The organism is Paenibacillus sp. YN15, from assembly GCF_003285005.1.
Classification (GTDB): domain Bacteria; phylum Bacillota; class Bacilli; order Paenibacillales; family NBRC-103111; genus Paenibacillus_AR.
On the sequence record NZ_QMFA01000001.1, the window covers coordinates 1 to 57671 of the forward strand.

The following is a 57671-nucleotide window of genomic DNA, read 5'->3' on the forward strand; positions in this document are numbered from 1 at the left end:
GTCTCCTGTCTCATGGTGACATTATCTCAGAACAGTTATAGGATGACATTATCACAGAACAACAACATAGAAGGGAACGCACTATTGCGCTTTACGCAGGGGATTGATATAATCCGGGATATAAAAAATCATACAAAACCGTATAACCTTATAAATATGGTATAAGGGTCTCTACCAGGAACCGTAAAATCCTGATTACAGTAAAGTGTACGCGATACATTTTATTTGTGATCAGGATTTTTTTGTGTTTTTACATAATAACCCCCAAGTAAAGGAGCGGATTTCATGTCAATAAACACCTCAGCATTAACAAAGCGGATTAAGGCGGCGGGGAAACAAATCCCTGCAGATCTTGTGATTAAGCATGGCGCCATTGTGAATGTCTTTACGGGTGAGCTTATGGAAGGGGATATTGCCATTGTTGACGGGGTGATTGCGGGAATCGGTTCCTACGAGGGCCGCGAAGTCATTGACGCAAGGGGAAAGGTGATCGTTCCGGGATTTATTGATGGGCATGTTCATATCGAAAGCTCCATGCTCTTGCCCAGGGAATTTGCCAAGGTGGAGCTTCAACACGGCGTAACCACAGTCATCGCAGATCCCCATGAGATCGCCAATGTGGCAGGGGTGAACGGTATTCAATACATGCTGGATGATGCCAAGGAGGTGCCGTTGGACATTTTCGTCATGCTGCCCTCCTGTGTGCCGGCCACATCAGTTGAGAGCAATGGCGCAACCCTGGAGGCTGAGCATCTTTCTCCCTTTATGGCGGACCCGCGGGTTCTGGGCCTGGCCGAAGTGATGGATTTCCCGTCCGTAGCCAATGCGGATAAGGAAATGGTGGACAAATTGGTGATGACGCAATTGAAGGGCGGCCTCATCGACGGTCATGCAGCAGGCATCCGCCGCGAGGAATTAAACATCTACATGACGGCAGGCATCCGAACCGATCATGAGAGCATCAACAGCCAGGAAGCGAAGGACCGTCTGGAGCTTGGCATGTATCTGATGATCAGGGAGGGCACAGTTGCCAAAGACTTAGAGGCTTTATTGCCTGTCGTCACCGCCCGGAATTCCCGGAGATGCCTTTTTGTCACCGATGATAAGCATCTGGACGATTTGTTGGAGGAAGGAAGCGTAGACCACATTGTCAGACTGGCTATCAGGAAAGGGTTAGACCCCATTATGGCGATTCAAATGGCCACCTTGAATGCAGCCGAATGCTTCGGACTGCGCCATTTAGGGGCAGTTGCGCCTGGATACCAGGCGGATCTGCTTCTGCTGGATAACCTTAACGACATTTCCATTCATCAGGTTTATAAAAAAGGAAGGTGTGTCGTGGGTAAGGCACAGCTCCAGCAAAAGGAATTTCCCTCGTCATTGCCGGCTCAAGCCGAGCGGCCTCTGCTTCCGCTATCAATGCCAAGGAAGTGGCATTAACCGATATCCAAATCCCGCTGGCCTCCGCGTTATGCAACGTGATTGAGCTTATCCCGAACAGCCTGGTTACTTTGCACCGGGAAGAGCAGGTTGAAGTCCAAAATGGCGCTTTTCAGCCTTCCGTGGAACGTGATCTGTTGAAATTGGTCGTTGTGGAAAGGCATCATGCCACCGGCAATGTGGCCGCGGCGATTGTCAAGGGATTCCAGCTTAAGCGGGGGGCGATTGCCAGCACGGTGGCGCATGATTCCCATAATATCGTAGCGGTTGGCACATCGGATCAGGAGATACTCGCGGCTATCGGGCATGTAAAGGGGATAAATGGAGGATTAGTAGTCGTTGATGAAGGCAAGGCTGTGGCCTCGCTGGCTCTTCCTGTTGCGGGATTAATGTCGAACCGGGACTACATGACAGTTTATAAATCGTTAAAAATTTTAAATGAAGGACTTAAACGTATCGGCTCCCCCCAAGCCTTCAATCCTTTCTTGGCGCTGGCCTTTCTTACCCTTCCCGTTATTCCGGAGCTGAAATTAACGGATAAAGGCTTATTCGAATTTGCTTCTTTTTCACATATTGATGTCTCTATCAAGTAAAGTATCTTTTAAGTAAAGCATCCTTCTGCTATTAAAGTTGCCCCAATACGAACATTATGATATTATACCAATAAACCAAACATCCTATGTTTGATAAGATATAGAGTGGAGGAGTGCCTATGCTTCAAAAAACAAACCGGCTGACCCTGGTTGAACAAGTCGCCTTGCAAATAGAAAGCATGATCGAATCGGGCAAATGGGCGGTAGGGATGCGTATCCCGGCGGAGCCGGAATTGATGGTTGAATTGAATGTCAGCCGCAATACTCTGCGGGAAGCCATTCGGGCCTTAATCCATGCGGGATTATTGAAGACAAAACAAGGGGACGGAACCTATGTTTGTTCTTCAAGCGCGTTAGGGGCTGTGCTGCAGAAGCGCATTGTCCGCACGGATACGATGGATACCTTGGAGGTTCGCCATGCGCTGGAGCGGGAGGGAGCTTATTTGGCTGCCCAACGCAGAACTGAGGATGAGGCCCAGGAATTGCTTCTTCAGCTTGGCCGCTGGGAAGCTGCCGCAAAGCTCGGTGATCTGGATGCTTTTGTTCCGGAAGATATCCGTCTCCATCAGATCATCCTCCGGGCATCCCGCAATAATATATTGATTGAATTGTACGACCATATTGTAGAAGCGCTGCATGATTCCATTGCAAGCCTGACCCGCAATGAAGTGAAAACCGGGTTCATTGAGATCCACCGGCAGCTGGTGGAAGGGATTGTCGCTCAGGACAGCAACCAGGCTGTTGCGGCGGTTCAACGCTATATTTTGGAATCCAAACATCTTATTTCAACTGCAGAAGGAGACCGTTCATGAGCATGCAAGGCAACATCGAGACAATGACTACGGGCGGTTCCTTGCCAAAAGAATCGAAGCTGTCCCTAACTTCGGGATGGACAATCGTTATAGGCATTATTCTTATTTCCCTGACTATGCGGTCACCGATCACCTCGGTAGGTCCGCTGCTGTCCTCCATCCGCGAAGCCCTTGTGTTATCCAATACTGTAGCAGGCTTAATTACAGCGCTGCCTTTGCTGGCTTTTTGCGCTCTTTCACCGTTCGCTCCCGGCCTGGCGCGGCGCTTCGGACTGGAGAGGGTTCTGCTTTATTCCTTGATCTTATTGATGATCGGATTTGCTGTCCGCCTGATACCCGCAACCGTTCCCTTGATTGGGGGGACAGTTTTGATCGGATTGGCGATTGCGGTATTTAATGTACTGCTTCCCAGCCTGGTGAAACGGGATTTCCCTCTTCAGGTGGGAATTATGACGGGTGTGTATACCGTAAGCATGAATTTATGCGGGGCATTGGCATCTGGGACCAGTGTTCCGTTGGCCCGTGATGTAGGCTTAGGCTGGAATGGCGCGCTGGGGATATGGGGAGTTCTTGTTCCCATAACGGCGTTATTCTGGTTTTTTCAAGCCCGGTCCGGCCGCGCGGCAGCCGGTATGAAGGCGGGGGTGCTGAAGCGGAGAAGTCTGTGGCGTTCACCGTTGGCATGGACGGTAGCTCTTTTTATGGGCATGCAGTCCCTTATTTTCTATGTTTCCATTGCCTGGTTCCCTGACATGCTGACGGGGCGGGGCTTAAGCGACAGCAGTGCGGGCTGGATGATATCCCTTTTGCAGCTTTCGCAATTGCCTGTGACGTTTATCGTGCCGATCATAGCAGGCCGGATGAAAAATCAACGCCTCTTGGTCATTATCATGGCTGTTTTACTATTCGCTTCATTAGGCGGGCTATATTTCGGCTTGGGCGGAAATAACCTTATTCCGTTATGGATCATCTTCCTCGGAATTGGCGGCGGAAGCTCGTTCAGCTTGGCGATGATTTTTCTTACTCTGCGGACGAAGGATGCCCAGGATGCGGCTTCCTTGTCAGGCATGTCGCAATCCGTGGGGTACTTGTTAGCCGCAAGCGGACCAACCTTGTTTGGTTTGCTTCACGATGTTACAGGTGGCTGGAACATTCCGCTATTGTTGCTGCTGGGTGTTAGCGGTCTGTTGTTTATATGCGGTTGGGGGGCTTCCCAAAATCGTACTGTTTAAGAAGAGAGTGTTTCGGAACCGGCACGTGATGTGTGCGGTTCTTTTTTTTGCCAGCTTGGAGGAAGGAGGGCTCTTTCTCATCTTGTTGCGTCGTGCTGTGCGAATCATCATCTGACCTGGTTTGCAAGCACGCAAGCCTGAGCCACTGTTAAACGGGGATTTGTCCTCTTTTTTCGCATCGGCCAGCAGGTATTCTTCTGTTGCGGAACTCAGCGACTCTTATGGCGGTGAAAACGGGAGTTTGGATGATTAGCGGAACTGAGAAACCGTTACATCCCTGATGCGGCGAAAATAGAGAGAAAATAAGGCTGCGGCGGGGAATAAGGGCTTCTTAGTTCCGTTCAGAAGGGAATAAGCGGAAAAAGCCGCGATAAGAGTCGCTCAGTTCCGCTACGCTCTTCCGGGTGCAGAGAGCAGGTGGGAGCCAGGCCATTTTCCGGTGAACCATCGGCATATGAGGTTTACGATAGAGGAAGGGCTCTTTTGGAAGCGCCTCCGGTAACCCCACAACGTAAAAGAACCTGACGGTGATCTTCCGTCAGATTTTCTTACCACATCAGAATGTTTAAGTTCTTTACAGCGCTAAAGCGCGTAAGGTAAACATTCTGATTGGCGATAAAAACTTCCGCTAAACGCGGTCGCTCATCCTCGAAATACTCCGATAGGAGTTTTTCTCACCGGTCACAGCTGCAGTCCGTATTTCTGCCCCTGAACTTGCTTACCCTTTCCTTGCGCAAAGTTCTCTCCATTCCATCAACCAGCGGTGCTGCTCCTCAAAAAAACGTTTGGACACACTCCCCAATCCCTGGCAGCCCACGATTCTGGCCGTAATCTGATAATGCCGCACGGCAATCCAATCCGGCACAGCCCCGCACTCCTCATCGCTTAAGGTGCACACCCGGCTGTATCCTCGATAAAAGCGCTCAAACTGTTTCATAGTTGCATCATACATGGAAGTATGGAAATGATTGAAATGGGTGGCATCTGAGAGATAAGCCGCATCCATGCTTGGATAATCTCCGGAAGCATCGTCAAAATCCAGGAGAACGTATTTCCCATCCCGTTGGATCATATTGCCTGTGTGCAGGTCGCCGTGGCAGAAGCTTCTGGGCAGCAGAGTGATGCGGCTCCACAGCTCATTGCCGTATTGCTCCAGGTCGAGGATGGCTCCGGCTTCACAGTCCTTCTGCCTCATGATCGAGATGAAGTCACCGATATATTCCGCTTTGGTTCTGTTCAAAAGGGCGCCGGTGTACCTTCGCATCAATTTGTGGAGCTGTCCGCTTTGCTCGCCAATGGGTTCCGCCTCCAGACTTCCATCGGGGTCGGTTCCGTCTAAATACCCGAACATAACGGCCAAACGGCCATCACCGGGAAGAATAGTGTGGCTGGTTTGCTCTCGGGTGCGCATTACGGAAACCACCGGATATTCCTGCTCTGCCAGAAATTCAAGAATGCCCAGAGCATGTAAGGCGTCCGCTGTTTTGTGGCGGGGGAACAGCTTGAGGGCATACCGTTGCTGCCCGGACTCCAATATGTACACCTGGCCGATGAATTCGCGGTGCATTTCAATTTGCCGGATATGAATGGCATAAGCTTCATTTATGTGCCGGACAAGACTCTCCACAGTAGAACACCTTCTTAAATAGTGGTTGTTTATCCACATTGTAGCAGCAGAGGCGGCAGGCCTCCATATACAGTTTGAGTAAAATCAACTGACCTTTTGTTGAAAATCGTGGTATTCTTTTTTACAAGACCAAACAATAGATCGGGAGAGGCGGGCAAAATAATGAATCTGATCTTTTCAAAAGTGGACACTGTTGAGGAAATGGCGGAGCTTGCCCAAATAGCGGCGGAAATCTGGCGGGAGCATTATATATCCATGATTACTATGGAGCAGATTGATTACATGATTGAGAAGTTCCAATCCGTTCCGGCCATCCGGGAGCAGATTCAGCGGCAGGGTTATGAATATTATGCCATGCGCCGGGAGGGGGCCACTGTCGGGTATATGTCGGTAAGGCAGGATGAGGGGAAGCTGTTTTTGAGCAAGTTTTATGTGGGCAAGGAGCACCGGGGACACGGCTATGCCAGCCAGGCGATTGCCTTCCTGGAGCAGCTGTGCAAGGAGCGGGGCTTGAGCCATATTTGGCTTACGGTCAACCGTCATAATGAATCCAGCATTGAGGTTTATCGGAAAAAAGGCTTTCAGGCCGTACGCGAGCAAGTTGCGGATATTGGGAATGGCTTTGTGATGGACGATTATGTGATGGAGAAAGAAATTTTGGTTTCGTAAGAAGGGCGTGGGCATATGCGGGTGATTGATTACCGGACGGCGGCAGAGCTGTTGACCATGGAAGCGTGCATTCCGGTTATGGAGGAGGCTCTGGCCGATTTGTCGGCTGGCCGGGCGGAGATGAGTCTGCGGCAGGTGGTGCCTCTGGAGAAGCCCAATCTGTTGGGGCTGATGCCGGGGTATCTGCGGAAGAACGGGGTAGCGGGGGCCAAGCTGATCAGCGTGTTTCCCCATAGCCATACGTCAGACCGTCCGTCCCATCAGGGGGCGGTGGCGTTGTTCGATGCCGGGGCGGGGACGCTGCTGGCGGTGGTGGACGGCCGGGCCATTACGGCAATTCGGACAGCGGCGGTGAGCGCAGTGGCTACCCGGGCGTTGGCCAGGGAGGACAGCGCCGTTCTGGCAATTCTCGGAACGGGGGAGCAGGCGGCCAGCCATCTGGAGGCCATGCTTCAGGTGAGACCCATCCGGCAGGTCCGGGTATGGAGCCGCACGCCCGGCAAAGCCCGGTGTTTTGTGGAGGAGCAGGCGGATACTCTGCAAGGGGTGGAGGCGGTTGCTTCCAACTCCGTCCGGGAAGCGGTGGAGGCTGCGGATGTGATCTGTACCGTTACGGCCAGCACGGAGCCGATCCTGCGTGAGGAATGGGTGCGGGCCGGGACGCACATTAACGCGGTTGGCGCGTGCCGGGCGCCTGACCGGGAGCTGGATTCGGCGCTGGTTGCCGCAGCCAGGCTTTATGTGGACCGGAGGGAATCCGCCCTGAGCGAAGCGGGGGATTATCTGATCCCGCTCCAGGAAGGGGTCATTCCGGATACGCATATTGTCGGCGAATTGGGGGAGCTGCTGGAGGGCAGAATTGCCGGGCGGACAGGCAGCGGGGAGATTACCCTTTTCAAAAGCCTGGGGCTGGCTATTCAGGATTTGGCAGCGGCGCATTACATATATAATCAGGCGGTTCTGCGGCAAAAAGGCATAGACATCCCATGGTAACGGAAGGGAATGACGGTATGGAGAGCGGAAAAGCAGGCAGGATGCCCGGAATCGGCGGGATACAGGATGAACGGTACGAGTTTCACCTCACGGAGGAGCAGGAGCAGCGGGTGGCCCGGCTGCATGAGGAGAATATCAACATTGATTTGCTGTTCCAGGGGCCTTTGTCCCCCAAAGCGATTCCGGATGAGATAGCAGGGCGTTTGCTGGAGCTTTGCGAACCTTACAAGGACGATCCTATGGCGTACAGCCATATGCCGGCCAAGCTTCTGCTCAAGATGGCGGCTAGGGGCGAGCTTCCCCAGTACAAGGAGGAGTGGTACCGCTCCGGCATTACGGCAGGCAACCGGGAGCTTCACCTGAACGATATGGAGACCGTTCTGGAGAGCATGGGCCAGGTGCAGCTTCAGTTTGACGCCGCAGCGGACTGGCTGGTGAAGGCCAGGACGGCGGAGGATATCCGGGCGGCCAAACGGAGCGGCCGGAAAGCGGGGATTGTCAGCGCCCAGGAGACGGACGGGCTGGGGCGGAATCTGGGGCTGCTGGAGGCTTTGCATGATTTTGGGCTGCGGGTGCTGCAGCTGACCTACAATAACCAGAATCTCATCGGCTCCGGCTGTGCGGAGGCGGCCAACGGCGGCTTGTCCGGGTACGGGGTCCGGTTTGTGGAGCGGCTGAACCAACTGGGCATTGTGGTGGATACGGGTCATTGCGGCAAACAAACCACTCTGGATGCCTGCCGGGTATCGGCTGCTCCGGTGATCGCTTCCCATACGGGCGTGGAGCGGCTGTATCCCCATATGCGCTGCAAAAGCGACGAAGAGATTATGGCGGTGGCCGGAACCGGGGGAGTGGTGGGGATTTTTGCCATGCCGTGGTTTGTCCACGGGGACCCCGACAACACCACCCTCGACCATGTGCTGGACCATATCGACTATGTGGTCCGGCTGGCGGGAGTGGATCATGTGGGCATCGGCACAGACTGGCCCATGAGCGATGTGGAATGGTCCCTCGTCTACTTTAAGGAGCATATTGCGCCGCGGCTGGGCTTTGCTAAGGGAGACGGCCCCTCCACGGAAACGGTGAAGGGCCTGGAAACCTACGGCCGCTTCGGCAATTTCACCAGGGGATTGGTGGCCCGGGGTTACAGCGACGGGGATATTGCCAAGATTATGGGCGGCAACTGGCTGCGGGTTTTTGAGCAGGTTTGGGGATAGGGGAGAGGGAGAGCATACATGACAACCTATTTGCATCACACCTTGTTTCATTTCTATTGTGCAGGCATCTATAGCGGCAAAATCCGGTTTACGGAAAAAGGGGTGCTTCACGCCAAGGTGGACACCCGCAGACGGACGCAGATGCAGGAGCATATACTTGATCCCCGTGCCCTATATAATCTGCCGCTTGCCCGCATAGGCGAGCAACTGGAGGCATATGCCCGGGCGGAGTGGACGGGGGAGAAGGTCGTGCTGGAGCATGGCACCGTGTATCAGCGGCATATTGAATATACAGCGGCAGATGTGGCCGGTGCGGAGCGGACCTCTCAGGTATGGGCCATGCGCGGCGGTACAGCTGTAGATGTGGTCACCCTGGACGGAGAGGTGATCGCTTTTGCGGCTCCCAACCGCTATGGCCTGGAGCTGATCGTCAAAGCGGGCTACGAAAGGCTGACTCCGCTGCGGGTGTATGAGGACCCGATTTTGTCCAAGGCGGAATACGGGGTCAATGATCTGGGGACATATCTGGTGCCCATGCGGGATGGCGTGCGGCTGGCCACGGATGTGTATCTGCCGGAAGGGGTGGCGTCCGGTGTGAAGCTGCCCGCCATTCTGGTGCGGACCTGCTATGACCGCAACGGCCGCAAGGAATTGTTTATGCGCTGGGCCAACAAGGGCTATGCGGTGGTCAATCAGGATGTGCGGGGACGGGCGGATTCGGAAGGGGAGCTGGTGCCTTTTTATCATGAGCGGGACGACGGTTCTGATACCATCGACTGGATCATTGCCCAGGAATGGAGCAACGGCAAGGTGGGCATGTGGGGCGCTTCGTATCTTGGCTATGTGGTGACAGCCGCCGCCACCAGTGGGCATCCCAATCTGCTGGCCGTGGTGGATGAGGTGAATGTAGGCTCGCCCTTTACGGATACGGCCCGCAAGGGGGGAACCCTTTGCTCCTGGCCGCTTCTGTCCTGGACCCTGGCCCAATCGGTGGGGACCCGGACGGATTTTGAGATTTTCGGCGGCGTGAAGGTGAACCCCGAGGCTGCGGTGGATGCTCGCCCCATCCGGGATATTCCCCGGCAGATGATCGGCAAGGAGTCCGGTCCGTGGGAGCTGTGGAGCCAACATCCGGATTATGATGCGTTTTGGAAAAATTGCACCTACAGCGAGCTGGGCCATCAGGTGAAGGCGCCGATGTATGTGATTTCCGGGTGGTATGACGGGGACAGCCCGGGGGTGTCGGAAACCTGGCGGATGCTGACGGAGCATGATGTCCCCCACCGCAAAATCCGGCTGGGCGCCTGGGAGCATAACCCCAACCGGGCGCGGGATTTAGACAATGTGGCCTTGGGCAACGATGCTGTGGTGTATGACTATGATGTATCGGTACTGCGCTGGTTTGACCGTTTCCTGAAGGACATTCCCAACGGCATCGACCGGGAGCCGCGGGCTTCCTATTATGTGGTGGGCGAAAACCGCTGGCGGACCTCGGCGGACTGGACTCCGGCGGAGGCGGTGGTGACGCCGTTTTATTTTGGCGGGGATGGGCGGGCCAACTCCTCCCTGGGGGACGGCAGGCTGGCGGCGGAGCCGGAGGAGCTGTCTCCTGCGGACACGTTTGTTTATAATCCGGCCGATCCCGTAGCCGACAAAGGGGAGCGGGAGCCGGAGAACATGCGCAAGCATGAGCTGCGCAGCGATATTCTGGCGTATACCGGCGAACCGTTGGCGGAGGACTTGACGGTAGCCGGGGAACTGTCGGCGGTGCTGTATGCGGCCAGTACGGGCAGGGACACCGACTGGGTGGTGACCCTGAGCGATGTGCATCCCAACGGCGATTCCATCCGGCTGTCCAATTATATCGTCAGGGCCAGATACCGCCATGGTCTGGAGCATCCGCAGCTGCTGGAGCCGGGGAAGGTGGAGAGGTATGATATTTTCCTGCAAAATATCGCCCACACCTTCCCGGCCGGCCACCGGATCAGGGTGACGGTAACCTCCTCCAGCAAGTTTGTGGCCTTCCCCAACACCAACACGGGCAACAACCCGTATGCGGAGGAGGAGCCGGTCATCGTGCGCCAGACGGTGTACCACAACCGGGAATATCCCAGCCATATTAAGCTGCCGGTTGTGGGGGGGTGAAGTTGCTGCCCGCTGGGGGGCGGGGGAATAACGGAAATGTTTTTCCGTTATTCCTTGTCCGGCCTATGGGTAGGAGGCGGTAGCGGAAACCCGTTTCCGCTACCTGCTGCTCTCGCCCCATATTTTCCGGCGGTCAGCATGTCTAGCGGAAAAAGCGCTCCGCTATTTGGCCCCATTTGCCTGGGTGACCTTAAATAGCGGAAACTGGGTTTCCGCTATTTGGATTGCTTAGCCGTTTGGGGAGGGCTAACGGAAGGCTTCTTTCCGTTATTCCCGTGGAGACTGATGTTATGGGCGGTAGATGGAGGCAATAGCGGAAAACATCCTTCCGTTATTGCCTTATTTGTATGCTGCGGAAGGAAATAGCGGAAATTCTTCTTCCTCTATTGGAGTGGCCTCCGCCAAACCGTCTACGCTGCCTCATCCCCAAATCCTCCATGACAATCCTTACTTCCTGCATTTTAGTTGCCGGAGGGGGATGCTATACTGGGGGCGAGCAGGTTCCGGGATTCCACGATTCCCGGGACGATGGGGAGGCAGGGGAGCAGGGGATGAAAAAGCAAATTGTAGTGGACAGGCTGCCCCAGGCGGCGAATGAGCGGATGGCGGGCTTTGGGGGTGTTCACCCGGCGTGGGGAGAGTTTGCGGTTAATACCAGACATCTGCTGAAGGACGGGGAGCCGTGGATGCCCGTAATGGGGGAATTTCACTACAGCCGCTATCCGGAGGCGCAGTGGGAGGAGTCCATCCGCAAGATGATTGCCGGCGGCATTACGGTGCTGTCCACGTATGTATTCTGGATTCACCATGAGGAAATCCGGGGAGAATTCGACTGGAGCGGACAGCGGAATCTGCGCCGATTTATTGAACTGTGCGGAGAATACCGGCTGCCCATGTTTCTGCGCATTGGCCCTTGGTGCCACGGTGAAGTTCGCAACGGCGGCTTTCCGGACTGGCTGGTGGCGGAGAAGATGGTCCACCGCAGCAATGACCCGGTATATATGGAGCATGTGAAGCGGTTCTGGACGGAAATTCACAGCCAGGCGAAAGGACTGTTGTTCAAGGATGGCGGGCCGGTGCTGGGAATCCAGTTGGAAAATGAGTACGGCCATGCCGGCGGGTTAAACGGCCAACCCGGCAGGGCGCATATGCTTGCGCTGAAGGAATTGGCTATCCGGCTGGGGCTGGAGGCTCCTTTTTATACGGCTACCGGTTGGGGAAACGGCGTGGTGGTGGAGGGAGAGACACTGCCGGTGCTGGGCGGGTATGCCGATGCTCCCTGGACCCGGCATGTGGAGCCCTTGAAGCCGTCGGTGGAATATCTTATCCGCCCGGTATTCCTGGATTCGGATATTGGCACGGATCTGGTCAAGCCGCTGGAGCCGGGGGAATATTCCTATGATGTGCGGACGCAGCCGTACCTGACCGCCGAGCTGGGCGGCGGCATTCAGGTTACCGGCCACAGGCGGCCTTTGTTGGCAGCGGATGATGTCGAAGCGCTGGCCTTCACCAAGCTGGCCTCCGGTGCTAACCTTCTGGGGTATTACATGTACCACGGGGGAACCAATCCGGCGGGCAAGCTGACCACGCTGCAGGAATCCCGGGCTACGGGATACCCCAATGATGTGCCGGAGCTGTCTTATGATTTCCAGGCGCCCATCCGGGAGTATGGGCAAATTTCCGCCGCATACCGCCACCTGAAGCGGCTGGGGTTGTTTGCGGCGGACTTCGGCCAAGGGCTGGCCGCCGCGGATTGTTTCTTTCCGGCGGACTCGGCCCAGTCGCCGGAGGACCCGGATGCGCTGCGGTATTCGCTGCGCATCGGGGAGGATGGCGGCGGCTATCTGTTCGCCGGCAATTACCAGCGCTTCGCGCCTATGGCGGCGAAGCCGGGGCTGGAGCTGGCGGTGTCCCTGCCCGGCGGGGACACCTTGGAGTTTCCGCCGCTGGAGCTGGCGGCGCAATCTTTCCTGTTTATGCCCCTGCGCATGAGGCTGGGGGCGGAGGTGCTGCTGCTTGCGGCCAATGTGCAGCCGTTATGCCGCATTGGCGGCAGCGGGAGGCCGACCGCCTACGTCTTCTTCGCTCTGGACGGCAACCGGCCAGAGTATTGGTTCGCCCGGGAGGGTATCGTCTCCATCGGGCATGAGGGGACGGAGGCTTCCCCTGAGGACAACGGCTGGACTGTCTGCTTGCGCGAGGGCGCCAGCCGGGAAATTACGGTGATTACCACCGCCTCAGGCGAAACCGTTCATGTTATCACCTTAAGCCGTGAAGATGCTGCCAATGTCTGGAAGCACCGCGGAACTGGAGGGGAGCATCTGATTTTGTGCAGCGGAGCTTGGACGCAAACCCGGCAGGGGACCGCACGGGTCTCGACGCGGAGCTCAAGCCTCGATGTGGCGGTGTACCCGTCGTCATCCGTCAGGGTCATAGAGGGAGGAGCAGCGGAGCTTCTTGTATCGGAGGATTCGGAGAAGGCAGAAGCGGCGTCCAGTTTGGAGAAATGCCCCGGTTTTGCTTCCTTCAGCCTCCGTTTCCCGCAGGTGCAGTCCAGGGTTGCTGTCCGCGAGGCAGCCGGGGAACATGTCGCCGGCGGGAGCAGAGTCTATCTGCTGGAGCTGAACTCCGATCCGCTGGCCAATGCCTGCATCCATGATTGCTTCCTGCGGATTGACTTTCTGGGAGAGCGGGCAGATTTCTTCATCAATGGGGAAAAAGCGGCGGACTGGTTTTACAACGGGGAAACCTGGGAGATCGGATTGAAGCGTTTTGCCGGTAGGCTGCCCGGAGCCGAGCTTACCGTCGTAGTCTATCCGCTGCGCCAGTCGGATCAAATCTATATGGATGCGCCGCCCCGGTTCCCGGCAGACGGAAGTCCGCTGTGCGCCCTTGTGCAGGCGGAGGCGGCAGTGGAATATGAAGCCGGACTGGAGCTCCGGCCGCAATAAGCAAGGGCTGGGGCTTCAGCCCGATCCGCAGGGAAGCTCAAAGCAGACAGCAGAACGATGCTGTCTGCTTTTTGCCGTACCTTGCATCAGTTGATGAATGGGGCAGCTCTCGATAGCGGAAGCATATTTCCGCTATTCTTGTACACGGCTCGATTTCAGCGGCAATAGCGGAAACGATTTTCCGCAATACTCCACTTTCTCGCCACTTTCAAGCTCCAAAAGAGGGCATAACGGAAATCCCTTTCCGCTAAAGGGCAATTCATGGCGAAAGGCCAGTTTAACGGAAATTTACTTCCGCTATCCCGAAGCAACCTGAAGCAACATGTTCCATGCCGCAGGCCGGATTGTGTTAGGGAAGCCGCAAAAGCGGCATGGCGGATTTGATGGGGACCTCCAAATGTTCATTGGTCTTTGGCCAAACAACCAGCAATTGACAGAACTATCCGCCGCCTTTATAATTGACTTAAAATTAAGTCAAAAAACGAGCTTCTGACTATAAATCAAACCCAAACAGCAAAACCCAAACAGCAAAACCCAACAGCAAAACACAAACTCCAAACCATATCTAACTAACCCCAAAAGGAGCCACCCTATGTCACCACGAAAAAAAGAACAAAACGAGCAGCTCCGCCAAGCGCGGAAGCAGGAGATTCTCGATGCGGCCCTAAGCGTGTATGTACGTCTGGGCTACAACGGTACCGATATGGACATTGTGGCGGCGGAGGCGGGATTAGCCAAAGGGCTGATGTATTATTACTTCAAAACCAAACGGGAGCTGTTCCGCGCCATGTTCGAGACAGTGATGGAGAAGGCCATGGCGTTTCATCACCGGTTTGCATCGGAATGCGCCGGACTTGGCCCGGTGGAGTGGCTGGCCGCCTATACCTGGCGGATGTTTGGTCTGGCGGGAAACGATCCGCGGATGATCCAGTTTTCCATGCGCCTGCCCTTTGACGCCTATGCGGTATTTGGCCCCGAGGAGTGGCAGGAGGGAATGAAGCGGTCCGCCATTCACCTGGAGGCCATTGCCGCCGCAATCCGCGAAGGTGTGGAGCGGGGGGAGATGCGCCGGGTGGAGCCCCTTCATGCCGCCAACTGCTTTTGGACCGTATATGTGGCCAATCTGTTCCAATTTACCAGGATGATCGGAGCCGCCGCACCCGCAAGCCCGTCGCCAGTCTCCCAACAGCAAAACAGCTACATGGCGGAAGCGGCCCGGGAAGTGGCGGCCTTTTGCTTCGGAGGATTGGGTGTGCCGGAGGAGCGTTGGGGCCCGGCCTTAACCCGGGCGATGGAATCGGACCAAATCAAAGGAGGCGCGGATGAAGGATGAAGGTATTCAAATCTGAAGCGGGACGGCAGCAGGTGTGGGAAAGCTACGACGAGCTTGTAAAGCAATGGGGAGTGGCGGTGGAGGAATCCGACCTGGAGACCTCCTTCGGGAGCACTCATATTCTCCGCGCAGGCAGCCCTGATCTGCCGCCGTTGCTTTTGTTTCACGGCGTCGGCGACAATTCCGCGCTGATGTGGGTGTACAATGCCCGGGGGCTGGCGGAGCACTTTCATCTGATAGCAGTGGACACCATTGGCGGGCCCGGCAAAAGCCTGCCCAATGAACGCTACCGGCGGCAGGGGATGGATCACAAGCTCTGGTTCGGCGAGCTGCTGGACGGCTTGGGCTTGGAGCAAACCTGCGTTGCCGGAGTGTCCATGGGAAGTTTTTTGGCGCAAACCATTCTGACCGCATGGCCGGACCGGATCAAAGCCATCGTCGGCATGGCAGGACTCCCCGCGCTTCCAAGCCTGAAGGGCAAGGGCAGCCCCCTTCGCTCCATGACGGTGTTTTTGCCGGAGGCCTTGTTCCCCACAGAGAAAAATATCCGCAAGCTATTATTGAAGCTTTCCGGGGCCAACGCCGCCGCTTTTACCGAAAATGAGCTGTTGCTCCGCCACTATGGGCAGCTTCTCCGCCACTTCAACAAGATGGCCATGAGCAAACATCCGATCAAGCGGTTGGCCTCCAGTGAATCCATTTTCCAGGAAAAATCTTTGTTTCTGGTGGGGGATAAGGACCCAATCGCTTACTTTCCCGGCTGTGGGCCCATCCTGGAGAAGCTGCGGATTCCCTGTGAAATTTTCCCGGATACGGGACATGGGATCAATCATGAGCAGGCAGAAAGGGTAAATCAGAGGGTTATCGGCTTTTTTTGTGACATTTTGTATCAAAAATAGTTTCGCAATGATACAAAACGTGGTAAAATCTAAATAGGTAATCGTTTTTGTATGGGCATATGGAATTTTTCGGTTCCGGATGCCTTTTTTTACCACATCAGAATATTTAAGCTCTTTACAGCATTAAAGCGCGTAAGGTAAACACTCTGATTGGCGATAAAAAGTTCCGCTAAACGCGGTCGCTCATCCTCGAAATACTCCGATAGGAATTTTTCTCATGCATACATTCATATTGTTGTTATGATTAGAAAGGAGTGACTACAGCTTGAGAAAAAGACGAAAATCAGAGCGAATCAGCCGGGTTTCCCTCACCATGATCTGCATGATGCTGGTCCAGATGCTGCTGCAGCCCTTTAGCGGCTTCAGCTTTGCGGCAGAGGCGGAGCCCATTGAAGGCTTCACCTTAATAAAAAGCGCGGATAAGGCTGAGGTGCAGGTTGGCGAGGAGTTTTACTACACCATCTCCTTCCAGGCCGACAGTCCCACCGCCGTAGGCAAGGATATTATGATTCAGGATGTTCTGCCGCCGCAGTTCCAGCTTATTACTCCGCCCCCCGGCTGGTCCGCAAACGGGCAGACGCTTACGACTTACGTAGGACCCAGCTATCCCTTCCGGCTGGAATCCGGCTCAAGCACTGTTCACCAGTTCAAGGTGAAGGCGCGGCCAACGGGCAGCGCTTCTCCCGTCACAACAGTCAATACTGTTGTAGCGACGGATTTGAGCGAGCCGGGACACCGCACGGAAGCAACCGCAACTGTCGTCATCAAGGCGGACCCGAATCCGTCCACCCCAACACCCACACCGACCCCTACTCCCGTGGAAGTAACTTATAACCGATGGGAAACCTTCAAAACCCAGTTTACCGGCTATGATCCCGCAGTTCCGATTATTGGCGGTCCCGTTACATATAAAGTGGGCATTAAAGGCGTGTCCGGCAGCAACGGTTCAGGAACTCTGAAGGATATCCAACTGGTGGATCAACTGCCATGGACGCTGCCGCCGGGTGTGGAGGTGACCTTCCCCAATGCCGCTCCCCAGGGCAGCACCCGGGTTTATGATGAAGCAGCCAACACGGTTACCTGGAGTGTATACAGCCTAAACGCCGGCCAAACCTTCGAGGATACGATTCAGGTGAAATTCCCGGATTATTACGGGTATGCGCAATATTCTCCCGTTGATCAGGTCAACACCGTGACCCTGGCCACCTACAGCATTACCGGAAACGGTACGGTAGGCGGCACCTCCAGCTCGGTAACGGCCAAGTTCGGCCCCCCTGTGGCGGCGGCTCCCGATTTGGTTAAGGAGAGGCAATACGAATACCGCTATCCCGGCCAGTGGCAAAAATACACCATCAGCGGCATTGCCAATGTGGTGAACAATGCCAACAGCGCCTTGACCGATCTGGTGCTGGTGGACCGTGTGCCTGCGGAAATGGATTTCACCTCGGTGACCCTTCCCGCCGGGTGGACCACCATCGAATATGAAACCAGCGCGGCTCCCGGCACCTGGAAACCGGCTGCCGGCGTTAATCCCAACGGCGCGGCCAGAACCCTCTCCATCGGCACCGGTGTGGGCAGCCCCATCCGCCTGACGGGAGACGAATATCTCACCGGCTTGAAGTGGACCTTTGCCAAGCTGGAGGCCGGAAAAACCATCGCCCCCATCACCCTGGAAGGCAAGGTGAGGGAACAGCATCCGGCTACCCAGGCGCCTGTGTCCCACGGAACCACAGTGACCAACAATGTTTATCTGGATTACAGGCTGCTGGACACGGTTAATCCGGGCACAGTGCTTCAGGGCGTGCAGAAAACAGCCAGCGCCAGCTTCAAGATTAACGAGCCCAAACCCTGGCTGGCGGTCAAAAAGACCTTTGCCACCAATATGACCTACGGCCCTCTGAACCATGTTCCGTTTACCATTCAAGTGGGCAATGATTTGAAGGCTACCGGCCCTTATCATAATCCGGTTATCTATGATGTGCTGCCTGCCGAATTCGAGTATTATACCGATCCCCTGATTGCCGATCCGGCGGCCGCTTTGGCCCAATCCTACAAGCTGGTCGGCGCTCCTGCGGGGCTGGCGAAGCCCAAGCTGGAGATTCTGCCTCCCGCCCCTGCCGCTTCCGCCTATGCGGGAAGAACTATCGTCAAGTGGTACTGGGATGAGCCGGTAAAGCTGAATCCCGGAGAGAGCTTCCAGCTGACCTATACGGCCAAGGTTAAAGCCGGCACGGAGCAAAGCAGCTCCGGTTATATCAACGATGCCTTTATTACCACCGCCGATTCGGCCACGTTCTGGTATGACGGCGATCCTGATCTGGACGGTCCGGTGCAGGGCGGTCCTGTTGACCGGGAGCGCTGGGAGCAGGCCCATGGGGCCATTGCCAACCCCAACCTGCCTTCTGCGGACAATTACGGCTATTATGTACACAGTGCGGCCAAGGTTCCCATTGTGAAAATTGCCCTGGTGCAGTCCACCAAGTGGAACAGAGGGGATCTGGACCCGGTGTTTGTAGCCAGCGACAATTCGTCCTACGTGGGCGCTCCCGCTGTTCCGGTGCTTCCCTTTGACGCTCCGGATTCGCCGTCCTATACAGAATTCCCCCGTTACAGCGTAAGCTTCGAGGGAGGGACGGCAGACTACAAGGTGGTTATCCGCAACAGCGGCAATACCCGTCTGGGCAAAATTGATGTGTTGGATATTCTTCCCTATGTCGGCGACGCGGCGCTGCGGGTGTCGGGAACGAACTATAGTCCCCGCGGCTCCCAATGGCGGCCCAATCTGGCGGAGGTTCCCCCCTCCGGGATGAAGAGCTTCACTTCATCGGAGGCCACGGGAAGCAGGACGGTGGGATTCCGGCTGAACACCTATTACAGCAAGTCGGCGGACCAGGATCAGGTGGTCAACTTCACCAATGCCGCCGGCCCCAAAACCGGCTGGGTTGCTCAGACTGACTTTACCGGCAGCGATTTGTCGGACATCAAATCCCTGTATTTCGAGATCACCAATATTACCGGCAGCGACGGCAGCCCGGGGCTGAAGGCCGGAGACTATATTGTGCTGGATTGGAAGATGGATGCCCCGGTGGGCGCGCCCAAGGGCAAAATCGCCTGGAACTCCTTCGCCATCCAGGCCCAGGAAATCAACAACGGCCTGAAGATGCTGCCCACAGCGCCCAATAAGGTAGGCTTTATTATTGACCCGACGGATGCGCATTTGCCGCTGGGTGAAATCGGCGATTTCGTCTGGTTTGACAGCGACCGCAACGGGCTGCAGAATGAACGGTTTGACGGCGACCCGCAGAAATCCGGGATCAACGGCATTACGGTGAATTTGTACAGAGCAGGTGAAGCGGCGCCCTTCAAATCCAGCAAAACGGGTTATGACGGCAGCGGCAATCCGGGGTATTATCTGTTCCAGGGTCTTGATCCGGGACAATATATTGTGGAATTTCTGGTTCCCAATGTTTATGAGGCGACTCAAACCAATGCCGAAGGGCTGGACCCTGCTCATGCCAATGGCAACGACTCCAATTTCACAGTGAAGGGAGCTTCGTCGGGAGGCTTTACGCCATACCGCACAGATCCGATTTCCTTAGGGACTGCGGAGAAAAACCGGACCATTGATTTGGGCCTTGTGGAATCAGGCCGGCCGGGTTATCCCAGCGCTGCTTTAACAAAGGAGATTACCGGCGTGGAGCAGGGGACTGCCGCTGACGCCCCGATCTCCCAGGCGTATGCAACGGAAGGCAATCTGGTCAAATACGCCATTACCTTCACCAACACCTCCTCTGTGGTGCTGCACAACATCAAGCTTGCCGACCGGCTGGACCGGGGACAAAGCGGATTTGTATTTACCAAGCTGATCTATGACGGCCAGGAAGCGGCGTTGAACGGCAACGGCCACACCCATCCGGAGTTCATCAGCGGAATCAGCAACGATGGAACGGCGGCGGAGCCGTATGTGATCGTGCGCAGCCTTGATCCGGGCAAGAGCATCCGCCTGGAGGGGCAGTATCCGGTTGTAGCGGCGGATGCGGACGGCACGAATCTGGGCAACGAGGCCACCGCCTACTATAATGAGGCTTCGGAACCGCTGAAGGCCCCCGCGGAGCTGCCGATTGCCGGAATCCGGGTGGAGAAGACCGGGGATGTCTCCACCGTCACCCAGGCAGGAACCGTAGTCCATTATACGGTGAAAATCACCAATACCGGCTCCGTGCCGCTCCATCAAGTGAAGCTGACGGATACCAAGGTGGCCAACCTTCCGGTTATCCCCCTTCTGGAGCCGGGAAAAACCTTCACTCACTCCTATGCCTACACGGTAAGCAGCGCCGATATAGCCGGCAGCCAGTTGGTCAATACGATAACGGCCAAACCGGAGGAACCGGTCCGCGGCAGCGATACCCATACCATTCCGGTGGGCGGCGGCAATGGCGGGCCGACGCCAACGCCAACGCCAACACCGACACCAACACCGACGCCAACAACGGAGCCCACAAGTGATCCTACGTCCGAACCCACCTCGGAGCCCACGTCGGAGCCCACAGTGAGCCCGTCGCCGGGCACCGGCGGAACGCCGTCACCGTCGCCAACTCCCTTGGGATCTCCGGGGACGGAAACGGACATTGACGAGGAGACGCCGCCCCTGGGCGGGCCCAGTCCGACACCGGGCCTGACAGCAAGCCCGGCTCCCACACCGGGCGCTTCCGGAGGCAGCTCTCCCGCACCGACCCCCGGCTCTGAGGGCGGGGATGAGGTGATCCTGGGGGAAGAGAAGCCGCCTTTAGGGCCGCCGGGCGCATTGCCGGTTACCGGTGAGGACGGCAGGCTGGTCTGGGAGCTTACCGGCTTCGGCCTGCTTTGCCTCGGACTTCTGCTGCACCGACGGCGCCGCAAGCTGTAAAGCCCGCAAAAAGCATGATGCCTCCGGAACAGTGCTCCGGAGGCTTTCTTTTTCGTCAATCCCGGGTATGCCTGAGCGAAAGGGATAATGGGCGAAAAGGGCCAGGGAGATGCCATACTCCCCGGCTTCCCTCTCCCAGTGAAAATTTTCCATTGTCCATCAGATGTAACGGAACGCAAAAACCGTTATAGTGGAGGTATGCAGACTGCCGGAAGGGAGAGAAATGGCGCATGGCAAAAAAACTATCGTACGTCCTCATATTGGCCGGCTTGCTGGTCATGCTGTTCCCTTATGCGCGGGAATGGTACTATGACTGGCGGCAGGAGCGGCTTCTGGGCGAGATGGAAAGCCAGCTTTTTCAAGCGGAGGAGCCGCCGGAAGCGGAAGCGGCCAAGGAGGCCGCCTACCGGGAGCTGTCCCGGCTGATGGCGCAGGAATCCAGCGGCGGCGCAGCAGCGGGTGAAGCTCCGGACGAAGCCGTTCCCGGTCCAGCCTCCCCGTCGCCGGGGGAAGAATCCGCCCAGCCTACGGCTGAGCCCAAGCCTACACCAACCCCTAACCCGGCTATCGCCATTTTGACCATTGACAAAATCAACCTGAAGCTCCCGGTGCTGGAAGGGGCTACCCAGGAAAACATGAAGCTGGCGGCAGGCCATATGGTTGAAACTACTCCCTTGGGAGAAACGGGGAATGCGGCCATCGCAGCCCACCGGGCGTTGACCAAAGGAAGGCTGTTCAACCGGCTGGACGAGGTGGAGGAGGGCGACCGGATCGTCATCGACCAAAAGGGCAAACGCACGGAATACATTGTCTTCCGGACGTTTTTGGTGGAGCCCGAGGATGTTTCGGTGCTGAAGGGCAGCAAAACAGAGAAAATCCTCACCCTCATCACCTGCGACCCCGTAGTCAACGCCACTCACAGGCTGATTGTTCAAGCTAAAGAAGCATGATCTTGCAGAGAAAATCTGCATGTGGAAAAACGCCGCCGGATCAGTCCCGGCGGCGTTTTTGTGTCCATAGCAATTATTTAACTGGATATATTCTTTGTTCAGTATTTGTTCAGACGGATCATGTATAGTTTTCGTGATAGAATGGGCAATTTTACCCTATTTATATGCCTAAAGTATCATGAGAGGAGATAGGATGGATGAGGCTTAAACGCAAAACTGCCAAAATAAGCAGGATTTCCATTGCGCTCATGTGGGTGATGCTGCTGCAGATGCTCCTGCAGCCTTTTGCGGGAATCAGCTTTGCCAGCACCCCGATTGATGGCTTCACCTTGACTAAGGAGGCCGACAAGGCGGAGGTTGAGGTTGGAGAAGAGGTGGTGTACACGATCCGCTACCAAGTGGACGGTTCCACCGCGGTAGGAAAAACAGTCCAAATAAAGGATGTTGTTCCCTCCCAATTCGAGATCCTGGAGGTTCCGGCCGGATGGAGCAAAAGCGGTCAAACCGTGCAGCGTACGCAGGAGCTAGGTTCGGGGACAACTGTGGCTGATCAGATCAGAGTAAAGGCCAAACCCACCGGAAGCGCTTCTCCAGTCTCCACAGTCAACAAAGTAACGGCTACGGACCAGGGCGATCCCAGCCGGGTTACAGAGGCTACAGCTTCCGTTACCATTAAGGCTGATCCCAATCCTGTTTCACCATCGCCGTCGCCCAATCCCACTCCCGTACAGGACACCTACAATAAGTGGGAAACCTTCAAAACCCAGCTTACAGGATTGAGCAACAGCTCGATTCCCATTGTGGACGGCATAGTTACATATGAGGTAGGCATTAAAGGCACAGCCGGCAACACCGGCGCGGGAAATCTCACCAATATCACATTGGTGGATCAACTGCCTGCCAATCTTCCCGCCGGAGCCGAGGTTACGTTTCCCAATGACCCTCCGCCTAGTGGAAGCACCAGAGACTATGATCCGGGCAGCTCCACCATCACCTGGACCATTCCCAGTATCGGCGCCAGCCAGACCTTCAAGGATATCATTAAAGTAAAGTTCCCAGATAATTACGGCTACAGCTTTACAACAAGCAATCCCGAGTCGCAGATCAATACCGTTACGTTGGATACTTACAGCATCGATGGGAAGGGTATTATCGGCGGCAGCAGCAGCTCGGTGACGACGAAGTTCGGCCCGCCTGTATCGGGGGCTCCGGTCTTGAGCAAATCCAGGCAGTACGACTATCGCTATCCGGGCCAAACCCAGACCTTCACGATCAAGGGCATCAGCAATGTGATCTCCAATGCCAATTCGGCCTTGACTGATCTTGTTCTGGTGGATACCCTGCCGCCGGAGATGAGTTACAGCAAGATTAGGCTTCCGGCCGGCTGGAGTACGTTCCAATATGAAACCAGCTCCGGCGGGGGATGGAAAACTGCCACCGGACTGCCCACGGTCGGCACCGCCAGAGACCTGACAGTAGGCGGCACCGGGAATAATATTGTTGTGAACGCCGGCGAATACCTGACCAGAGTGAAATGGACCTTCGCCAAGCTGAATCCGGGCAGCACCATTTCCGATATTACGGTTACGGGCACCGTACTTGCCAATGCCAACGGAACGGGAACTCAGGTGAAGCATGGCGACACAGTAACCAATTCCGCGTATTTGGACTACAAGCTGCGGGATACGACTAACCCCGGCGTAATCATTCCCGGAGAACCGCTGACGGCTGCCGCTTCCTTCAAGATCAATGAGCCCAAGCCATGGCTGACGGTGGATAAAACCTATGACGACACCGTGCGCTACGGGCCGCTGATCAATGTGCCCTTCACCCTTCAGATTGGCAATGATCTGAAGGCAACAGGACCATATGAGAATCCGGTCATTTACGATGTGCTTCCCGCCGAATTCGATTATTATACCAATCCCAAGATCGCCGATGCGGCAGTGGCACTTGCGCAGTCCTTCCAGCTTGTTAACGCGCCTTCCGGATTGTCCAACCCCAAAATTGAAATTATTCCGGCTGCGGCCTCTCCTTATCCCGGCCGCACCATTGTGAAGTGGTACTGGGATGAAAGTGAAGGGGTGAAGCTGCTGCCTGGACAAAGCTTCACGATCAGGTATGAGGGAGTAGTAAAGGCCGGCACGGCGCAGAACAGCCCAGGCTACACCAATGATGTGTATATCACTACCGCCAGCCAGAACAAGGAATTCTGGTATACCGACGACCCGGATTGGCCGGCCAATCAGGATGCGGCTCCCGATCTTGACAGCTGGAGAACCCGTCATCCTGGCATCCATAATAGCGTACTGCCTTCCACTGACAACAATGCTTATTACGTTCATGACGATGTAAAAATTCCGATTGTCAAAACAGCCCTGGTCCAATCCACCAAGTGGAACAGGGGAGATCTGGAGCCGATTTTCCGGGCAAGCGACAATCCCGCTTATCAGGGGGAACCTGCTTTGCCGGTCATCCCGTTTGACTCTGAGGGAAATCCCCAGTATACCGAATTTCCCCGGTACAGCGTAACGTTTGAAGGGGGAACGGCGGATTATAAGCTGGCTATCCGCAACAGCGGCAATACCCGGATTGGAAAAATCGATGTTCTGGATATTTTGCCGTATGTAGGGGATTCCGCCCTGCGCGTCTCCGGGACTGCACTGACGCCGAGAGGCTCCCAATGGAAACCGAATCTGGCTGAGGTTCTTCCCTCAGGTGCCAAGACATTCACGTCGTCTTCGGCAACCGGCAGCAAGACGGTTGAATACCAACTGACCGCCTATTACAGCAAATCCTCCGATCAGGATAAGGTAGTAAATTTCACGAACGCAACGGGCGGAAAGAGCGGATGGGTTGCCCAAACCGCCCACAGCAGCGATAATCTGACAGACATCAAGTCACTGTATTTTGCAATCACCGGCATCAAAGGCAGCGACGGCGAAAACGGGCTGGCTCCGGGAGACTATATCGTCCTGGATTGGAAGATGGATGCTCCGGTAGGAGCGCCAACGGGGGAAATTGCCTGGAACTCCTTCGCCATTCAGGCTCAGGAAATCAATAACGGCCTGAAGATGCTGCCCACCGCCCCCAATAAAGTAGGTTTTATTGTTGACCCGAATAGCGTTCACGTCCCTCTGGGCGAGATTGGCGATTTCGTTTGGTTCGACAGCGACCGCGACGGCTTGCAGAATGAACGGTTTGATGGCGACCCGCAAAAATCCGGCATTAACGGAATTACGGTAAATCTGTACAAGGAAGCCGGTAACGGGCAGCCGGAAGCCGCGCCCTTTAAAAGCAGCAAAACCGGGTATGACACCAGCGGCAACCCCGGATATTATCTGTTCCAGGGCCTGGAGGACGGCAGCTACTACGTGGAGTTCGTACTCCCGGAGCATTATTTGCCGACCATCCCCGATGCCGATGGAGCGGACGACGCTCAGGTCAACGGCAATGATTCCAACTTTACTACAGCCAAGGCACTGTCAGGCGGGTACACATCCTATATGACCAAAAGAATCGTGCTTCCCGAGGCCGGGAAAAACAGAACCATTGATTTTGGCCTGGTGGAAAAGCAAAAGCCCAGCGGCAATCCCACCGCCACACTGGATAAGAAGCTTGAACGGGTGGAATTGGGAAGCTCCACAGCTTCAACAGTGTCCCAAGATTACGCGGTGTCGGGGAACAAGGTGCAATATTCCATAGAATTCAAGAATACTTCATCGGTTACCCTGCACAATATCAAGCTGATGGATCAACTGGACCGGAATCAGGCCGGTTTTGTCTTTACCAAGCTGATCTATAACGGAGAAGAAATTCCCTTGAGTCTGAACAGCCATGGCCGTCCGGAGATTATCAGCGGCCTGGACAATGACGGCACTAAGGCTGCTCCGTACGTTACAGTCAAAGAGCTTGAACCTGGGAAATCCATCAAGCTGTACGGAGAATATTCCGTTGCCGCCGCGGATGTGGACGGCACACATCTGAAGAACACCGTAGAGGCGTTCTACAACGAGGCAACCCAGCGGCTTACGGACGATGTCGAGGTTCCCCTGGCGGCCATCGATGTGGAGAAAACCGGAAGCGCCCTGGCCGTTTCCCAGGCAGGGACCGTTATTACCTATACGGTTACCGTAAAAAATACCGGTTCTTATCCTCTGCATCATGTTGTTTTGACCGACAGCAAGGCTTCCGGCTTGCCGCCTATCGCGAAGCTGGAGCCGGGAGAGGCGAAGGAGATCACCTATACCTATACGGTGACTTCGGCGGATTTGACGGGCGCGGAAATCGTCAACACTGTTACGGCTGCCCCCGATGAAACACCCCGGGATACCGACAGCCATACGACTCCCGTAGACTCAACCAAGCTGGGCAGCATCGGCGACTATGTATGGTTTGACCGCAATGAGAACGGCATTCAGGAGGCGGGGGAGCCCGGCATCAACGGGATTGTCGTTAAGCTGTACAACTGGCTGACACAAGAGCAGATTGCCGAGATGGCGACCCGTGACAACAACGGCAAGGCGGGTTATTACAAGTTTGAGGGCCTTGGCGCGGGCAGCTATTATGTACAATTCGTCATCCCGGCTGATTACGGCGTCACCTTGCCGAATATTGGCGCAGCGGATACGGATTCCAATGCAACGGACAGCAACGGCAACACGGGAAAAATTGTGATCAACAGCAGCAACTGGCATGATCCGACCATTGATCTTGGTCTTGTGCCGCGGGGCGAAATCGGCAACTATGTCTGGCTGGACAGCAACCATGACGGGCTTCAGAATGATGGGGATACACCGGGGATCAATGGCATAGAGGTAAAGCTGTACAAGGATTCCTCTGCAGGCGAACCTCTGGCCGTCACCACCACCCGGGATGGTCCTGACGGCAAACCCGGCTACTACCTGTTCGACAATCTGCTGGCTGGTGACTATTATGTCCAATTCACCATTCCCGGGGATTACAGGAAAACGGTGGAAGAGGCCGACTCGGACAGAGGGCAGGACTCCAATCCTACCAATGAGCAGCATATCACAGACAAAATCTCCATCGGAGAAGGGCATTGGGTTGACCCCACTATTGACCTGGGTCTGGTGCCGAAGGGAGTAATCGGCAATTACGTATGGTTTGACCTTAACCGAAACGGCAAGCAGGATGAGGTTGCCGAGTATGGACGCAACGGCGTCTCCGTCAAGCTGTATGATGAGAACAAGCAGCTTCTGAAGGAGACGGTTACCGCTGACGATGCTTCCGGCAAACCCGGCTACTACCTGTTCGACAATCTGCTGGGCGGCAAGTATTATGTGCATTTTACCGTTCCCTCCGGATATGTATTGACGGTGGCGGAGAATGCCGAAGCCGGAGCTGCATTGGATTCCAACCGGCTTGAAAACGGCTTTACATCCGTAATTGCAATAGGGGATGCGGATGTGTGGGAGGATCTCACCATTGACATCGGCATCAGGACTGAGGATAGTTCCGGCGGAGGAGGGTATATCCCGACACCGACACCTACTCCGACACCAACGGCTACTCCGACGCCAACACCCGGCCAGTCTGCAACACCGACGCCAGTACCCGGTCAGAGCGCATCACCTGCGCCGTCTCCATCCAACAGCGGCAATCCCGGAACGAATCCGGGCGGCTCCAATGAGATACCGATTGAGAATGAAACCACGCCCAAGGATACGTCCAAGGAGGGCGATGTAACGGTTCCTGACGGAGGAAAAGCGGATCTGGGCAAACAGCCTGAGAACGGCAAGGTTCAGGTGGATGACAAGGGCAAATGGACCTACACGCCGAATCCCGGCTTCACCGGCCAGGATAGCTTCAGTATTGTGGTGAAGGACGAGGATGGCAATGAAGAAGAGGTTCTGTTTGAGATTGATGTAGAGGATGTGCCGTTGGATACGTCCGAAGGCGGTTCCCCCATAACGGGCACTTTGCCCAAAACAGGGGAAGAAAACAGGCTTTCCTGGGAACTGACGGGGTTTGGACTGCTTTGTCTGGGCATGTTCATGCGCAGACGCAAACGCAGGCTGTAATATCTGTATGAAGCAACGCCGCCGGAGCTGGATTCCGGCGGCTTTTTTGCTCCCTGGGGAAAAGGCATATTTTTCTACAACTCTATTGAAAAAATGTCGAAAATCTGATAGATTATTATATAAGAAGCAGTGCACGATAAACGGCAAACCTGTTGAAAAGCAGGGACGCAAAGCTACAGGGCCTTCCCTTCATCTGAAGGATGGCAGCCAGCCGCCGAATGTAATTGGCTTTTTTTGTTTTATGAGCATTCGCCCCAAACCTAAACCGATAAACGGCAAACCTGTTGAAAAGCAGGGACGCAAAGCTATAGGGCCTTCCCTTCATCTGAAGGATGGCAGCCAGTTTCCGAAGGAGGTTTTTTTCATGCGGAAATTAGTCACATCTATCCTTGCAGCAGGTATGCTGTTCGCGTACACAAGCGCAGCATCCGCCGCATCCTGGCTGAATGACAGCAATATTGCCGTCGGTTCCATCGGCGTACAATACCAAGCAGACTCCGGAGCCCGCGTTAAGGTCATGGTGACCAAGGACGGGACAAGCTATACCTACGACTTGAAGAACAACGGCACGGAAGAAAGCTTCCCCCTCCAACTGGGCGATGGCACTTACAAGATCTCAGTGCTGGAGAACACCACCGGCAACAAGTACAAAAGCGTATATACCGCCACCAAGGATGTTGTGCTTGCCGATTCCAATGCCGTATATCTGAACTCCACCCAAAATGTGAACTGGGCTGCCGCTTCGGATGTTATAGCCAAAGCCGGGGAATTGACAGCAGGCAAGAGCAGCGACGAAGAGAAGGTTAAGGCAATCTATGAATATATTATCGGCCATATCACCTATGACTATGAACTGGCTGCCAATGTAGCTTCGGGCTACGTCCCCAATCCGAGCCAAGTATTGGCAAGCGGAACCGGAATCTGCTACGATTATTCCGCTCTCTTCGCTGCTATGACCCGCAGTGTCGGCATTCCTGCCAAGCTGGTGATGGGCGACTCGGAATATGTGAAGGAATACCACGCCTGGAACGAAGTGCTGCTGAACGGGGTTTGGGTAACTGTGGATACAACAGTGGACGCCGGAACCGGAACCGCGGATTTTGCCAAGGACAGCAGCAAATACGTTGCAGCCAAGGTTTACTAACTAATACAACCATAACAAAAACAAGTCCGGGGATCATCCCCGGACTTGTTCATTTTTTCCGGCCTGCAGCCCGCTCCTCCCGCTCCCATTTTTTGAGATTGGGGTAAGGGTCGAAGGACCATTCTGTCAAACCATTGTCCCGGTAGAGGCCAAAATGGAGGTGGGGCGGGAATTTGCCGGAGGTGCCGGGTTTTCCGTAACCCGAGCTGCCTACCCAGCCAATGACTTGGGCAGGCTTGACCACATCTCCGGTTTTGACCTCCTTGCTGAAGCCGGACAGATGGGCGTAATAATGGTAGACGTTATTCAAATCCCGGATGCCTACCCGCCAGCCGCCGAAGGGATTCCAGCCCATCACTTCAATTATCCCGTAGCAGGTGCTGCGGACCGGAACCCCATGATGGGCAAAAAGATCCGTCCCTTCATGAATCCGGTCTCCCCCCCATCCGCGGCTGGCTCCCCAGGTGTCGCGGTAAGAATAGTCGGCCCCAAGGGGAAGGGGAAAGGCATGGGTGAACAAATCCAAAGTTCCAAAGGCAGCGTAAATTTTAGAAAACTGGGTGATCCGCTCCACTGCCCGGTTGTTCTGGTAATATTCCCATAGTCCAATCCGCAAATTTTCCTCGTCCGTCCCGAACCGGGTGATTTGCCGGGCATAAGCGGCAAGCCTGTCCAGATCGCTGTTCCGGTCAGCCTGCCCATCCCCGTCTCCGTCCACTCCTTTTCCTCCGAAGGCGGCAATTCCTTGAGGGCTGGTATCCCCCCGGTCCGGATTGGATAAGCCCGTCCAGTCCTCCGGAGAAAAATAAATCCCCACCAATCCGTCTCCGGCCGAACGTTTCTTCACAAAATTGATGGTCCGTTCATATTGATCGGCAGCAGCCAAATCATGCCACCGGATGCCGGTGATGGTCCCGGTCTCCTCAAACAGCGCTTTGCGCGCCCCATAATTTGGACTGGCTGACGCGGCAGGCTGGGGGGCCGAGACTTCCGCCTCTTCTGTCCCTGCCGGCGCCGCTGCCGCAAACCCCGCTCCCGCCAGCCAGAGGAAGGCCGCCGCTGCTGCGATGCCGCTGTACCGGTGCCGCCGTCTCATAAAATCTTCCTCCCGCTCTCATATTCCGTAAATTTGACATGTAGGCCATAAGTGTTGTGCTATACTTAGCATGTTTAAGGGAGCCCCATTTTATCCTGATAAACGATCCCCATGGTTTAGAGAGGATTGAAGCAAGGCATTTTCACAAGACTTGGGAGGCGCATGAATTGGAGCATTTGCATAGGCAGGAGCATACCGACGGGGGCATGGTCATTCTTCAGGCGAATCTGGATGATATGAATCCCGAATTTACCTCTTATATTACCGATCTTTTGCTGGCCGCGGGGGCCAATGATGTGTACTGGATTCCGATTATTATGAAAAAAGGAAGGCCGGGCATTATGCTGAATGTGCTGGTGGGTGAAGAGGGGATCGCCGCTATGGAGCAGGTGATCTTTGCGGAAACCACTACACTGGGGCTGCGGTATGTCCGGGCGGAATGCCACCGGCTTGGACGGGAGTTTGTCCGGGTGGAGACCCGCTTCGGGCCCATGTCGGTGAAGGTGGGATATCATGGAGGCAAGCCTGTCCAATTTGCTCCGGAGTTCCGGGAATGCGAGGAAGCGGCGCGGCGGTTTGGCGTCCCTCTGAAGGAAGTCTACGAGGAAGTGCGTAGCCGCTATCGGGAGCTGGCGGGGCCCTTGGTGTAAGGCGGAAGCCAACAAAAAAAAGTGAATGAATATTCAGCCGCCTCCCGCCAAATAGGGTGGAGGCGCTGCTTGAATATCCATTCACTTGCGTTTCGCGGCAGAATTTAGTGCTTGGTGTCGCAGGGAGCTTCGCCATTCAGCTTTTCTTCATGAAGATGGGGCGGCGTCTCGTGGCCGACTGCCTCTTCAACATGATCATGAGGATGGGAATGGGAATGCCCGTGGTGGGAATGCTCACCGTGATGATGCTCATGGGATGCGCCATGATGGTGGTGGTGATGAGCGTGCTCATGGACATGCTCGATGTGGTGCAGCTCATGATGGCTGTGCCACTTGTCCAAATAAGGCTCCGTATGCCCGATCACCACCCGCAGAACATTGGGCTGATCGGCCAAATCCCGTGTGCCGGCTCCATAGCCGATGCTGTCCACAATCATGGACGGCAAAGACGTCAGGAAGCCGGTAGCCGTTCCGGCAATAATGCCTGCGCCTGTAGGGGTGGTCAGCTCCATCCGCAGGCGGCTTTCGGCAACGGGCAGGCCGCGCATCATCTCCAGGGTGGCCGGGGCCGGAACGGGATACAAGCCGTGATCGATGCGGATGGAGCCGGAGCCCAAGGGTACGGGGGAGCTGATGATTTTCTCCGCGTCCAGGGAATCCAACGCCAGCGCCACGCCGATTACGTCTACAATGGAATCAATGGCGCCAACCTCATGGAAGTGGACCTGCTCCACCGGCACGTCATGGATTTTAGCCTCCGCTATGGCGATTTTCTCGAAAATGGAGAGCGCCAGGGCGGTGGCTTTTTCGCTGAAGCCAGCCCGGACGATCATCTCGGCAATATCCTTGTAATGGCGGTGGTGCTTAGGCGGGTTGGCCTCATCCAGCAGAACGTCCAGCTTAAGGGCGGAGACCCCGCGTTTGGTCACCCGGGTCCACCGCAGGGTGAACGGGTCTACAGGCAGCTTGGCCAGCTCCTGCTCCACATAATCCTTGTCCGCGCCTGCATCCACCAGAGCCGCCAGCGTCATGTCGCCGGCAATTCCTGAAAAACAATCCAGATATACGATTTTCATAAAGGTGATTTCGCCTTCTTCTCCAGATTTTGTTGGATGACTCCGGCTGCATAGCCTGCCCCAAAGCCATTGTCGATATTCACCACGGTAACCCCGGGTGCGCAGGAATTCAGCATGGCCAGCATCGCCGCTATTCCGTTCATGCTGGCGCCGTAGCCGATGCTGGTGGGAACCGCGATGATCGGCTTGGCCACCAGTCCGCCCACTACGCTGGCCAAGGCTCCCTCCATGCCTGCCGCCACCACAATAGCGTCGGCCTCCCGCAGAATGTCCAGCCGCTCAAACAGGCGGTGGATGCCGGCAACTCCCACATCATAAATCCGTTCCACCCGGCTGCCCAGCATCTCGGCGGTAACGGCGGCTTCCTCCGCCACAGGCAAATCCGAGGTTCCCGCACAGGCCACGGCCACATAGCCATGTTTGGAGGGGACAAAGGGCTTTTGCCGCCAGGAGATGGTCCGGCTTACGGGATCATAATGGGCGGCAGGCACATCCCGCAGCACCGGCTCCGCCTGCTCCGAAGTGACCCGGGTAGCCAGCACCCGGTCTACATGCTCCGTCAGCTTCAGAAAAATGGCGTGAAGCTGCTCAGGCGTTTTTCCCTGGCCGAAAATCACCTCGGGAAATCCTGTCCGGCGTTCCCGGTGCACATCCAGCCGGGCAAAGCCCATGTCCGCCGTGCCGTCCGGCTCCTTGGCTTTGAGCATCTCCCGGATGTGGACCTTGGCCTCCTCGGGATTCAAATCCCCGGTATGGACCAGCTTCAGCAACTGATCAATGTCCATTACTTGGCGACTTCCTTTCTTTGCTGCTTCAGGGATGGGGCCAGCACCTCGTTCATGCTGCCTGTCCGGTATCCCGCCAGATCCAGCGTCACATAGGAGAAGCCGAGAGAGCTCAGCTTTTGATGGATGGCTTCCTTATGCTCCAGTACCTTCATGATTTCGTCGGGCAGCACTTCGATGCGGGCAATTTTGTCGTGATGGCGGACTCTCACCTGATAGAAGCCCAGCTCCGCCAGGAAAGCCTCTGCCACATCCAACTGGTCGATTTTGTAGCGCTCGATTTTGGTTCCGTACGGAATGCGCGAGGACAGACAGGCGAAGGAGGGTTTGTTCCAAGTGGGCAGCCCCAGCTCCTTGGAAAGCTGGCGGATTTCCGCCTTGGTCATCCCGGCTTCCTGTAAAGGACTGCGGACGCCGCGTTCATTTTTGGCTTGCAGGCCGGGACGGTAGTCTCCCAGATCATCCATATTGGAGCCGTCCACAATCACCTCGTAGCCCTGGTCGCGCGCCAGCTGCTGCAAATGGGTAAACAGCCCTGTTTTGCAGTGGTAGCACCGGTCCGGATTGTTGGCGACAAATTTCTCGTTCTCGAATTCCTTAACCTCAGTTTTGATCAGACGGACGCCCATCTCCTCCGCCAGCGCCACGGCCGCATCGAATTCACGGCTGGGGAAGGTTTCGGATGCGGCGGTTACTGCCAGCACCTGGTCGCCGATTTCCTGCTGGGCTCTTTTCAGGAGAAATGTGCTGTCCACCCCGCCGGAAAAAGCCACCAGAATGCGGCCCATGCCGCGCAGGATATCGCCAAGCAGGGCGTTTTTTTCCTCTGTCGACAAAGCTTTCTCCACTTTCGATTCCCTCCGTTCTTATAACGGCTCTTGTGATGGAGCCGGCTAATGTTTCAGATATGATCTGTATATGAATCGGGTTCAGATTTCTATTTTAGCATACAATCCCTGTCATGTCTGTTTTGGCGGGGAGCGGGACAAATCTGATGCAGGCGGAAAATTCCTTTTCGTGCTTTTCGTGTTATAATAAGAAAACATAGCGCAGCAGCAGGAGACGGTGAAGGAGGCAGCGGTCTTGTATCATATCGGGGGTAATACCTATTCATTGGTCTTGGACCATAAGAACGGATGGAACTACGAGGTTTTTCGGGACAGGTACAGCGAGGTGCTGGACCGGTATGATTTTATAGTGGGGGACTGGGGCTACAATCAGCTGCGGCTGAGGGGCTTCTTCAAGGAACCTAACAATAAGGGGAGCAAGGATTCGTCCATTGCGCTGCTCCATGATTATTTGAACGAATACTGCAATTTCGGCTGCGCCTATTTTATCATTGAAAAGCTCGCCTCCCGCAAAAACGCCGAGGGCCGCGAGGATGGCGACGATTCCGAGGGGAACGGGCTCTACGAGGCGGAGCGTTCCCGGGAGTATGAGCTTAAGCCGCGCCACCAGTACCAGCGCAAGCAGCAGGAGACGGCGGAGCCCCGCCAGCGGAATGGGCAGGAGAGGTTTACGGCAGCCGTACATACTCTGACAGACAACGGGCGCAAGCCCGCCCAGCAGGAGGGCGGGAAGCGGGATGGAGACCGTGAGCCCCGCGGCGGGCAAAAGGGGCAGGATAACCGGCGCGGCCAGGAAGGCTCCCGCAACGGGCGGGACCATGGCGGGGGCAAGCCCCGAGGCGAGGCCGATGGGGGACGCCAGCGCGAATTCGGCGGCGGCAAACCCCGCGAACGGGAGAACGGCGGCCGCGAGGGTGAGGCCGGCAGGAAGCGGGAGCAGGACGGCCGCCGCAGGGAGCAGCAGGATTCCCGCCACCGCGAGCAGCAGAACCGCCCCAACCGCGACCAGCAGCCCGGCGAGCGCAAGCAGCAGGGGCAGCCTCAAGGGGAAAAGGGCAAACACCATCCTCCGCGGAACAACAACAAGTCCGGCGGCAACGGCGGGGAGCATCAGCGGAACCGGGACAAGGACCGGGAGAAGCGGAACGACCGTGAGCGCGAACGGGACCGGGAAAAAGGCCGGGCGGAGCCTCTGGTTTAACACGCCGGCTTCGGCTGCGGCGAAGAGCAAAAACAAGCCCAAGACAGAAGGCGGAAGCCTTCGGCGTCTTGGGCTTTTTGGGTTGGTTGGGAAGAGGGGCGCTCAGGGAGAGGAGCCGCTACAGCCGTCCTCCGCGCGGACACAGAATCCGTTAAATGCCGCAAAAATGCTGTTTTCTCATGTACGCGGACAGAGAATCCGTTATGGGGCGCCAAACAGCCGGATTGGGCGTCAGATGGAGCAAATAGCGCATCGTGTGTCCGTGAAATTCCCGGAAACGCCCAATTTTGAAAAATAGCGGATTCCCTGTCCGGCTGGAAGAAGCAAGGAGCAACGGACCCGCTTCTATCGAGCAAGCGATTACTTGAAATCCTGGCCAATGAAGGCCTCCCGCACCCGGCTCCAGAAGGGGAACGGGCGGAAGCGGGCGAAGCGGATGGATTCCCGGGACACCTGGCAGCGGATGGAGGTAATCTGGTTCTCCTGGAACGACAGGTGATCCAGGGTAATAAGGAACCGCCCCTCGGATTTCGGATAGATGTCGCAGTGATGATGCTTGGGCAGGATCATGGAGGAGCCCAAGGTCCGGTACACCCGGTTGTTGATGGAGGAAATCTCGGCAATTTGCAAAGCCTCCAGGGAAGGATGGAGGATCGCGCCGCCAAGGCTCTTGTTGTAAGCGGTGCTGCCGCAGGGAGTGGAGATGCAGATGCCGTCCCCGCGGAAGGTTTCAAAGGGTTCATCGTTTATGTTCAGCTGGGCCACCAGCGTCGAGTCGATGCCTTTTATGGTGAATTCGTTCAAGGCCATAAAGGAATGGGCGTCCCCTTCCGTTTTGACCACCTCCACTTCAATGAGCGGGTAGGTCACCAGCCGAAGCTTGCTATCCTGAGGGGGCGCATTCATCAGAGTGAGCAGCTGGTTGATTTCACCAGGCATCCAGTCGGCAAAAAAGCCCAAATGTCCCGTATGGATTCCCACAAAGGATGCGGTGGCCAAATTCTCGCGGAATTGGTGGAAGGCTTGCAGCATGGTGCCGTCGCCGCCGATGGAAACCACAAAATGGGGATCGCTGCGGCTTTCGGTCATGCCATGGCTTGCCGCCAAACGGTGGAACTCCTTCACCAGCTTGCAGGACTCCTCATCGCCCCGGTTCACAACAAAGTAGTTCAAGACGGTTCCTCCTAAGGGCTTTGCCGCGAGGCAAAGCCGGCATCGTAAGCATAAGCTAAGGGCTTTCCGCCAGGAAAGCCGACATCGTAAGCATAAGCTGGGCTTTCCGCCAGGAAAGCCGGCATCGTAAGGGCTAAACTACCCTCATCATAAACGTTTTGCCTCCGTCAGGCAATCAGGCATTCAAGCAGGCGGCCTTCGCCAAACACCCCATGCTCGGGCTCCTCCTCTACCGCAATCAAGTTCCGTCCAATTCCTCCATAAGTTTCATCCCTGTCCTGCCGGAAGGGCCGATGTTATAGTAAAGCTGTTGTTACACTAAACAAATGAAAGGAGAACGCGCAATGCCAAAAAACTTCGGATTCAAACGGCTGGCAGGGTTTGTTCTTGCACTGGCGCTGGCTCTCGGCCCCTTCCAGGGTCTGCAGGCCGTCCCGGCGCAGGCGGAAGCAACCACCGTGATTGTGGACAATGGTGGCGCCGGATATTATGAGTCGGCATCGGGGGCATGGACCAATTCCAATTTGAAGGGGTACTTGAATTCCGGCACCCGGTTCACCGATAATGCCTCCTCCCTCAACATCTATGTGCTGTACATTCCCGATTTGCCGCTAGGGGGAATCTATGATGTATCGATTTACAAAATTGCCGAGGCCTCGTCAGACCCCAATGCCCGGGTTGAGGTAGCCCATTCGGACGGAACAGAGGCTCTGTCCATGGACCAGTCAACGGGAAACAGCGGCTGGCAGGAGCTGGGGAGCTATCATTTTTCATCCGGTTCCAATGGTTATGTCAAGCTAAGCCTGGGCACGTTGAACAAGCGGCTGAGGGCCGATGCGGTTAAATTCACCCTGGTTGCCGCGGATGAAGAGCAGACAGTTTCCCTGTATCCTGCTGCCGATACGTATGTAAACGGCGGAGCCAAGGCCGCGGACAACTATGGAAGTGCAGCAGAGCTGCTGGTCAAGAAGGATGCGGATATTTACACCAGGCAAACCTATATCAAGTTTAATGAAAACGCATACAACGGTCCTGTAGGAAGCGCCGTGCTTTATGTGTACGGAGCCGTGACGGACCCGGCAGGAACCGAAACCGATGTGCAGGTTTTGAGTACGGATGACACAAGCTGGGAAGAGCAGACGCTGACATGGAACTCGCCCCGTCCCCAACCCTTCGATTATATCGGCAAGCTGCACGTCCAATCGGCAAACCAGGAGTACAAATGGTACGGTATTGATGTCACCTCCTATGTCAGGGCCAAAATCCGGGCAAATGAGCCGTTTCAGTTCACCCTGCTGCAAGAGGATAAAGGCTTGCTGGTGCGCTTAAAAAGCAAGGAGAATCTGACCCATAAGCCGTATCTCAGCATTTCGCCCTCCTATCCTGCCCAACCGGCCGCCTTCTGGCCTTCGGACAGCATACTCGCGGCAGACAGCAGCGGCGATGAAACCTCGGCCGCTTTGGCCTGGACACCGGCATTGGAGGCGGAGCAGGCTATCGGCGGCTACCGGATTTACAAAAACGGCATGCTGCTGGATACGGTAAGCGGCACTGTTCATCAATACAATGCCGCTGGACTATCCATGGACACCCTATACACCTTCAAGGTGGAAGCAGTCAATGCTGCCGGAGCGGAAAGCCGGGACGGACCCATGCAAACCGTCCGCACCGGGAAAATCGGCATCGGCCAGATCAAGCCGGGCAACGTGTTCCTGCAATCGGAGAATGTGCAATTCAAGATCGAAACCAACCGGGAGACCATTTCCTGGAGCGTGAAAAATATATGGGAGGAGACCGTTGCGGAAGGCGTCTATGCCAATCAGGGGACGGAGGTCCTCTTGGAATTGGACCCGGGTCAAACCGGCTACTTTCTGCTGGAAGCCGATCTTGACTCCCCCGGAAGAACCACAGCAGCCCTGCGCACCCCCTTCGCCGTGCTGCCGGATACGAATCCGGGCCAGAGCTTGGATGCCCGCTTCGGCATGAACACCCACTTTGCCAGCTCGGCCACCGGCTGGTCCCCGGATCTCAGCCCGTTGGCCAAGGCGGCAGGAGCCGGCTCCATCCGGGACGGCTATTATTGGGCGTCGGTGGAAACCCAGGCTGGGCAATATGACTACAGCAAATATGCCCCTTATATGAGCCAAATCGGGGAAGACGGCATTCTGCCGCTGATTATGCTGGGACTGGAAAATCCCTTGTATGACGGAGGCAGCACCCCGTATTCGGAAGCGGGCTTCCAGGCATATGCCGACTATGCCGTTGCCTCTCTGGCCCAATTCGGCAGCCAAATCAAGGCAGTGGAAATCTACAACGAATTTAATCTTCCGGGCTATGGCGACCGGGGCAACGGACCGGCGGACAGCAAGCCGGAGGTATATGCCGGGATGCTGCAGAAGAGCTATGAGGCCATCAAGGCGGTCCGTCCCGATGTGACGGTAGTTGGACTTGCGGCAGCGGGAGTGCCCCTGGATTGGATCGAGGAGGTTTTCCGGCTGGGCGGACTGCAATACATGGACGCCATCTCTATCCATCCGTATCAGTATCCCAGAGTACCCGAAGCGATGGTAACGGAGCTTACGGCCTTGAAAAATCTGATCAAACAATACAACGGCGGCCAACTGAAGCCGATCTGGAGCACGGAAATCGGCTGGCCCACCCACGAGGGCTCCACAAACGAGAAGACTCAGGCCGATTATCTGGTCAGAAGCTACATCGTATCCTTTGCCAACGGCGTGGAGCGGGTGTATTGGTATGATTTCATGAACGACGGCACCGACAAGACCTATAATGAAAACAACTTTGGTGTCATCCGCAACCTGAAGGATTCCTTGGGCGCCTATACGCCGAAGCCGGCATACGCTGCGTTCGCCGCCATGACCGGACAACTGGCCGGCTGGGATTACGACCGCGCGGATGGTTTTGCTCCGGATATATCCAGTTATGTTTTCCAAAAGGACGGTGTGGAGACAAGAGCGGTATGGGCGCAGCGGGAGATGACGGTTGCCCTTGAGGTGTACGCCCCTGTTGAAGTAACGGATCTGATGGGCAATACCCAAACCTATGTGCCGCAGCAAGGCAAGGTGTATCTGACGCTGGACGGGGAGCCCCGTTATGTGAAAGGCTCCGTTCTTGGCATGCAGGAGGATGCTACCTATGCTTTGACAGGAGAGCGGGTTCTGGTCGGAGAGCCTGCCCAGTTGCTGCTGAAGGTGAGCAATGCCGGACAATCCGGCATCACAGCGGCAGCCGTGGTGGGAGGAACCGCCAATCCCTTCTATGCAGCTCCGGGGCAGGAGATGGAGCTGACGATTGCGGGGCCGTCCTTCCATAGCGAGGGCAAGCATAGAATATCGGGATATTTATTGGAGGAAGCAGGAGTGTACGGCAGGCTGGAGGTGCAATTGGACGTGGACAGGTCCAGCCAAGTGCGGATGTGGCCGGTGACGGATGGAGCGGGGGAGCAGAAGGCGCTTCGGCTCCATTATGCCAATTATTCCAGCACGTTGACCATGGAGACAGGCGCAATCCAGTGGACCATGAACGGCAGCTCGGGTATTGCGCATCCCGGGATCATCCTGGCCCCCGGCGCCGAGGCAAATTATGATCTGGTACTGCCCGGCCAATGGGAGAACGGCATCTCCTATGACACCCGGGTGCAGGCGGAATTGGCGGGAACAGAGCCCTACATCTATGAGGGAATGCTGGATTTTAACCCTATTCCTTTTGGCAGCATAACAATTGATGGAGTGACAGATCCGCGGGAAGAGCCGCCCACGGCGAATTTGTCCAAGGGGACCGTTCACATAAGCGGTTATGGCGGGGAAAATGACCTGGGCGGTTATGCCGCACTCTCCTGGGATGAGAACTGTCTGTATCTGACCGCGGATATTGCGGACGATGTCTTCGAGCATTCCTTCTCCGGGGCGGAGATCTACAAGAACGACAGCCTTCAATTTGCCCTGGCGGCGGATCTGCCCGGCTTGAGCAAGGAGTGGTACGAATACGGCTTGTCCCTGACGCTGGCAGGCCCGCAGATTTACCGCTGGCTTGCGCCCGCGGGTTTGGCCGACGGAGACCTGACCGCCAGAGGAAATCTGGCGGTGCACCGGGATGAACTAGCCCAAAGGACGGTCTATGAGCTGGCTCTCCCGTGGTCGGAAATCCCCACCATTGACCGGACCGGAGAGGGAATGACCTTTTCCCTTCTGGTCAATGATAATGACGGAGCCGGCCGCAAGGGCTTTATTGAATGGGGCTCGGGCATTGGCACCGAGAAAACCCAGGCCAAGTTCAAAACGGTGCAATGGCTCCCGCCGGGAGAAGCCGAATAAGCCTCACCGGCTCATACAGTCCATTTCCAACAGGGCGGGGAAAGGGAGTGCTCCTAGGAGCGCTGTCTTTCCTCACCTTTTTTCGCTGAGACGCTTCATTGCTATGCTATAATGAAAGAACCCTGAATATGGAGTGGTCGGAATGCTGCGTCTAAGGCTGAATATGCTGAATACCCTGAAGCTCAGGCTGTTTGCCGTTTTTGTCACTCTGCTGCTGCTGCCGTTGACTGCTGCAGTTTTTTTTCTGTTCCAGCACTTCGAATCCATCCGCCAGCAGGACATGATGGAGAGAATGTCGGAACGGATGCAGCAGGTCAGCACCTCGCTGACCGATATGATGGCCTTCGCCTACAAAACCCATATTCTGCTGGTTCAGGACGAAAGCCTGCTTCGGATATTGGCAGAGCCGGAATCGCTGAATTCCATTGACCGGAAGAAGCAGGTGGAAAGCAAAATGGCCGGCATCAATAACAGCTTTTTTTTCCATCAGACCGAGCTTTATTTCAAGCTGATCGACCGGGAGGGCAATGTATACACCTCCTATGCGCCCAATGGCAGACTGGCCAATTCGGCGGAGGAATTTGAGCAATGGCGGCAAAGGCTGGCAGAGGGCTCCTTTTCCTATCAATGGGTATCCGATGATTTGAATGATGTGTATTATGGGCAAAAAGGCAAGCTGCTGAGCCTGTATATCCTGCTGGACGATCCGCTTTCCACCCGGAAAACCAGCCTGGGCCTTGCCCGCATCAGCATCAATGTGCAGGAATGGCTCAACAGCACGCTCAAGAACAGCTTTACCGATCAGGATCTCTTAATCATGGACGGCAGCGGGAAGACCGTAACCCAAAGCCGGGAGCAGATTCTCGACCGGGAGCGGCTTCTGCAGGAGGCGCGCTCGAATCCTTCCGGAGGCTACTACAAGGATGGAAACGCGGCTTACCTGATTAACTACAGCTATCTGGAGGAGCTGGATTGGTATGTGGTGAACCAGTTTCCCCTTCATGAGCTGTTCCGCGATCTGCGACCGCTGCGGCTGTTCTTTTTTGCGGGCCTGGGCATCGTTATGCTGCTGTTTATGTGGATGATCTTCCTGCTGGCCTCCAAGATGACCAAACCCCTGCGCCAACTGGAGTGCAGCATGGAGGAGGTATCCGACAAGGGGCTGAATGTGAAAATCCGCATCGGACAAGGGGCTACCCGCGAGGTCATGTCCCTTGGCAAAAGCTTCAACAGAATGACCGACAATATTGTCGAGCTGATACACAAGCTGAATCTGGAGGAAAAGCAGCGGCATGCGGTCCGCTTCCAAATGCTGCTGGCCCAGATGAATCCCCACTTTTTGCTGAATACGCTGAATACCGTAAAATGGATGGCCCGCCGGGAGAAGCAGGAGGACATCGCTGCCATCTGCACCTCTCTCGGTGTGATTCTTGAGGCCAGCCTGAATCATGAAATTGAGCTTGTTCCGCTGGAGCGGGAAATCCAACTGCTTCATTCCTATGCATCCGTGCAGAAATTCCGCTATCAGGAATGGTTCGAGCTGATCGATGAGCTGGAGCCCTCCATTCAATATGCCCTGGTGCCCAAGCTCAGTCTCCAGCCTCTGGTGGAGAATGCCATTGTACATGGCCTCCATACCAAACAAGGCTCGGGGAGGATCTGGGTCCGGGCCAAGGCTTCCGGCAAACAGCTTGTTCTGGAGGTGGAGGACAACGGCATCGGCATGGAGGAGGCAGGCCGCAAATCCTCCAGACGGAGCAGGCCGGGAATTGGCCTGAGCAACCTGAGGGAGAGACTTCAGCTGCTCTTCAAGGAGGAGGCTCTCCTTCAGATTGAATCGGAGCCGGGGGGAACCCTTATCCGCATGATCCTTCCGCTTTTGATCGCAACGCCTTATTCCGGGGAAGGAGAGAAGAGAGATGTGGACCGTATTTCTGGTGGAGGATGAGCCTTATGTGCGGGCGGCTGTCCGTGAATTGGTGGACTGGAGCCGGCACGGCTTCCGGGTTATCGGCGAGGCCGGGGACGGAGAAGGGGCTCTGGCGGCTATCCTGGAGCTGAAGCCCGATGTGGTGATTGCCGATATTGTCATGCCGGGTTTGGATGGCATTGAGCTGCTGCGGGAAACCCGCAGGGCCGGGATTCCCAGCCGGTTTGTCATGCTTACGGCGATGAGCGATTTTGACTACGCCCGGGAGGCGCTCCAGTACGGAGCCTTCAACTATCTGCTGAAGCTTTCGCTTACGGATGATCTGCTTCTGGAAACCCTGGACAGGATCAAAACGGAATTGCGCGAGGAACTGAAGGAAAGGGCAGTAGCCCAGCTCCCCCGGCTGCGCCGAATCTGGGCGGAGATTTGGGGAATGGATACTTCCGGCGGGGACACCGCGGGGGAGGAGGCGGAGGACTGGGGGACTCTTAGCCGTTTTCACTTGACGATTGTCACGGTGCTGAGCGGCGGACAGCCTGCCGTTCTTGAGCCGGTGCCGGGCGGCGGAAGCGGCAGCGGCTTTGAGGCCGTTTACCGTTTTTTCGAATGGGGGATCACCACCTACTTTTGCTGGGGGCGGCAGCTGCCGGAGACCGGAGTGCTCCATGGGTTGTCCAGAGGGGGCTTCGCCTATGCGGCAGATGCGGCGGAGGTTCATTCACACACCATCAGGGGTGCGTGGAAGAAAGCGCTGTATGGCCTCAGCGAGTTTTGGTACGGAGGTTTGGCAGCCTCTTTGGAGGACAGAGAGAGTGCAATACACGCCGCCAAAGCACTGGAGGGGGAGGTTGTACGGTCCTTTGAGGAAGGACAGGCCAACAGGTTCCGCCAGGCATTGGAATCGTTATGGAAAATAAAACGAAGTCTGGCAAGTCCGCATATGGAAGTGAAGCAGACGGCCCTCCGTTTGGCGCAGACCTTTGCCATGCTGTCCGGGCAGCGCCCGGATCATGCCTTTGTTTTTGAGGCAATCAGCCACGAGAGCCTACTGCATCAGCTGCTGCAATATGCAAGCGGCCTAATCGAGCGCCCGCCGGGACCGGACAGCCAGGAAACAGACCATCCTGTAGTAAATCGTCTCATTTCGCATATGCGGAAGCATTACATGGAAAATATCAAAATTTCCGATCTGGCCGGTCTGGTTTCCATGAATGTGGACTATGTCAGCACCGTTTTTGGCAAAAAGACGGGAATGACGCCTGTTCTCTATCTGCAAAACATCCGTGTGGAGCAAGCCAAACGGATGCTGCTCGGCTCCAAGCTCAGCGTGAGCGAGATTGCCCTCCAATCCGGCTTTACCGATGACGCCTATTTCATCCGGGTATTCAAACGGCTTACCGGACATACTCCCAGCGCCTACCGCAAAATGAACGGCTTCTAAGTTTTGTCCAATAACCCGTTAAGTTTAGACTCTTATCCGCCATCCTGCACCCTGTTATATTGAAGAGGAAGAGACCTATACAATCGACAAGAGGAGGTTGCACCAAATGAATGTGCATAAAGCTGTGAAAAGCGGCCGCCTGACCGCAGCCGGACTGGGGGCCGTACTGGCCATGTCCGCTCTGCTCGGAGGCTGCGGGGGAAACAGTAATTCCGGGGACGCTTCCCCGTCTGCATCACCGTCGGCCGGAGCGGCAAGCACTGCTCCAGCCGCTTCCAAGGAGCCTGTCAAATTGGTGATGTGGGGAGGAGTTCCGCCGGAGAACGGGCCACAGGCTGCCGTGGACAATTGGAACAAGCTGCATCCGGATATCCAGGTGGAGTATGTGAGGTTTGTCAATGATGATGCAGGCAACCTGAAGCTGGATACTGCGCTTATTTCCAGCCAGCCGGTGGATATGTACATGACGTACGATTTTTCTCTTTACGAAAAGCGGATCAGAGCGGGCAACGCCCTGGATCTCAGCAAGTTCAGCGACTATAATATCGATTCCAAAATGGGAACGGGAGCTGCCTTCTGGAAGGTGGATGACAAATATTATGGCGTGCCTACCAAAAAGGGCTTGTCCTTTATTTGGGTAAATAAGGATATGTTGGATGCGAAGGGGCTGTCTGTTCCTACCGACTGGACGCTGGATGACCTGCGGGATTATGCGGCAAAGCTGAAAACCGATAAGGTGTACGGATTCGCCGAGTCCGATTATTATTTCCAGGTTCCGGTTAACGGCTCCATGATGAAGCAGAGCTTATCCCTTGTGAAGGCAGACGGCACCTCCGCGTTTGACAACCCCTATACCGTGAAGACGCTCCAGGTGTATCAGGATATGATGTTCAAGGATAAGACCATGATGCCTCATGCGGAGCAGCTTACCTCCAAGCCGGCGCTGGACCAAATGTTCGTGAAAGGCGAGACGGCCATGCTGTTCTCAACGGAGCAGATTTTCCGGACAACCAATAATGTGAAGGATTATCCCCGTACCTTCAAGGTAGCGGCTGCGCCGATTCCCAAGGTTTCCAAGGACCAGACCGACTTTGTCCACAACGGAGGCCTCGGGGATGTGTTAAGCATCAATCCCCGCTCGAAGCACCAGGATGCGGCATGGCAATTTATAAAATGGTACTCCGATGAAGGCATGCTGCCGCTTGCGGCCGGCGGACGGGTTCCGGCGTCCTCATCCTTCAATGTGAACGATGCGGTGAGCCTGATGTTTAAGGGAGTGGAGGATACCTACGATCTGGAGTCCGTGAAGCGGGTGATGTTCGGCAACCTGCCGCTTGGCATGACCATGCTGGAGAAGAAAACGGGAACAGACCAGCAGGTTGTCTACGACAAGGTGTTCACGCAGAAGATGACACCCGAGGAGGGGGCCAAGGAGCTGGCCAGGATTCATAATGAGGCTCTGAAGGCCGCCAAAAAATAACCGCAACCTGCAAGGAGAAGCCAGAGTTGCCAGACTCCAGCGCTTCTCCTCTTTTATTCTATTTGAAACTTGAAACGAGGCGGTGACCGCTGTGACCTGGATGAAACGGCAGAGGATGCTGGGGTATGCATTTATTGCTCCAAATTTATTGGGAATGATCATATTTATGTTGGTCCCGGCTTTGTTTTCCTTTTACCTGATGTTTACGGATTGGGTGTTTGCCGGCGGACAGCAGCCCCATTTTGTAGGTTTGGACAATTTTCGGATGATCCTCAAGGATGACATGTTTCCCATCGCCTTGAGGAATACGCTGTTGATGCTGCTTCCTGTACCGGTTTCCATTTTTTGCGGTTTTCTCATTGCGGTGATGCTCAACAACAGGGTTTATTTTCAAAAGCTGCTGCGCGCTTTTTTCTTCGCCCCGTACTTTACCAACGGGATTGCCATTGCCTTCGTCTGGATGGTGCTGTTCCAGCCCTCAAACGGGCCTATCAATGCATTCCTGAAATCAGTGGGAATAGAGAATCCTCCCCTGTGGTTCGCTTCCCCCGATACCGCCATGTATGCCGTTCTGATCATGTCCGTGGCCGGCGGAATCGGGTATAACATGATCATCTATCTGGCCGCGCTTCAGGAAATTTCGCCGGAGCAGTTGGAAGCCGCCAGAATGGATGGGGCAAGCTTTATCCAGCTTTTGCGGATGGTCATTATGCCGCTGGTCAGTCCGACGACCTTCTTCCTCCTGATTACCGGCCTTATTGGCTCCATCAAGGGGTTTGGCAATATTTACGCCATTACACAGGGCGGGCCGGCCAACAGCACCACCGTACTGTCCATTTTTGCCTACAAAGAGGCGTTTAATTTTTATGAGATGGGTTATGCTTCGGCCATTTCGTGGGTGATGTTTGCATTCATATTGGTCATTACATTGATTCAGTGGGTCGGGCAGAAAAAATGGGTTCATTACTAGAGGATAGGGAGGAGAAACCCAAGTGAGAACAAGCCTTTCCCGGATATATAAAGAACGGATTGCCAAGGGCGCGAATACCTTGATCATGTTGTTTTGCAGTCTGCTGCTTTTGGCTCCGATGATTTGGATGATCAGTACCTCCTTCAAAAAAGCGAAGGATGTGTTTGCATATCCGATCCAATGGATACCCCAGAATCCGATTATGAACAATCACCTGCTGGTGTGGACGCGTGGTGACGGTTTTCTGATGTTTTACCTGAACTCGTTGAAAATTTCGGTGATTCTGATGGTGGCCGCACCGCTGCTTGCCGCCTTGGCGGCCTATGGCTTTAGCCGAATTGATTTTAAAGGCCGGGACACGATTTTTATCCTGTATCTGTGCCTGATGATGATTCCCCCACAGGTGCTTTTTGTGCCCAAATTTATCATGTTTGACTGGATGGGCATTTACAATACACACTGGGCTTTGATTCTTCCGGGAATGTTCACCGTGTTCGGTGTGTTTATGATCCGGCAGTTCTTTTTGGGCATTCCCCATGAGATATCGGAGGCGGCCTTTATTGACGGAGCCGGGCATCTGCGGATATTCTCACAGATTTTTTTGCCTTTGGCCAAGCCCGCCTTAGCCACCTTCGCCATTATCGACTTCACCTGGACATGGAATGACTATGAGAATGCGCTGATCTTCCTGCTGGATAAAAAGCTGTTCACAGTTCCTCTCGGGATGCAGAACTTCATGCAGGAAGCGGGTGTGGATTACAATCTGATGATGGCGGCAGCGACTGCTGCGGTTGTGCCGCTTTTGCTGGTGTTCTTCATCGGACAAAAATATATTATTCAGGGCTTTTCCGGTTCGGCTGTGAAGGGGTAAGAGACGGCGTTGATATGTGAGTGTGGTTGTATTATCTATTTAAAGGAATAAATGGAATATAGCGAGAAACCTCGCAAAAAACGGATGCCCCGATGGTTCCCGCCCATCAAGCCGCATCCGTTTTTTGTGCTTTGCGCTGGTTGCTTACTTACGTCTACAGAATCGTGACCTCATTCATCTCGAAATCATGGGCGAAGTCCGGGCTGATGGGGCGCACCCGGAGCTGGAAGTGCGGCCCGTGGCGCAGATGCGCCGGAAGCCTGCCCTCGAACTTGTAGGTGCCTGGGGATACGGCCTCGCCGAACAAGGAGAAGGGCACCACCACCGGCAGCCAGGCGCCGTCCGCCTGCTCCTCCCAGTACAGGGCCTCCACGGCTACGTCCTTGTACCAGATTTCCCCCAGATGGACGATGACGCCGACGGTCTTCATCAGCCGTTTGCTGAGAGATTCGGCGAAGCTGACGACGGGGTAGGCGTCCTCCACGCCGACGATCTTCACCGCCCACCACTTGGTGCGGATAAACCGCTTGTAATCGGCCATGCGGGTGGCCGCGGCATAATTGTCCGCGCTGAAATGCAGCGCGCGGGCCATGATCCGGGTGTAGTAGAGGTTGGTGTAGTCCTGCACCATCCGGTCGGTATTGTACTGGGGGGCCAGCGTTTCGATGGAATGGACCATCCGCTTGATCCATTGGACCGGAACAGCCGCCTGCTCCTCTTGGTTATAGTATAGAGGCACAATTTTTTCCTCCAACACGCTGTACAGCGACTCCAGGTTTTCCTTCTCCTGGGTTTCCTCATCCGCCCGGTTGTCGGCGTCGATGGACCAGCCGTTTTCCCCGTCATACCCTTCCTGCCACCAGCCATCCAGTACACTGAAGTTCAGGACGCCGTTCAACGCCGCTTTTTCGCCGCTGGTGCCGCTGGCCTCATGGGGCCGTTTGGGATTGTTCAGCCACACATCCACACCCTGCACCAGGTAGCGGGCCATGTTCATATCGTAATTTTCCAGAAGCACAATCTTGCCGCGGAAACGCTCTGTTTGCGACAGCTGATAAATCTCCCGCAGCAGCTTCTGTCCGGGGATATCCGCAGGATGGGCCTTCCCGGCAAAAATAAACTGCACCGGCCGCTCCGGATGATTGACCAGACGGTCAAGCCGCTCCAGGTCGCGGAAGATCAGCGTAGCCCGCTTGTAGGTGGCGAACCGGCGGGCGAAGCCGATGGTCAGCACATCCGGGCGCAAGAAGGCGGCGCCGCCGTCAGCAGGCTGCCCGTTGCGCCGCCGCTGCTCCTCCACATTGGTTTTGGCATAAACGATGAGGCGTTCCTTCAGCCGCCGGCGGATATCCCACAAGGTTTCCGGCGGCACCTTCTCCAGGGCCTTCCATTGCTCCAGTGCGCTTTGGTTGACGCGCCAGTCCGACCGCAGACAGCTGTCCAGAAGCTCCTTCCACTCCCGGGCCATCCAGGTGCGCAGATGAACCCCATTGGTCACATGGCCGATGGGAATCTCGGAGGCATTCAGATTGCCGTGGAAGCCCTTGAACATTTCCCGGGAGACAGCGCCGTGCAGCTCGCTGACGCCGTTGCGCATGGTGGCCGTATTCATGGCCAGGTAGGTCATGTTGAATACGTTTTTGCTCCGGTCCAAACCCAGCTCAATAATGGCCTGCCGGTCTGCGGACAGGGAATAGAGCAGCTCGCCCAGATAATGCTCAAACATACCCACAGGGAATGCGTCATGTCCTGCCGGAACCGGCGTATGCGTGGTGAAAATCGTGCTGGCCCGCACCATTTCCAGCGCCGCGGAGAAGGGAAGCCCGCCCCGGATATGCTCCCGGATGCGCTCCAGGGACAGAAAAGCGGCATGGCCTTCGTTGATATGATAGACGTATGGATAAAGCTCCAAGGCGCGAAGGGCCATAATGCCGCCCATGCCCAAAATGATTTCCTGCTGAATCCGGGTGTCCTGATTGCCTCCGTAGAGCTGGGCGGTGAGGGAACGGTCATCATAGCTGTTGCCGTCCACATCCGCATCCAGAAGGTAAACGGGCACTGTGCCTACACGGACCTCCCACACCTTAAGGCGCACGGCCCGCCCGGGCAGCTCCACATATACATGCACTTCCTCATCGTTGCGGATGGCGGGGCGGATAGCCAGCTTCCCGAAATCATAGGTCACCTGCTCGGAAATCTGCGCGCCCTGGTGATCGATTTTTTGGTTGAAGTAGCCGCGTTTGTAGAGGAGGCCTACCGCCACAAGAGGGATTCCCAGGTCGCTGGCGGATTTGCAATGGTCTCCGGCAAGCACGCCCAGGCCGCCTGAGTAGATGGGCAGGGATTCGTGAAAGCCGAATTCCGCGGAGAAGTAGGCAATGTGCCGGCCTTCATGCTGGGGATAGGTCTCATGAAACCAGGCTTTTCGCCCGGTATATGCGTCCCAAGCCGAGACGGCCCGTTCGTACAGGTCCATAAAGGCGTCATCTGCGGACAGTCTGCTCCAGTCCTCGGGGGATGTTTCCTGCAGCATCCGGACAGGGCTATGGTAGACGGTTTCCCATTTTACCGGATTGATGGCGCGGAACAGCTCCAAAGCCTCTTCGTTCCAGCTGAACCACAGGTTATACGCAAGTTCCTCCAGACGGGACAAACGTTCGGGCAACAGGGCGGAATATTGGGTCATGATGGCCACCTCTCTTTGGTTTGGTCAAACGGAAGCTTTCTCCATTTTACCACAGGGGGGAAGGAAATTTCTTCTGTATTTGTCTGGCTAGCGGGAACTTCTGCCGCCTGGGGCGAAGCGGCGGCGGATAATTCCGGCGGCCAGCAGATACAGGAGAAGCCCCCCCGCCACGGCGTAGCCCGCCTGCCAGACCATGCCCGGCCACAAGCCGGGCCGGAGCCAGGAGGCGGCGCCGGGAGAGGCAAGCAGGGCGAAGGCAGGGGCGGGCTCCGGCTTCAGCCGATTCCACAGGAGCAGCACAGCGCCGAAGGAAAGGAGCCCGTGGGCCAGCCGCGCCAGCAGAAACGGCCCGTAGCGGAGGTCGGTTTTGTGCACAAGGCTGATAATCTGGGCGTGCACCGACAGACCGGCCCAGGCCAGCACAAACGCGCCGCAGGCGGCCTTGTAAACCAGCGGAATGGAAGCGGAGGCGCCACCGGCCGCTTTGGTCCCCAGAGTGACCTCGAAGCTTCCGTCCACCAGGGATTGGGCCAGCTCCCGGGGGACTCCCGCCAGGCCAAGCAGGCCGCCGAAGGTATCCTGAATGAACCCGAGAATCTGCGCGATAGTCAGCACCTCCAGAATGGTGGAAGCAAAAACTACCAATCCGCCGATGACAAAGATCAACTGGATGGCGGACCGGATGGCTTGCTGGAGCATCACCCCAAACGGCCGTCCGTCCATCATCCGCGCTTCATGCATGGCACGGAAGGAGCGGGCGACGAGCCGGCCCTTGCCCTGGACCGGCGCAGGAGGAGACATTCTGCCTCCGCTGTGAAACCGCATCAGGAGCCCCAGCAGAACGGCGGTTCCGTAATGTGCGGCGCCCAGCACCACGGCCAGGCGGGCATCGTGGAAGAAACCCACAGACACCGCGCCGATGAGAAAGATGGGATCGGAGGTGGTGGCGAAAGCCACCAGCCGCTCGCCCTCCTCCCGGTTGATCAGCTTATCCTCCCACAGCTTGGCCGTCAGCTTGGCGGTCATGGGGTAGCCGGAGGCAAAGCCCATGGTCACCACAAAGCCGCCAATGCCCGGCACCCGGAACAAGGGCCGCATCAGAGGGTCCAGGAGCGAGCCGAAGAAATGGACGATGCCGAAGCCCAGCATCAGCTCCGCCAGCACCAGAAACGGAAACAGGGAGGGAAAAAGCACATCCCACCAGATCAGGATGCCCCGCATGGAGGCGCTGATCACTTCATTGGGGTACGCCAGGAGCATAGCCAGGAACGGAAGAATGAAAAGAGCGGCGGCAACCAGTGGATTCCAGGGAATAAGACGGCGCATACGAAGCCTCCAAGCATGTACAGGATACTTCATGTTTATGAAACATCCGGAAAAGACATGTCCCCAGGCGGAGGCGATTCGGGGTGGAATATGGTACAATAGTCAAAAGTAGTTCAAGAAAGCTGCAAAATTTGGTCAGCAAGGGGGAACGGAAGGAATGGAAGGAGTAAGTCCTCTTTTTCAGGTCAAGGTGTCCTGCATATCCTGCGGGCATGCGTTCATGACCTCCAGGGTTCGGCCCAGCTTCAAAAAATCGGCAGGCACGGAGACGGATTTCAACATTCTGTACAAATTGACCAATCCCGAGTATTATGTAGTCCGGGTATGCCCCCAGTGCGGCTTCGCCACAACGGAGAGCTTCAGCCAGAAGCTGACTCCGGCGCAGCGCGAGGAGTTCGAGAACCGGGTGCGGATCAACTGGGTGGAGCGGGATTACGGCGGCGAACGCAGCTGGGAGGACGCGCTGCAGTCGTACAAGCTGGCGCTTCTGTGCGCCCAGATTAAGGAAGAAAAGGTCAGGCTCATTTCGGGCCTTTTGCACCATATTGCATGGCTTTACCGGGAAAAGAAGGATGTGGAGCAGGAGCGGCGTTTCCTGCAATTCGCTCTGGATTCATACATACAGGTATATGAAACCGAGAAGGAAGTCAACAACGCCCGGCTGATGTATCTTATCGGGGAGCTGAACCGGCGTCTGGGCAATTACCATGAGGCGGTCAGATGGTTCTCCCGGGTTATCAACGACAAGAGCATCATGGATTCGGCCATGATCCGGGCCTGCCGGGAGCAGTGGGTGGTTACCCGCGAGGATATGCTGAACGCCCGCATGGAGCTGCCGGAGGAAATGGAGAGCGGCAAGTGACGGTCCATACATACATAAACTAAACAGCCTGCCAATCCCTTGCAACAGGGCGGCAGGCTGTTTTTGGCGTTTTTACCGGAGCTTCCGGTCGGCCAGCAGGTAGTCCCGGTCCGTATCCACAACGGTGAAGGAGCCGTGGCAGCAGGGAAATACCAAGAGCCGCTTCCTGCCCTCGTGGATCGGCGCCAGATCCTTTACCTTCAGGGGGAGAATCACCCGCTCCGCACCGCAAAAGGGGCAGTTCTCCACATAGATATCCTGGCGGAGGGTTTCATAAGGCCATGTATGGGAAAAAGGAATCATTGCGGCGGCACATCCGGTTTGGGAGCCGCGGCGGCGGCGTTGCCCGGCTCCCGGTCCTGCTGCTTGGAGAGCTCGGCCAGCTTCTGCAGCAAAATATGCTGGGGCATATGCATCAGATGCTCCAGCGGCACCTTCAGCATTTGGGACAGCTTAAGCGCCGTTTCAGGCGAAATTTGCAAGGGTTTCACGGCGTATCCGCATCCTTTCCTATGGAGATTTCATCGATGTGGCTTTTGAGCGTCCGCGCCGATTTCCGCAGAAGCTCCTGCTCCTCGGGGTTCAGCTCCAGATCCAGAATTTCCCGCACCCCGCTGTGGTCGACAATGCAAGGCACACCCAGGTAAACCTCCTCCAGACCGTAATGTCCGGAAATAAGGGTGGATACCGTTAGGACGGATTGCTCGTTGCGCAGGATGGCGGCGCAAATCCGGTCCAGCGCCAGGGCAATGGCGTAGAAGGTGGCGCCTTTGGCGCTGATGATCTCGTACGCGGCGTCCCGGGTATTCCGGAAGATTTCATCCTGCTTCTCCCGGGGGAGATCCACCTGGATGCCCGCTACGTTGGCCCGGCTCCAGGCCGGAAGCTCGGAATCGCCGTGCTCCCCGATAATATGGGCGTGTACGCTGCGCGGGTCGATGTTCAGCTCTTCGGCGATCAGGTAGCGGAAGCGGGCGCTGTCGAGAAGCGTGCCGGAGCCGATCACCCGGTTGGCCGGCCAGCCGGATTTTTTCCACGAGAAATAAGAAAGGACATCCACCGGATTGGTGGCAATGAGAAGGATGCCGGTGGTGTTGTATTTGGTGACATTTTCAATAATGCTCTCGAAGATTTTCACGTTGCGCTTCAGGAGATCCTGCCGGGTTTCTCCGGGCTTCTGGGCCGCTCCGGCGGTTACGACAATGATGTCCGCATCCCGGCAATCCTCGTAATCTCCCGCCCACACCCGCACATTGCCCACAAAAGGCAGGCCATGGTTCATGTCCAGCGCATCTCCGCGGGCTTTGTCCTTATTCACGTCAATCAGCACCAGCTCGGACATCCGCTTGTGCAGAAGCAGGGTATATGCAGTTGTGGAGCCTACGGCGCCCGTTCCGATCACGGCAATGCGCGTCGCTTTTGCGCTTTTATCCGGCATCTTTATCACCATCCATCCATGAAATGTAAGTGCGCCCGCCTGCGGACACGTGAGGTTGTTTTCATTTAAGCATAAGAGGTGTCAAGCCGCAAGTTTTTCCAAAATGCTCCGGCATTCGCGGAAAGCCTCTTTCCATTACCATACCCGAATCCGCGGGTTCTGTTTCACATTGGGGGCGGGAATGTGGTTTAATGAAGATATTGTGGGCAAATAAATCAACCAAAGGAAAGGTGTACATAACCAATGAAAACGCCATTGCCGCAAGTCTGGAATATGGACCGCATTTTTGCAGGAGGCAGCGCGTCTGTCGAGTTCGCCGCTTTTGTGGAGGAGACCGATAAACTGGTTGCCGAGCTGGCCCGCAAGCTGAAGGGCGGAGAGCCGCCTGCCAGCAAGGAAGGGGCCTGGGGGCTGATGGAGGCTGTATCCCTGATGCAAACCATCCTGTTCCGCGTCCGCGAATCGGAATCCTTCGTAGGCTGTTTGGCCGCTGCCAATACCGCCGACAAAAAGGCTCTGCAGCTGGACGGACGGATCAAAACCCAGCTGGCCGCCTACCAATCCGCTCTGACCCAACTGGACCGAATTCTGAAGGGCATTGAGGACGATGTATGGCAGGAATTGAAGGGGACGCCCGAATGGGATCACATCGCCTTCAATCTGGACGAGCGGAGAACCGCCGCCCGGGAGAAGCTGCCGCCGGAGCAGGAGGCCCTTGCCGCCGATTTGGCCGTGGACGGCTATCATGGCTGGAGCAGCATGTATGATACGGTGGTCAGCCATTTTGCCATTCATCATGAAGAGGACGGCAAGGAGCTGAAGCTGTCCGCCGGGCAGGCCTTTAACAAGCTGCATACCGGAGACCGGAAGGTGCGGGCGGAGCTGTTCCGCAAGTGGGAGGAGGCATGGGGGGAGAAGGCGGACTATTGCGCCGATGCCCTGAACCGCCTGGGAGGCTTCCGGCTGCAGCTGTACCGCCACCGGGGCTGGGATTCCATTCTGAAGGAGCCCCTTTCCCTGTGCCGGATGAAGCCGGAAACCCTGGACGCCATGTGGGATGCCGTCTCCCGGAGCAAGGAGCCGGTGACCCGGTATTTGGAGCGGAAGGCGCAGATTTTGGGTCTGGACCGGTTGGCCTGGCATGATGTGAGCGCTCCTCTGGGCGAGAATGCCAAGCATATTCCTTATGACGAAGGGGCGAAGCTGATTGTGGAGCAATTCGGACGCTTCAGCCCGAAGCTGGCCGAATTTGCCCAAGCTGCCCTGGAGGAGGGCTGGATTGAAGGCGAGGACCGTCCGGGCAAACGTCCCGGGGGCTTCTGCACCTCTTTCCCGCTGAAGCAGGAAACCCGGATTTTCATGACCTACAGCGGCACGATGGACAATGTCTCCACCCTTGCCCATGAGCTGGGCCATGCTTACCACCAGCATGTGATGAACGATATGCCTGCCCTGGCCCAGGAATACGCCATGAACGTGGCCGAAACGGCCTCCACCTTCGCCGAGATGATCGTCAGCGACGCGGCGCTGAAGCTGGCGGAGGACAAGGAGGAGAAGATCGCGCTTCTGGAGCAGAAGATCCAGAACACCGTGGCATTTATGATGAACATCCATGCCCGGTTTATCTTCGAAACGCGGTTTTATGAGGAGCGGAAAAACGGCCTTGTGTCCGTAGAGCGCCTGAACGAGCTGATGCTGGAGGCCCAGAAGGAAGCCTACTGCGGCATGCTGTCGGAATATCACCCGCATTTCTGGGCGTCCAAGCTTCACTTCTATATTACCGATGTGCCCTTCTACAACTTCCCGTACACCTTCGGCTTCCTGTTCAGCTCCGGCATCTATGCCCAGGCGCAGGCGGAAGGGGAGGAGTTCGGGGAGCGTTATGTGGCTCTGCTCCGGGATACCGGCAGCATGAGCGTGGAGCATCTGGCGGCCAAACATCTGAATGTGGACCTGAGCAAGCCTGATTTCTGGCTTCAGGCCATTGAGCTGTCCCTGAAGGATATTGAGGAATTCCTGGCGCTGACCGATCCCGCCTAATCCGGTGCGATTCATGCTCCCAAAGTCCCTTTTTTCTGGAAACTAGGCCTTTCCGATAGTTCTTTTCACACTTCCGTGTCTGCTGAATATGGGCTAACCTTGTAGCATAAGGGTTATTCATGTCTGGGTTATTCTTCAATAGCGGGGTGAAAAGAATGACACTTGCCAACTGCAAGCATTGCGGGGAATTGTTCTTGAAGAAAAAAAGCGACTATTGCAGCGAGTGCCAGACTTCTTATGACCGCATGTACATGGAAATGCGGGATTACGTAAGAAGCCACCCGCGGAGCACCGTGATGGATGTCCACGCCAAGACGGGCATTCCCGTCTCCAAGCTGCTGGAGCTGGGCAGTGAGGATTTTGTGCCGTTTACCAGATGAGCCGGTTTGCCCGATAGCATGGGACAAAAAAAGTTGCGTTTGCCGCTCCGGCCGTTTTGCCGGGCGAACAAAAAAAGAAGGGCCGGGAGCTGCTCCCGGTCCTTCTCTTTTTACCATCCGCTTGCTCGCGGCGGTCTGTTAGCGGGTCTTGCCGGAGAGCTGCTGCTCGGCGATTTGCACAAGGCGGCGGGTAATATGTCCACCGATGGCGCCTGTGTCGCGTGTTGCCATGAAGCCGTAGTATCCGTCCTGAGGAATTTGAATGCCCAGTTCTTGCGCTACCTCGTATTTCATTTGATCCAATGCCTTGTTGGCTTGAGGCACTACGAGTGTATTGCTGGAACGACTTTGTCCTGCACCCATTATTATCACCTCCGTTTACTGGTAGTATGGTCACGGAGGGGAGAATCATGCATGCGCTTAATTTCCAATTTGTTCCTGGGGCTGTTGCGGATGGGTCAGAGGGTCCACAGCTCCAGCAAACCAAGGATAAGGGGGAAAAGAAAAATCCCGTATTTCAGCCACGCGCCGATGCCTGCCGGGGGTATTTCTTCACAGCCGCAGTCCTCCTCCCGGCGGCCGGAGACTCCCCAGGCCGACTCCGCCAGCAGGAGCAGCTGGCAGATGGCCAAGGCATACAGCCCCATGGCGGACAGCTTGACGATGACGGTCATTCCCGGCTCCACCTTCTCCGCCAGACCGCCTCTTCTGACAAGCAGCAGAATATAGGTGGCGAAGCCGGCCAGAATGGCGGAGCGGCATCCATAGTGGAAGACGCGGCCTATATCGCTTCTGTTCATAGCTCCTCCTTTTTCTGGCGGGGATGGTTAGAATATCGAACTGAACCAATCCAGAACCAACGCCCCGCCGATAATGGCCGCCCCGGCAATCAGAGACAGGATCAGCACAAAGCGGATTTTGAAAACGGAAAGCAGCATCAGGGTGCCTTTGAAATCGATCATCGGTCCCAGCACCAGGAAGGTCAGAAGCGAGCTTTTGGAAAAGGCGGGCAAAAAGGAAGCGGCCACAAAGGCGTCCGACGAGGAGCACAGGGACAGGACGTAGGCCAGCCCGGCCATAAACAGATGGGCGCTGAGCCCTCCGTGGCCGATGGCAGACAGACTGGCGGGGCTCACCAGCGTTTGCACCAGGGCGGTAACCCCGGCTCCCAGGATCAAAAATTTGCCCATCTCGAAAAATTCATCGGACCCGTGGCGCAATACCCCCTCCAGAAAGCTTCTATGGCTGTGGACATGCTCGCCGCGCTGTCCGGCCAGGGAATGGCGGAGGGGCGATCCAACCGCATAGCGGTACAGACAAAGCCCCGTCAGGGCTGCGGCGGCAAAGGCAAGCCCCATCCGGGCGTAGGCCATTTCGCGCATGGGCCCGAAGGCCATCAGAGTGGAGGCAAAAGCCACGGGATTCAGCACCGGACCGGCCAGCAGGAACACGGCAGCCATATAAACGGGCATGCCCTTGTTCATCAGCCTGCGGACAATGGGCACCATGCCGCATTCGCATACGGGAAACAGGAGTCCCAGGGAGCAGGCGAACATAATGCCGAGGACAGGATTCTTCGGAACCAGCCTCCGGATCACATGCTCAGGCACAGCAAGATGAAGGATGGAGGAGAGAATCACCCCCATCAGCATAAAGGGCAGCGCGTCCAAAATGATGCCGAGAAAGATGTTGCCGAAGGGGCCTGAAAGAATCGGCAGCAGGACGGACCAGTCGGGCAACGGTCTGGTGGCCGCGATCAGAATCAACAGAGCGCAGCTGGCCAGGCCCAGGGCCGGCGGCGCCCAGCGCAGAAAGGCGGCTTGCATGGCGGTTTCCTCCTTGAGACAGGCTTAAGGACTTGTTTAAGCCTATGCGGGCAATCATTGACTTTATGCGGTTTGGCGTTTAAAATAAGCTTCAATCAGCATAAGCAGATTGGTTGCGATGACAGGAAAAAGTAGGTGGCAAGCGCTTCTTCAGAGAGCCGGTGGTGGCTGGAAACCGGCGGAGCGCGCCATGCGAATGGATCCTTGAGCAGATGGCTTCTTCCGCAGCGCGGGGAAGCGCCAGCCGGCTGTTCCCCGTTAGCGGAACTTTGAAAGGCTTGAATCCGGACCTCCACGGACCGG

38 protein-coding genes, 1 pseudogene, 3 riboswitches and 1 other annotated feature (1 of these 43 running past the window's edge) are annotated in these 57671 nt (G+C 56.0%); of the genes and pseudogenes, 25 read left to right on the forward strand and 14 right to left on the reverse strand.

The window, feature by feature from the left end; translation table 11 throughout:
• Nucleotides 1–118: 118 nt before the first annotated feature.
• A riboswitch (purine riboswitch) is annotated at nt 119–218 on the forward strand.
• Between the two features lie 67 nt (nt 219–285).
• The 3 genes and pseudogenes from ade (at nt 286) to DQG13_RS00020 (ending at nt 4077) form a co-directional block, all read left to right on the forward strand.
• Nucleotides 286–2033: pseudogene (gene ade / locus DQG13_RS00005) on the forward strand (adenine deaminase).
• A gap of 119 nt (nt 2034–2152) precedes the next feature.
• The gene (locus tag DQG13_RS00015; protein WP_113017329.1) at nt 2153–2845 is read left to right on the forward strand and encodes a FadR/GntR family transcriptional regulator; all 693 of its coding nucleotides are present in this window, start codon (nt 2153–2155) and stop codon (nt 2843–2845) included.
• Entirely contained in the window at nt 2842–4077 is a 1236-nt protein-coding gene (locus DQG13_RS00020) for a CynX/NimT family MFS transporter (protein WP_397333910.1), read from the forward strand. The genes DQG13_RS00015 and DQG13_RS00020 overlap by 4 nt, the downstream gene beginning before the upstream one ends.
• Before the next feature lie 718 nt (nt 4078–4795).
• On the opposite strand, the gene DQG13_RS00025 is transcribed toward DQG13_RS00020, so the two are convergent.
• Complete coding sequence (locus DQG13_RS00025) at nt 4796–5704, reverse strand: phosphotransferase enzyme family protein (RefSeq protein ID WP_181592477.1); 909 nt, start codon at nt 5702–5704, stop codon at nt 4796–4798.
• A 162-nt stretch (nt 5705–5866) separates the two neighbouring features.
• Here DQG13_RS00025 and DQG13_RS00030 point away from each other — a divergent pair, with 162 nt between their 5' ends.
• From DQG13_RS00030 to DQG13_RS00080, 11 genes are all read left to right on the forward strand, one after another.
• Entirely contained in the window at nt 5867–6373 is a 507-nt protein-coding gene (locus DQG13_RS00030) for a GNAT family N-acetyltransferase (protein ID WP_113017331.1), read from the forward strand.
• A 15-nt stretch (nt 6374–6388) separates the two neighbouring features.
• Nucleotides 6389–7366, forward strand: a complete 978-nt coding sequence (locus DQG13_RS00035) for an ornithine cyclodeaminase family protein (RefSeq protein ID WP_113017332.1) — start codon at nt 6389–6391, stop codon at nt 7364–7366.
• A 17-nt stretch (nt 7367–7383) separates the two neighbouring features.
• Complete coding sequence (locus tag DQG13_RS00040; protein WP_181592478.1) at nt 7384–8583, forward strand: dipeptidase; 1200 nt, start codon at nt 7384–7386, stop codon at nt 8581–8583.
• An 18-nt stretch (nt 8584–8601) separates the two neighbouring features.
• Nucleotides 8602–10728 carry a CocE/NonD family hydrolase gene (locus DQG13_RS00045; RefSeq protein ID WP_113017334.1) on the forward strand — a complete coding sequence of 709 codons (2127 nt, stop codon included), beginning with the start codon at nt 8602–8604 and terminating at the stop codon, nt 10726–10728.
• Nucleotides 10729–11279: 551 nt separating this feature from the next.
• A complete protein-coding gene (locus DQG13_RS00050; protein ID WP_181592479.1) occupies nt 11280–13679 on the forward strand; it encodes a beta-galactosidase in 2400 nt (799 codons plus the stop codon).
• Between the two features lie 592 nt (nt 13680–14271).
• A complete protein-coding gene (locus tag DQG13_RS00055; protein ID WP_113017336.1) occupies nt 14272–15012 on the forward strand; it encodes a TetR/AcrR family transcriptional regulator in 741 nt (246 codons plus the stop codon).
• Nucleotides 15009–15911 carry an alpha/beta fold hydrolase gene (locus DQG13_RS00060; RefSeq protein ID WP_113017337.1) on the forward strand — a complete coding sequence of 301 codons (903 nt, stop codon included), beginning with the start codon at nt 15009–15011 and terminating at the stop codon, nt 15909–15911. Before DQG13_RS00055 ends, DQG13_RS00060 begins: the two co-directional genes overlap by 4 nt.
• Before the next feature lie 265 nt (nt 15912–16176).
• Nucleotides 16177–20817, forward strand: coding sequence for a DUF7507 domain-containing protein (locus tag DQG13_RS00065; RefSeq protein WP_146767068.1), 4641 nt, complete (start codon nt 16177–16179; stop codon nt 20815–20817).
• 230 nt (nt 20818–21047) lie between these two features.
• A complete protein-coding gene (locus DQG13_RS00070) occupies nt 21048–21767 on the forward strand; it encodes a class D sortase (RefSeq protein WP_258525378.1) in 720 nt (239 codons plus the stop codon).
• A 197-nt stretch (nt 21768–21964) separates the two neighbouring features.
• A complete protein-coding gene (locus DQG13_RS00075; RefSeq protein WP_113017339.1) occupies nt 21965–27811 on the forward strand; it encodes an SdrD B-like domain-containing protein in 5847 nt (1948 codons plus the stop codon).
• A gap of 132 nt (nt 27812–27943) precedes the next feature.
• A riboswitch (cyclic di-GMP riboswitch) is annotated at nt 27944–28030 on the forward strand.
• A gap of 45 nt (nt 28031–28075) precedes the next feature.
• Nucleotides 28076–28162, forward strand: a riboswitch (cyclic di-GMP riboswitch).
• A gap of 13 nt (nt 28163–28175) precedes the next feature.
• Entirely contained in the window at nt 28176–28955 is a 780-nt protein-coding gene (locus DQG13_RS00080) for a transglutaminase-like domain-containing protein (RefSeq protein ID WP_113017340.1), read from the forward strand.
• 49 nt (nt 28956–29004) lie between these two features.
• Here the strand turns inward: DQG13_RS00080 and DQG13_RS00085 are convergent, their stop codons facing one another.
• The gene (locus DQG13_RS00085) at nt 29005–30051 is read right to left on the reverse strand and encodes a M23 family metallopeptidase (RefSeq protein ID WP_113017341.1); all 1047 of its coding nucleotides are present in this window, start codon (nt 30049–30051) and stop codon (nt 29005–29007) included.
• 167 nt (nt 30052–30218) lie between these two features.
• Here DQG13_RS00085 and larC2 point away from each other — a divergent pair, with 167 nt between their 5' ends.
• Nucleotides 30219–30701, forward strand: a complete 483-nt coding sequence (gene larC2, locus DQG13_RS00090) for a nickel pincer cofactor biosynthesis protein LarC2 (RefSeq protein WP_113017342.1) — start codon at nt 30219–30221, stop codon at nt 30699–30701.
• A gap of 104 nt (nt 30702–30805) precedes the next feature.
• Here larC2 and larC read toward each other — a convergent pair whose 3' ends face one another.
• Genes larC through larE form a run of 3 tightly spaced genes read right to left on the reverse strand, consistent with a single transcriptional unit; the run spans nt 30806 to nt 33410 of the window.
• Nucleotides 30806–31777 carry a nickel pincer cofactor biosynthesis protein LarC gene (gene larC, locus DQG13_RS00095; protein ID WP_113017343.1) on the reverse strand — a complete coding sequence of 324 codons (972 nt, stop codon included), beginning with the start codon at nt 31775–31777 and terminating at the stop codon, nt 30806–30808.
• The gene (gene larB, locus DQG13_RS00100) at nt 31774–32562 is read right to left on the reverse strand and encodes a nickel pincer cofactor biosynthesis protein LarB (protein WP_113017344.1); all 789 of its coding nucleotides are present in this window, start codon (nt 32560–32562) and stop codon (nt 31774–31776) included. The genes larC and larB overlap by 4 nt, the downstream gene beginning before the upstream one ends.
• The gene (gene larE, locus DQG13_RS00105; RefSeq protein WP_258525379.1) at nt 32562–33410 is read right to left on the reverse strand and encodes an ATP-dependent sacrificial sulfur transferase LarE; all 849 of its coding nucleotides are present in this window, start codon (nt 33408–33410) and stop codon (nt 32562–32564) included. Before larE ends, larB begins: the two co-directional genes overlap by 1 nt.
• 235 nt (nt 33411–33645) lie before the next feature.
• Here larE and DQG13_RS00110 point away from each other — a divergent pair, with 235 nt between their 5' ends.
• Nucleotides 33646–34611: a YutD-like domain-containing protein gene (locus DQG13_RS00110; protein WP_113017345.1), complete on the forward strand. Its 966-nt coding sequence runs from the start codon at nt 33646–33648 to the stop codon at nt 34609–34611.
• Nucleotides 34612–34971: 360 nt separating this feature from the next.
• On the opposite strand, the gene DQG13_RS00115 is transcribed toward DQG13_RS00110, so the two are convergent.
• On the reverse strand, nt 34972–35784 hold the full coding sequence (locus DQG13_RS00115) for an NAD kinase (RefSeq protein ID WP_113017346.1): 813 nt from the start codon (nt 35782–35784) through the stop codon (nt 34972–34974).
• 344 nt (nt 35785–36128) lie between these two features.
• Here DQG13_RS00115 and DQG13_RS00120 point away from each other — a divergent pair, with 344 nt between their 5' ends.
• The 6 genes from DQG13_RS00120 (at nt 36129) to DQG13_RS00145 (ending at nt 46810) form a co-directional block, all read left to right on the forward strand.
• The gene (locus tag DQG13_RS00120; protein WP_113017347.1) at nt 36129–40118 is read left to right on the forward strand and encodes a CBM96 family carbohydrate-binding protein; all 3990 of its coding nucleotides are present in this window, start codon (nt 36129–36131) and stop codon (nt 40116–40118) included.
• A 142-nt stretch (nt 40119–40260) separates the two neighbouring features.
• Nucleotides 40261–42066 carry a sensor histidine kinase gene (locus DQG13_RS00125; RefSeq protein WP_113017348.1) on the forward strand — a complete coding sequence of 602 codons (1806 nt, stop codon included), beginning with the start codon at nt 40261–40263 and terminating at the stop codon, nt 42064–42066.
• Nucleotides 42038–43489, forward strand: a complete 1452-nt coding sequence (locus DQG13_RS00130) for a helix-turn-helix domain-containing protein (protein WP_113017349.1) — start codon at nt 42038–42040, stop codon at nt 43487–43489. Before DQG13_RS00125 ends, DQG13_RS00130 begins: the two co-directional genes overlap by 29 nt.
• Before the next feature lie 106 nt (nt 43490–43595).
• The gene (locus tag DQG13_RS00135) at nt 43596–44969 is read left to right on the forward strand and encodes an ABC transporter substrate-binding protein (RefSeq protein WP_113017350.1); all 1374 of its coding nucleotides are present in this window, start codon (nt 43596–43598) and stop codon (nt 44967–44969) included.
• A 166-nt stretch (nt 44970–45135) separates the two neighbouring features.
• Nucleotides 45136–45939, forward strand: a complete 804-nt coding sequence (locus DQG13_RS00140; RefSeq protein ID WP_258525380.1) for a carbohydrate ABC transporter permease — start codon at nt 45136–45138, stop codon at nt 45937–45939.
• A gap of 85 nt (nt 45940–46024) precedes the next feature.
• The gene (locus DQG13_RS00145; protein ID WP_113017677.1) at nt 46025–46810 is read left to right on the forward strand and encodes a carbohydrate ABC transporter permease; all 786 of its coding nucleotides are present in this window, start codon (nt 46025–46027) and stop codon (nt 46808–46810) included.
• A gap of 154 nt (nt 46811–46964) precedes the next feature.
• Here DQG13_RS00145 and glgP read toward each other — a convergent pair whose 3' ends face one another.
• Together glgP and DQG13_RS00155 are read right to left on the reverse strand one after the other, a co-directional pair.
• Entirely contained in the window at nt 46965–49496 is a 2532-nt protein-coding gene (gene glgP / locus DQG13_RS00150) for an alpha-glucan family phosphorylase (protein WP_258525381.1), read from the reverse strand.
• 87 nt (nt 49497–49583) lie between these two features.
• Entirely contained in the window at nt 49584–50822 is a 1239-nt protein-coding gene (locus tag DQG13_RS00155; RefSeq protein ID WP_181592480.1) for a nucleoside recognition domain-containing protein, read from the reverse strand.
• Between the two features lie 157 nt (nt 50823–50979).
• Between DQG13_RS00155 and DQG13_RS00160 the strand changes: the two genes are divergently transcribed.
• On the forward strand, nt 50980–51684 hold the full coding sequence (locus tag DQG13_RS00160; protein ID WP_113017351.1) for a DUF2225 domain-containing protein: 705 nt from the start codon (nt 50980–50982) through the stop codon (nt 51682–51684).
• 72 nt (nt 51685–51756) lie between these two features.
• On the opposite strand, the gene DQG13_RS00165 is transcribed toward DQG13_RS00160, so the two are convergent.
• Genes DQG13_RS00165 through DQG13_RS00175 form a run of 3 tightly spaced genes read right to left on the reverse strand, consistent with a single transcriptional unit; the run spans nt 51757 to nt 53122 of the window.
• Complete coding sequence (locus tag DQG13_RS00165) at nt 51757–51987, reverse strand: hypothetical protein (protein ID WP_113017352.1); 231 nt, start codon at nt 51985–51987, stop codon at nt 51757–51759.
• On the reverse strand, nt 51984–52175 hold the full coding sequence (locus DQG13_RS00170; RefSeq protein ID WP_113017353.1) for a YycC family protein: 192 nt from the start codon (nt 52173–52175) through the stop codon (nt 51984–51986). Before DQG13_RS00170 ends, DQG13_RS00165 begins: the two co-directional genes overlap by 4 nt.
• On the reverse strand, nt 52172–53122 hold the full coding sequence (locus DQG13_RS00175; RefSeq protein ID WP_113017354.1) for an L-lactate dehydrogenase: 951 nt from the start codon (nt 53120–53122) through the stop codon (nt 52172–52174). The genes DQG13_RS00170 and DQG13_RS00175 overlap by 4 nt, the downstream gene beginning before the upstream one ends.
• Nucleotides 53123–53365: 243 nt before the next feature.
• On the opposite strand from DQG13_RS00175, the gene DQG13_RS00180 reads away from it, so the two are divergent.
• Entirely contained in the window at nt 53366–55162 is a 1797-nt protein-coding gene (locus DQG13_RS00180; RefSeq protein ID WP_113017355.1) for a M3 family oligoendopeptidase, read from the forward strand.
• A gap of 194 nt (nt 55163–55356) precedes the next feature.
• On the forward strand, nt 55357–55542 hold the full coding sequence (locus tag DQG13_RS00185) for a hypothetical protein (protein WP_146767070.1): 186 nt from the start codon (nt 55357–55359) through the stop codon (nt 55540–55542).
• 138 nt (nt 55543–55680) lie between these two features.
• On the opposite strand, the gene DQG13_RS00190 is transcribed toward DQG13_RS00185, so the two are convergent.
• The 3 genes from DQG13_RS00190 to DQG13_RS00200 all read right to left on the reverse strand — a co-directional run bounded on the left by DQG13_RS00190 (nt 55681) and on the right by DQG13_RS00200 (nt 57368).
• Nucleotides 55681–55905 (reverse strand): alpha/beta-type small acid-soluble spore protein, encoded by a 225-nt coding sequence (locus DQG13_RS00190; protein WP_113017357.1) that lies wholly within the window; start codon nt 55903–55905, stop codon nt 55681–55683.
• Nucleotides 55906–56000: 95 nt separating this feature from the next.
• Nucleotides 56001–56342: a DUF1980 domain-containing protein gene (locus DQG13_RS00195; protein WP_113017358.1), complete on the reverse strand. Its 342-nt coding sequence runs from the start codon at nt 56340–56342 to the stop codon at nt 56001–56003.
• Between the two features lie 27 nt (nt 56343–56369).
• The gene (locus DQG13_RS00200; protein ID WP_113017359.1) at nt 56370–57368 is read right to left on the reverse strand and encodes a permease; all 999 of its coding nucleotides are present in this window, start codon (nt 57366–57368) and stop codon (nt 56370–56372) included.
• Nucleotides 57369–57477: 109 nt separating this feature from the next.
• Nucleotides 57478–57671, forward strand: a binding site (T-box leader) (it continues 41 nt past the right edge of the window).

What these genes read in the sequence shown, in the direction of transcription:
- DQG13_RS00015 (WP_113017329.1), top strand. Translation starts at nt 2,153, where the DNA reads ATGCTTCAAAAAACAAACCGGCTGACCCTGGTTGAACAAGTCGCCTTG.
- DQG13_RS00020 (WP_397333910.1), top strand. Translation starts at nt 2,842, where the DNA reads ATGAGCATGCAAGGCAACATCGAGACAATGACTACGGGCGGTTCCTTG.
- DQG13_RS00030 (WP_113017331.1), top strand. Translation starts at nt 5,867, where the DNA reads ATGAATCTGATCTTTTCAAAAGTGGACACTGTTGAGGAAATGGCGGAG.
- DQG13_RS00035 (WP_113017332.1), top strand. Translation starts at nt 6,389, where the DNA reads ATGCGGGTGATTGATTACCGGACGGCGGCAGAGCTGTTGACCATGGAA.
- DQG13_RS00040 (WP_181592478.1), top strand. Translation starts at nt 7,384, where the DNA reads ATGGAGAGCGGAAAAGCAGGCAGGATGCCCGGAATCGGCGGGATACAG.
- DQG13_RS00045 (WP_113017334.1), top strand. Translation starts at nt 8,602, where the DNA reads ATGACAACCTATTTGCATCACACCTTGTTTCATTTCTATTGTGCAGGC.
- DQG13_RS00050 (WP_181592479.1), top strand. Translation starts at nt 11,280, where the DNA reads ATGAAAAAGCAAATTGTAGTGGACAGGCTGCCCCAGGCGGCGAATGAG.
- DQG13_RS00055 (WP_113017336.1), top strand. Translation starts at nt 14,272, where the DNA reads ATGTCACCACGAAAAAAAGAACAAAACGAGCAGCTCCGCCAAGCGCGG.
- DQG13_RS00060 (WP_113017337.1), top strand. Translation starts at nt 15,009, where the DNA reads ATGAAGGTATTCAAATCTGAAGCGGGACGGCAGCAGGTGTGGGAAAGC.
- DQG13_RS00070 (WP_258525378.1), top strand. Translation starts at nt 21,048, where the DNA reads ATGGCAAAAAAACTATCGTACGTCCTCATATTGGCCGGCTTGCTGGTC.
- DQG13_RS00075 (WP_113017339.1), top strand. Translation starts at nt 21,965, where the DNA reads ATGAGGCTTAAACGCAAAACTGCCAAAATAAGCAGGATTTCCATTGCG.
- DQG13_RS00080 (WP_113017340.1), top strand. Translation starts at nt 28,176, where the DNA reads ATGCGGAAATTAGTCACATCTATCCTTGCAGCAGGTATGCTGTTCGCG.
- DQG13_RS00085 (WP_113017341.1), bottom strand. Translation starts at nt 30,051, where the DNA reads ATGAGACGGCGGCACCGGTACAGCGGCATCGCAGCAGCGGCGGCCTTC.
- larC (WP_113017343.1), bottom strand. Translation starts at nt 31,777, where the DNA reads ATGAAAATCGTATATCTGGATTGTTTTTCAGGAATTGCCGGCGACATG.
- larB (WP_113017344.1), bottom strand. Translation starts at nt 32,562, where the DNA reads ATGGACATTGATCAGTTGCTGAAGCTGGTCCATACCGGGGATTTGAAT.
- DQG13_RS00120 (WP_113017347.1), top strand. Translation starts at nt 36,129, where the DNA reads ATGCCAAAAAACTTCGGATTCAAACGGCTGGCAGGGTTTGTTCTTGCA.
- DQG13_RS00125 (WP_113017348.1), top strand. Translation starts at nt 40,261, where the DNA reads ATGCTGCGTCTAAGGCTGAATATGCTGAATACCCTGAAGCTCAGGCTG.
- DQG13_RS00130 (WP_113017349.1), top strand. Translation starts at nt 42,038, where the DNA reads ATGTGGACCGTATTTCTGGTGGAGGATGAGCCTTATGTGCGGGCGGCT.
- DQG13_RS00135 (WP_113017350.1), top strand. Translation starts at nt 43,596, where the DNA reads ATGAATGTGCATAAAGCTGTGAAAAGCGGCCGCCTGACCGCAGCCGGA.
- DQG13_RS00140 (WP_258525380.1), top strand. Translation starts at nt 45,136, where the DNA reads ATGTTGGTCCCGGCTTTGTTTTCCTTTTACCTGATGTTTACGGATTGG.
- DQG13_RS00145 (WP_113017677.1), top strand. Translation starts at nt 46,025, where the DNA reads ATGTTGTTTTGCAGTCTGCTGCTTTTGGCTCCGATGATTTGGATGATC.
- glgP (WP_258525381.1), bottom strand. Translation starts at nt 49,496, where the DNA reads ATGACCCAATATTCCGCCCTGTTGCCCGAACGTTTGTCCCGTCTGGAG.
- DQG13_RS00155 (WP_181592480.1), bottom strand. Translation starts at nt 50,822, where the DNA reads ATGCGCCGTCTTATTCCCTGGAATCCACTGGTTGCCGCCGCTCTTTTC.
- DQG13_RS00160 (WP_113017351.1), top strand. Translation starts at nt 50,980, where the DNA reads ATGGAAGGAGTAAGTCCTCTTTTTCAGGTCAAGGTGTCCTGCATATCC.
- DQG13_RS00165 (WP_113017352.1), bottom strand. Translation starts at nt 51,987, where the DNA reads ATGATTCCTTTTTCCCATACATGGCCTTATGAAACCCTCCGCCAGGAT.
- DQG13_RS00175 (WP_113017354.1), bottom strand. Translation starts at nt 53,122, where the DNA reads ATGCCGGATAAAAGCGCAAAAGCGACGCGCATTGCCGTGATCGGAACG.
- DQG13_RS00180 (WP_113017355.1), top strand. Translation starts at nt 53,366, where the DNA reads ATGAAAACGCCATTGCCGCAAGTCTGGAATATGGACCGCATTTTTGCA.
- DQG13_RS00190 (WP_113017357.1), bottom strand. Translation starts at nt 55,905, where the DNA reads ATGGGTGCAGGACAAAGTCGTTCCAGCAATACACTCGTAGTGCCTCAA.
- DQG13_RS00195 (WP_113017358.1), bottom strand. Translation starts at nt 56,342, where the DNA reads ATGAACAGAAGCGATATAGGCCGCGTCTTCCACTATGGATGCCGCTCC.
- DQG13_RS00200 (WP_113017359.1), bottom strand. Translation starts at nt 57,368, where the DNA reads ATGCAAGCCGCCTTTCTGCGCTGGGCGCCGCCGGCCCTGGGCCTGGCC.